The 56953-nt window shown below is 72.4% G+C and carries 53 protein-coding genes (1 of these 53 cut by a window edge); 43 read left to right on the top strand and 10 right to left on the bottom strand.

All coding sequences use genetic code 11. The features are described from left to right. The 18 genes in view from AB0N03_RS26270 to AB0N03_RS26185 are tightly spaced (at most 26 nt apart) and all read left to right on the top strand, a layout consistent with a single transcriptional unit that may run on beyond the window. Positions 1 to 783, top strand: the 3' portion of a protein-coding gene (locus AB0N03_RS26270; RefSeq protein ID WP_364376945.1) for a hypothetical protein. 414 nt of this gene lie to the left of the window's left edge; 783 of the gene's 1197 nt are visible here — the last part of the coding sequence; its start codon lies beyond the left edge, outside the window; it ends in the stop codon at positions 781 to 783. 12 nt (positions 784 to 795) lie between these two features. Next, a complete protein-coding gene (locus AB0N03_RS26265; RefSeq protein ID WP_364376942.1) occupies positions 796 to 1257 on the top strand; it encodes a hypothetical protein in 462 nt (153 codons plus the stop codon). Positions 1258 to 1269: 12 nt separating this feature from the next. Continuing rightward, entirely contained in the window at positions 1270 to 1464 is a 195-nt protein-coding gene (locus tag AB0N03_RS26260; RefSeq protein WP_364376940.1) for a hypothetical protein, read from the top strand. Continuing rightward, positions 1461 to 4139, top strand: a complete 2679-nt coding sequence (locus tag AB0N03_RS26255) for a hypothetical protein (protein WP_364376937.1) — start codon at positions 1461 to 1463, stop codon at positions 4137 to 4139. The genes AB0N03_RS26260 and AB0N03_RS26255 overlap by 4 nt, the downstream gene beginning before the upstream one ends. Continuing rightward, positions 4136 to 6040, top strand: a complete 1905-nt coding sequence (locus AB0N03_RS26250; RefSeq protein ID WP_364376934.1) for a hypothetical protein — start codon at positions 4136 to 4138, stop codon at positions 6038 to 6040. Before AB0N03_RS26255 ends, AB0N03_RS26250 begins: the two co-directional genes overlap by 4 nt. Continuing rightward, a complete protein-coding gene (locus tag AB0N03_RS26245; protein WP_364376931.1) occupies positions 6037 to 6528 on the top strand; it encodes a hypothetical protein in 492 nt (163 codons plus the stop codon). Before AB0N03_RS26250 ends, AB0N03_RS26245 begins: the two co-directional genes overlap by 4 nt. A 10-nt stretch (positions 6529 to 6538) precedes the next feature. Further along, positions 6539 to 7084: a hypothetical protein gene (locus tag AB0N03_RS26240; RefSeq protein ID WP_364376928.1), complete on the top strand. Its 546-nt coding sequence runs from the start codon at positions 6539 to 6541 to the stop codon at positions 7082 to 7084. After that, a complete protein-coding gene (locus AB0N03_RS26235) occupies positions 7084 to 9096 on the top strand; it encodes a hypothetical protein (protein ID WP_364376926.1) in 2013 nt (670 codons plus the stop codon). The genes AB0N03_RS26240 and AB0N03_RS26235 overlap by 1 nt, the downstream gene beginning before the upstream one ends. Further along, positions 9096 to 9431 carry a hypothetical protein gene (locus AB0N03_RS26230; RefSeq protein WP_364376925.1) on the top strand — a complete coding sequence of 112 codons (336 nt, stop codon included), beginning with the start codon at positions 9096 to 9098 and terminating at the stop codon, positions 9429 to 9431. The genes AB0N03_RS26235 and AB0N03_RS26230 overlap by 1 nt, the downstream gene beginning before the upstream one ends. A 10-nt stretch (positions 9432 to 9441) precedes the next feature. Next, positions 9442 to 9963 (top strand): hypothetical protein, encoded by a 522-nt coding sequence (locus AB0N03_RS26225; protein ID WP_364376923.1) that lies wholly within the window; start codon positions 9442 to 9444, stop codon positions 9961 to 9963. Continuing rightward, positions 9960 to 11429 (top strand): hypothetical protein, encoded by a 1470-nt coding sequence (locus AB0N03_RS26220; protein ID WP_364376920.1) that lies wholly within the window; start codon positions 9960 to 9962, stop codon positions 11427 to 11429. The genes AB0N03_RS26225 and AB0N03_RS26220 overlap by 4 nt, the downstream gene beginning before the upstream one ends. 3 nt (positions 11430 to 11432) lie before the next feature. Next, positions 11433 to 13703 carry a hypothetical protein gene (locus AB0N03_RS26215; protein WP_364376917.1) on the top strand — a complete coding sequence of 757 codons (2271 nt, stop codon included), beginning with the start codon at positions 11433 to 11435 and terminating at the stop codon, positions 13701 to 13703. Beyond that, positions 13700 to 14455 carry a hypothetical protein gene (locus tag AB0N03_RS26210; RefSeq protein WP_364376914.1) on the top strand — a complete coding sequence of 252 codons (756 nt, stop codon included), beginning with the start codon at positions 13700 to 13702 and terminating at the stop codon, positions 14453 to 14455. Before AB0N03_RS26215 ends, AB0N03_RS26210 begins: the two co-directional genes overlap by 4 nt. Beyond that, a complete protein-coding gene (locus tag AB0N03_RS26205; protein ID WP_364376911.1) occupies positions 14455 to 15384 on the top strand; it encodes a hypothetical protein in 930 nt (309 codons plus the stop codon). The genes AB0N03_RS26210 and AB0N03_RS26205 overlap by 1 nt, the downstream gene beginning before the upstream one ends. Further along, complete coding sequence (locus AB0N03_RS26200; protein ID WP_364376908.1) at positions 15381 to 16328, top strand: RimK domain-containing protein ATP-grasp; 948 nt, start codon at positions 15381 to 15383, stop codon at positions 16326 to 16328. Before AB0N03_RS26205 ends, AB0N03_RS26200 begins: the two co-directional genes overlap by 4 nt. Then, positions 16325 to 17062, top strand: coding sequence for a hypothetical protein (locus AB0N03_RS26195; RefSeq protein WP_364376905.1), 738 nt, complete (start codon positions 16325 to 16327; stop codon positions 17060 to 17062). The genes AB0N03_RS26200 and AB0N03_RS26195 overlap by 4 nt, the downstream gene beginning before the upstream one ends. Before the next feature lie 26 nt (positions 17063 to 17088). Then, positions 17089 to 18609, top strand: a complete 1521-nt coding sequence (locus AB0N03_RS26190) for a right-handed parallel beta-helix repeat-containing protein (protein ID WP_364376902.1) — start codon at positions 17089 to 17091, stop codon at positions 18607 to 18609. Between the two features lie 13 nt (positions 18610 to 18622). Beyond that, a complete protein-coding gene (locus AB0N03_RS26185) occupies positions 18623 to 19564 on the top strand; it encodes a GH25 family lysozyme (RefSeq protein ID WP_364376899.1) in 942 nt (313 codons plus the stop codon). An 18-nt stretch (positions 19565 to 19582) separates the two neighbouring features. Here AB0N03_RS26185 and AB0N03_RS26180 read toward each other — a convergent pair whose 3' ends face one another. Genes AB0N03_RS26180 through AB0N03_RS26165 form a run of 4 tightly spaced genes read right to left on the bottom strand, consistent with a single transcriptional unit; the run spans position 19583 to position 23948 of the window. Next, positions 19583 to 20242 (bottom strand): RraA family protein, encoded by a 660-nt coding sequence (locus AB0N03_RS26180; RefSeq protein ID WP_364376896.1) that lies wholly within the window; start codon positions 20240 to 20242, stop codon positions 19583 to 19585. Between the two features lie 22 nt (positions 20243 to 20264). Then, positions 20265 to 22613, bottom strand: coding sequence for an aerobic carbon-monoxide dehydrogenase large subunit (locus tag AB0N03_RS26175; protein WP_364376893.1), 2349 nt, complete (start codon positions 22611 to 22613; stop codon positions 20265 to 20267). Next, positions 22610 to 23080: a (2Fe-2S)-binding protein gene (locus AB0N03_RS26170; protein ID WP_364376890.1), complete on the bottom strand. Its 471-nt coding sequence runs from the start codon at positions 23078 to 23080 to the stop codon at positions 22610 to 22612. Before AB0N03_RS26170 ends, AB0N03_RS26175 begins: the two co-directional genes overlap by 4 nt. 1 nt (position 23081) lies before the next feature. Beyond that, the gene (locus tag AB0N03_RS26165; RefSeq protein WP_364376887.1) at positions 23082 to 23948 is read right to left on the bottom strand and encodes a xanthine dehydrogenase family protein subunit M; all 867 of its coding nucleotides are present in this window, start codon (positions 23946 to 23948) and stop codon (positions 23082 to 23084) included. Positions 23949 to 24081: 133 nt separating this feature from the next. Here AB0N03_RS26165 and AB0N03_RS26160 point away from each other — a divergent pair, with 133 nt between their 5' ends. Genes AB0N03_RS26160 through AB0N03_RS26110 form a run of 11 tightly spaced genes read left to right on the top strand, consistent with a single transcriptional unit; the run spans position 24082 to position 30999 of the window. Further along, the gene (locus AB0N03_RS26160) at positions 24082 to 24324 is read left to right on the top strand and encodes a hypothetical protein (RefSeq protein WP_364376884.1); all 243 of its coding nucleotides are present in this window, start codon (positions 24082 to 24084) and stop codon (positions 24322 to 24324) included. Positions 24325 to 24334: 10 nt separating this feature from the next. Beyond that, positions 24335 to 25189, top strand: coding sequence for a xanthine dehydrogenase family protein subunit M (locus tag AB0N03_RS26155; protein ID WP_364376881.1), 855 nt, complete (start codon positions 24335 to 24337; stop codon positions 25187 to 25189). 1 nt (position 25190) lies between these two features. Continuing rightward, positions 25191 to 25721, top strand: a complete 531-nt coding sequence (locus AB0N03_RS26150; protein ID WP_364376878.1) for a (2Fe-2S)-binding protein — start codon at positions 25191 to 25193, stop codon at positions 25719 to 25721. 1 nt (position 25722) lies between these two features. Beyond that, complete coding sequence (locus AB0N03_RS26145; protein WP_364376875.1) at positions 25723 to 28113, top strand: aerobic carbon-monoxide dehydrogenase large subunit; 2391 nt, start codon at positions 25723 to 25725, stop codon at positions 28111 to 28113. Positions 28114 to 28139: 26 nt separating this feature from the next. Next, positions 28140 to 29045 (top strand): XdhC family protein, encoded by a 906-nt coding sequence (locus AB0N03_RS26140; RefSeq protein ID WP_364376872.1) that lies wholly within the window; start codon positions 28140 to 28142, stop codon positions 29043 to 29045. After that, positions 29039 to 29617: an SRPBCC family protein gene (locus tag AB0N03_RS26135; RefSeq protein ID WP_364376869.1), complete on the top strand. Its 579-nt coding sequence runs from the start codon at positions 29039 to 29041 to the stop codon at positions 29615 to 29617. Before AB0N03_RS26140 ends, AB0N03_RS26135 begins: the two co-directional genes overlap by 7 nt. A gap of 10 nt (positions 29618 to 29627) precedes the next feature. Beyond that, positions 29628 to 29882, top strand: coding sequence for a hypothetical protein (locus AB0N03_RS26130; RefSeq protein WP_364376866.1), 255 nt, complete (start codon positions 29628 to 29630; stop codon positions 29880 to 29882). Between the two features lie 15 nt (positions 29883 to 29897). Then, positions 29898 to 30125: a hypothetical protein gene (locus tag AB0N03_RS26125; RefSeq protein ID WP_364376863.1), complete on the top strand. Its 228-nt coding sequence runs from the start codon at positions 29898 to 29900 to the stop codon at positions 30123 to 30125. A 7-nt stretch (positions 30126 to 30132) separates the two neighbouring features. Continuing rightward, a complete protein-coding gene (locus AB0N03_RS26120) occupies positions 30133 to 30375 on the top strand; it encodes a hypothetical protein (protein WP_364376860.1) in 243 nt (80 codons plus the stop codon). Between the two features lies 1 nt (position 30376). After that, complete coding sequence (locus AB0N03_RS26115; RefSeq protein WP_364376857.1) at positions 30377 to 30652, top strand: hypothetical protein; 276 nt, start codon at positions 30377 to 30379, stop codon at positions 30650 to 30652. Next, a complete protein-coding gene (locus tag AB0N03_RS26110; RefSeq protein WP_364376854.1) occupies positions 30649 to 30999 on the top strand; it encodes a hypothetical protein in 351 nt (116 codons plus the stop codon). The genes AB0N03_RS26115 and AB0N03_RS26110 overlap by 4 nt, the downstream gene beginning before the upstream one ends. Here the strand turns inward: AB0N03_RS26110 and AB0N03_RS26105 are convergent. From AB0N03_RS26105 to AB0N03_RS26085, 5 genes are read right to left on the bottom strand one after another with little or no spacing between them, the layout of a single operon-like run. Next, positions 30996 to 31385, bottom strand: coding sequence for a hypothetical protein (locus AB0N03_RS26105; protein ID WP_364376852.1), 390 nt, complete (start codon positions 31383 to 31385; stop codon positions 30996 to 30998). The genes AB0N03_RS26110 and AB0N03_RS26105 overlap by 4 nt on opposite strands. Continuing rightward, positions 31382 to 31648: a hypothetical protein gene (locus tag AB0N03_RS26100; RefSeq protein ID WP_364376850.1), complete on the bottom strand. Its 267-nt coding sequence runs from the start codon at positions 31646 to 31648 to the stop codon at positions 31382 to 31384. Before AB0N03_RS26100 ends, AB0N03_RS26105 begins: the two co-directional genes overlap by 4 nt. A gap of 9 nt (positions 31649 to 31657) precedes the next feature. Further along, positions 31658 to 32746: a VWA domain-containing protein gene (locus tag AB0N03_RS26095; protein WP_364376848.1), complete on the bottom strand. Its 1089-nt coding sequence runs from the start codon at positions 32744 to 32746 to the stop codon at positions 31658 to 31660. Then, positions 32739 to 33605: a MoxR family ATPase gene (locus AB0N03_RS26090; protein ID WP_364376845.1), complete on the bottom strand. Its 867-nt coding sequence runs from the start codon at positions 33603 to 33605 to the stop codon at positions 32739 to 32741. Before AB0N03_RS26090 ends, AB0N03_RS26095 begins: the two co-directional genes overlap by 8 nt. Continuing rightward, positions 33602 to 33838, bottom strand: coding sequence for a hypothetical protein (locus tag AB0N03_RS26085; RefSeq protein WP_364376842.1), 237 nt, complete (start codon positions 33836 to 33838; stop codon positions 33602 to 33604). The genes AB0N03_RS26090 and AB0N03_RS26085 overlap by 4 nt, the downstream gene beginning before the upstream one ends. Before the next feature lie 100 nt (positions 33839 to 33938). Here AB0N03_RS26085 and AB0N03_RS26080 point away from each other — a divergent pair, with 100 nt between their 5' ends. The 3 genes from AB0N03_RS26080 to AB0N03_RS26070 all read left to right on the top strand — a co-directional run bounded on the left by AB0N03_RS26080 (position 33939) and on the right by AB0N03_RS26070 (position 38313). Then, positions 33939 to 34886, top strand: a complete 948-nt coding sequence (locus AB0N03_RS26080) for a LysR family transcriptional regulator (protein WP_364376839.1) — start codon at positions 33939 to 33941, stop codon at positions 34884 to 34886. Between the two features lie 260 nt (positions 34887 to 35146). Next, the gene (locus AB0N03_RS26075; protein WP_364376836.1) at positions 35147 to 37849 is read left to right on the top strand and encodes a BTAD domain-containing putative transcriptional regulator; all 2703 of its coding nucleotides are present in this window, start codon (positions 35147 to 35149) and stop codon (positions 37847 to 37849) included. After that, positions 37846 to 38313: a cupin domain-containing protein gene (locus AB0N03_RS26070; RefSeq protein ID WP_364376833.1), complete on the top strand. Its 468-nt coding sequence runs from the start codon at positions 37846 to 37848 to the stop codon at positions 38311 to 38313. Before AB0N03_RS26075 ends, AB0N03_RS26070 begins: the two co-directional genes overlap by 4 nt. 43 nt (positions 38314 to 38356) lie before the next feature. Here the strand turns inward: AB0N03_RS26070 and AB0N03_RS26065 are convergent, their stop codons facing one another. Continuing rightward, entirely contained in the window at positions 38357 to 40189 is a 1833-nt protein-coding gene (locus AB0N03_RS26065; protein WP_364376830.1) for an arabinofuranosidase catalytic domain-containing protein, read from the bottom strand. Positions 40190 to 40577: 388 nt separating this feature from the next. Here AB0N03_RS26065 and AB0N03_RS26060 point away from each other — a divergent pair, with 388 nt between their 5' ends. The 11 genes from AB0N03_RS26060 to AB0N03_RS26010 all read left to right on the top strand — a co-directional run bounded on the left by AB0N03_RS26060 (position 40578) and on the right by AB0N03_RS26010 (position 56821). Beyond that, entirely contained in the window at positions 40578 to 41780 is a 1203-nt protein-coding gene (locus AB0N03_RS26060) for an ROK family transcriptional regulator (RefSeq protein WP_364376827.1), read from the top strand. A gap of 313 nt (positions 41781 to 42093) precedes the next feature. Continuing rightward, complete coding sequence (locus AB0N03_RS26055) at positions 42094 to 43290, top strand: ROK family transcriptional regulator (RefSeq protein ID WP_364376824.1); 1197 nt, start codon at positions 42094 to 42096, stop codon at positions 43288 to 43290. A gap of 73 nt (positions 43291 to 43363) precedes the next feature. Continuing rightward, positions 43364 to 44866, top strand: a complete 1503-nt coding sequence (locus AB0N03_RS26050) for a sugar ABC transporter ATP-binding protein (protein ID WP_364376822.1) — start codon at positions 43364 to 43366, stop codon at positions 44864 to 44866. Further along, positions 44863 to 45861, top strand: a complete 999-nt coding sequence (locus tag AB0N03_RS26045; RefSeq protein WP_364376820.1) for an ABC transporter permease — start codon at positions 44863 to 44865, stop codon at positions 45859 to 45861. The genes AB0N03_RS26050 and AB0N03_RS26045 overlap by 4 nt, the downstream gene beginning before the upstream one ends. A 24-nt stretch (positions 45862 to 45885) precedes the next feature. Further along, positions 45886 to 46941 carry a substrate-binding domain-containing protein gene (locus AB0N03_RS26040; RefSeq protein ID WP_364376817.1) on the top strand — a complete coding sequence of 352 codons (1056 nt, stop codon included), beginning with the start codon at positions 45886 to 45888 and terminating at the stop codon, positions 46939 to 46941. A gap of 31 nt (positions 46942 to 46972) precedes the next feature. Then, positions 46973 to 48115 (top strand): Gfo/Idh/MocA family oxidoreductase, encoded by a 1143-nt coding sequence (locus AB0N03_RS26035; protein ID WP_364376814.1) that lies wholly within the window; start codon positions 46973 to 46975, stop codon positions 48113 to 48115. Continuing rightward, complete coding sequence (locus AB0N03_RS26030; protein WP_364376811.1) at positions 48112 to 49116, top strand: sugar phosphate isomerase/epimerase family protein; 1005 nt, start codon at positions 48112 to 48114, stop codon at positions 49114 to 49116. Before AB0N03_RS26035 ends, AB0N03_RS26030 begins: the two co-directional genes overlap by 4 nt. Before the next feature lie 57 nt (positions 49117 to 49173). Further along, positions 49174 to 49980, top strand: coding sequence for a sugar phosphate isomerase/epimerase (locus AB0N03_RS26025; RefSeq protein ID WP_364376808.1), 807 nt, complete (start codon positions 49174 to 49176; stop codon positions 49978 to 49980). Between the two features lie 17 nt (positions 49981 to 49997). Beyond that, on the top strand, positions 49998 to 50978 hold the full coding sequence (locus AB0N03_RS26020; RefSeq protein ID WP_364376806.1) for a multicopper oxidase domain-containing protein: 981 nt from the start codon (positions 49998 to 50000) through the stop codon (positions 50976 to 50978). A gap of 9 nt (positions 50979 to 50987) precedes the next feature. Beyond that, positions 50988 to 54935, top strand: coding sequence for a ThuA domain-containing protein (locus AB0N03_RS26015; RefSeq protein WP_364376804.1), 3948 nt, complete (start codon positions 50988 to 50990; stop codon positions 54933 to 54935). A 59-nt stretch (positions 54936 to 54994) separates the two neighbouring features. Further along, a complete protein-coding gene (locus tag AB0N03_RS26010) occupies positions 54995 to 56821 on the top strand; it encodes a copper-binding protein (RefSeq protein WP_364376802.1) in 1827 nt (608 codons plus the stop codon). Positions 56822 to 56953 lie beyond the last annotated feature (132 nt).

The following is a 56953-nucleotide window of genomic DNA, read 5'->3' as shown; positions in this document are numbered from 1 at the left end:
GCGGAGCACGTGGAGACCATGTCGGCGGCGGGCAACCGGCGGATGGCCGTCGCGATGATCGACCCCGCCACGCCGCGGACCGCGACCTATGTGGACACCGTGCTGGCGGCGAACTCCTACGGCGCGCTGAAGAGTGCGACCGGCCGGATGATCCTCGTCGCCGCGCGGGGCGCGACCACCGACGAGACGGCCGACCCGCACCCGGTCGCCGACGCGGCCGCGGCCGTGCTGGGGGCGATCGCCGGCCAGGCCCCGGCCACCAGCGTCGTGCTCAAGCAGGTCCGCGGCTTCACCGTGCCGCTCACCGGGCAGTACGTGCCCTCGGAGGTCACCGGCCTGGCGGGCCAGGGAGTCATCCCGCTGATCGACCCGGCGCTCGTGCCCGGCACCGGGCTCTTCATGGGCGACGGCGGCACGTTCTCGTCCGACCCCGCCCGCAACTACGTCGACATCTGCCGGGTTCTCGACGACATCGAGTTCCGGTTGCGGGCCGGGCTGATCGGCGCGATCGGAGACGCCCGGATCACCAAGGCCGGCCTCACCTCGGTGCGGGTGCGGGTGGAGGGGATCCTCGGCCCGCTGCAGCTCGGCGCGGTGATCGACGACTTCTCGGTCAGCATCCCGCTGCTGGCGATCCTCGCGCTGCCGGAAAGCGCCCGCAGCACCGCCGAGCAGGCCCAGGTGGTCACCGCCCGCCAGACCCGGCAGGTGTCCGTCCTCATCAGCATCACGTACGGGCCCGCGGTGCACCGGCTCAACGTGACCCTCGCCCCCCAGTTCTGACCAGGAGCCACGATGTCGAGTCCCGAAACCAGCTGGAACACCCGCCTCGCCGTGCACTACACCGACGACAAGGGCGTGGACCACGAGATCTCGCCGATCCAGTCGTTCACGCCGACGTTCGCCACCACGGCCGAGCCGCTGCACAGCATCGAGCGCACGCACGTCGGTGTGGTCACGCAGCCCTACTCGCTGACGTTTTCGCTCACGGTCAACGCGATCGGCCCGGCCACCGCGCAGCTGACGGCGCTGGCGCTGAACGCGACCGAATTCAGCATCTCGGTGCAGGAGCGCTCCGGCGGCGACTGGTCGTTCTCCACGATCGTGCTCAGCCGGTGCGTCATCACGAGCGCCTCGCCGACGGCCGCCACGGTGCTGGGCGCGCCCCAGGCGACGTTCTCCGGCTTCTCGATGCACGTGGACGCCACCGATGCCGGCGGCGCCAAGACGTCCGGCCCGCTGCAGTCCGCGCTCTAGAGGAGAAGGCCCGTGCTCGACGATCTGGCGCCCGGCGACGGCAGCGGCGTCATCCTGCCCTCCGAAGGTGACGACTCCGGGCCGGGCGAACTCGTGTTCCAGTTCCCGGTGGAGATCGAGGTGCGCCTGGTCGCGCCGCACGATCCGGACGAGCTGGTGAGCACGGCGCTGGACCGGCTGACCTCTGCGTTGCAGGGGCTCACATGACCACGGTGCGCGTGCCGGTGCGGATCCGGCTGGACCTGACCGGCGACCCGGCGGACACCCACGTGCTCGACGCGGTCCGCCGGGCCGCCGTCGACGCCGCGTCCCGGGTCGCCGGCCGGGCCGGCCGGGCCGGCCGGGCCGACGCGCTCGGGGGCGCGGTCCGGTCCGGCCGGGCGCCGGAGGTGAGCGTGCGGTTCGTCGGTGACGCCGTCCCGGCGTGGGCCGCGGCGCACCTCGAAGCGAGTGCGCAGACCGTGGCGCAGACCGTCACCTCGCAGCTGCTGGCGGCGACCGCGCCGGCTCCGGCGCCGGTCCGCCTGACCAGGCGGCTGCGGCGGTTCGCCGACTTCTCGGACGTCTTCGGCGCGCTCGAGGGCCGGTACGGCGCAGGTGCGCGCCCGCCCCGGGTGCTCGTGGTCGCCGCCGACTCCGGCGGTGCCGCCGTCATGCTGTCCGTCGGCACCGGCCCGGACGGCGGGCCCGGCCTGGAGTGGGGGATCCGGCTGAACCGGTTCGTCCTGCCCGCGGACGGGCGGGACGCGGAGACCGTGCCCGGCTACGCCGTCGGGCAGGCGGACTCGTTCCACCTCGTCGCCGAAACGGCCGACGAGGGTGCGTTCCGGGCGGAGCTGGCCGCGGCCCTGGTGCGGATCTGGCGGGCCGCCGGCTCGGCCGACTCCGACCAGCGGCTCCGCGACCGGGCGAGGGAGCGGGCCAAGCGGTACCGGCTGAAGGGCGCGCTCTACGAGTACCGGTCCGGGGGCACCCCGGTGGCCTGGTTCGCCGCCCAGGCCGGGCTGGCCGACCGGGCCGGGCTGCCGCTGGTCGTGTTCACCGAAGAGGTGCCGGCCGAGACCGGCGGCGCCCGGTACGGCAGCGACTGCCCGCCGTTGCGCTACGACCCCGACGCGGCCGAGAACGCCGACCCGGACCGGCCCTACCTGCACGAGCTGGAGGTGTCCGACTGGGACACCGGCGAGTTCGGTGACGCGATCGACGTGATCACCGCCGAGCTGGACCTGCCGAAGCCGCGCTTCATCGGGTCGTTCCTCTTCGCCGCGCTCGCCGTCATCACCCGGCGCAGCGAAGGCCTGGGCCGCGTGCTGGGCACGGGCGCCCGCCAGGCCGTGCTCGGCCACCTCGTGCAGGCGCTGGAGTCGGTCAACGTCCTGTACTTCGCCTACACCAAGGCGGTCCTCGCCCGCGACAAGGCACACAAGCTGCCCTGCCCGCTGGCCGGGCAGGCCGCGGAGTGGGCGAACTTCCTGCACCGCGACTACTTCCCGGCGCGCCGCAAGGTCGTCGCGTCCCTGTTCATCGCCGCCTGCCAGGACGCCCTGCTGGAAAAGCTGGAGACGAGCGCGGCCGACATCGCACGGCGGCTGGCGACGACCGACTGGCTGCTCGGCGCCCGGGCCGTCCTCACGGTCCTGCTCGCCGACCTGCCCGAGCTGACCGAGCTGCTCGGCAAGCTGCGCGCGGCCAAGGCGCACAACGACGGCACGGCGCGGATCACCCCCGAGCCCGGCCGCAACCACCTCTCGATCGGCGGGGTCGAGGTCGTGCGCACGCCGGTGTTCCCCGGCCGGGACGTGCCGGGACGCGACCCGTTCCACACGGGTTACCGGATCAAGGACGCCCGCGGCGCGTGGCGCACGCTCGAGGAGGTCGAGGCCGCGGTGAAGTCCTTGCGGACCACGGCTCAGCTCACCGATCCGTTCCTGGAGAAGCTCACCGACATCGCCGACGTCGTGCGCCGGCTGCGCACCGCCCAGCACTTGGACCACGTGGGCGGCAAGGGCGCCGGGCGGGTGGTGACCGACGCCGTCGACGCCGAGTTCTTCGCCGTGCTGGAGGAGATCCGGAAGACGAACCAGGACAAGACCGAGGAAGCGCGGACCGACCGGATGGTCGCCTACGGGCTGGCCACCTTCGAGCCGTCCTCGGACACCGACCTCCACGCCAAGCTGACCGGCGTGCACGACCTGGCCGACAAGCGGCTGCGCGCCCTGTTCACCCGCGGCGGGGCCGGCACCTCGATCTTCGGCGACGAGCACCTCTACGTCGAGGGCCTCGCCGCGCTGACCGGGCACGAGATCGCGAAGGCCCGCTTCCGCGAGTTCTTCGAGCTGGCCGGGATCACCCTGCTGGCCGTGTTCTTCCCCGAGGTGGCGTTCGTCATCGGGTTGTTCCAGGCCGCCGAAGGCGTCCACACCGCCCACGAGCACGCCGACCTGCAGCGGTCGCTGTTCGGCGGCGACGACATCCTTTCGCGTGCGCAGGTCGAGGCCGAGCTGGCCGGCGCGTGGCTGCAGGGCTTCCTGGCCATCGCGCCGGAACTGCCCGCCGTGGTGCGTGACGGCATCGCCGGGATCCGGGCGCTGGCCAAGCAGGAGCTGACCGAGGCCACCTCGGCGGCGTTGCGGCGCAAGCTGACCGAGGTGGCGGGCCACCTGGCGGCGATCACCGCGGAGCGCTTCGTCGTGAGCTTCCTCGCGCAGCTCACCGCCGGCTACGTGCTGAACCTCGCACTGTCCGAAGTGGTCGGTGACTTCGCGGCCGCGGTCGCGGCCGACTACCGGACCGACGGCACGGTCCCGGGCGCGGAGATCACCGCGCACGCCGCGCGGACGATGGCCGCCGCGGTGGCCGCGAGCTCGGGGGCCGGATCATGACGCCCCGCGCCCGGGTCGTCATCGATCCCGCGGCCGCGGCGCGGGTGAGCGCGCGGGTGCGCGAGTTCCCGCGGCTGCGCGAGGCGGTCGAGAACATCTCGAAGGCAGCCAGGATCCCCGAAAAGCTCGTCGCCGAGCACCTCGACCGGTCGGTGCTGCGGGCCCTCGAGCGGCTCGGCGACCAGTACGTGAGCGAGATGGGCGCGGCCGTCGAGCAGGTCGGCCGGCTGCGGGAAGTGGTGGACGGCTACTACAAGCGGGCCTTCGGCCGTCAGCTGAAGGCCGAGGAGATGGCGGGCCTGCGCGAGGCGCTCGAGCGGCTGCGCAAGACCAGTCTCGAACTGGTCCCACCGGACGTCTGGGCCCAGCGCCGGCTGGGAAGCCACCCCGAAGGACCCGTGGCCACCCCCGACGCTCCACCGGTGCACGACCCGCTCGCGGGCGCCGACGACTTCGACGTGGACGCCCACCGCCTCGCCGGAGCGCCGCTGCCGCAACCCGCGCCGGCCGCGCCGCGCTGGGCGACGCGCCGCACGGCTCAGCGGATCGACGCGCTCCCCGAGCACCTGCGCGGGGCGGTCCGGCGCGCCCGGTTCCTCCGGGCGTCCACTGTGGACGCCGCGCTGGAGGGCCGGCCGGGAGCGACGATCAGGATGCTGGAGGAGCTGAACGGCGTGCTGCGGCCTCAGGAACTGGCGCAGGTGACCGAGGGGATCGGCATGGTCCGCACGCCCGACGCGCAGTACGCGCTCGGCGGCGGCCTGCGGGGCGCCCGTCCACCGGATCCCCACGCGCAGGCCGCCTACCACGTGCTGCCGGCCGGCGAGCGCGCCGTGCTCGACCGGGTGGCGGCCGCCGACCCCGAGTTCGTGCGGGCCATGGCGCTCGGCGAGGAGCGGCCGGGCGAGGCGCAGGGCACGCGGGTTCCGTGGCGTCCGCCGGAGATGGACCGCTTCGCCGCGGAGCACGGGCTCGGTCCGGCCGAGCGGGCGGACCTCGAACGCGCGCTCATCGCGCTGAACCGGGCGCGTGAAACGGAGCGCCGGGCGGGGGAAGCCGGTGTCGGTGCCTCGCCTGACGCCCGTTCTCGCGCCGTGCAGCTCGACCGGCAGGTGGCGGCGCTCGGCCTGCCCCCGACCGGGAAGATCGCCGAGGCCCTGCGGGGTTCCGCGCTGCTGCGCGACTTCGGCACGCGCAACCCCGGCCACCTGTTCGAACTCGCCGGCGCCTGGCTGGAGAAGGCGGCGAGGGACGAGGGCAAGCCGCTGGTGCCGCTGGAGACCTACGTCCGCGACGTGATCATGAACACCCACGTCCGCGGCATGGCCGGCGAGTTCGGCGCGGTGTTCCAGCTGGGCAAGGACGTCCTGGTGCTCAAGGCGCCGGACATCGGCGTCACGGTCGGCGGCACCGACTTCATCGTGCTGGTCAAGGGCAGCAAGGAGATCTGGCTCTGTGACAACAAGACGCTGTCCCAAGCCGGGCTCGGCGAGGTGAGCAGCCTCGTGGAGAACATCGGCAAGAACCTCGACAAGGACGTCCGGCTGCTGGCCGAGCGCGTGCGGGACCTCCCGAACCCGCTCACCGGCGAAGCGTCCGGGGTCGGGGCGGCGCTGGCCCGCCTCGCCAGGGCGAACGACGAGGTCCGGGCGATCCTGGCGCCGTTGAACGAGAAGCAGATCGCCACCCCCGAGGTCCAGGCCCGGGTGGCCGCGGTCCTCGACCGCCCGGACATCGGCGTCCGCCGGGTGATCACGAACGCCGGAGGCGAGCTGAGCTACCTGCAGCAGCGCCTGCTGGACATGAAGGTCGACTTCGCCGACCTGCGATCGGGTTTCGCCGAGATCCAGGCGGGGCTGCGGAAACCGGGCACCGGTTCCACCGGAGAGGGAACACGATGAGCTTCTTCGAACCGTACCTGCACACCCCGAGTGCCGTGCTGTCCGACGGCATCGTGCCGGTGCCGCTGTGGGCGGTGACCCAGCTGTCGATCGACTCGAGCTACTTCGTGCCGCAGGTCGGCGGGACCCGCCGGCGGGTCGCGGTGGTCAGCCACGACGACTCGCTGTCGCTGAGCGCCGTCCTGGTCGGACCGCTGCGCTTCACGTGGAAGGTCGCCCTGGAGAACCTCGCGGAATCCAGCCGGCAGGGCACCGCGCTCTCCCGGGTCACCGGCGGCTCGCAGGGCGGCCTGGTGCTGATCACCACCGCCACCATCCGGACGGACCTCGCGGTGCAGTCGTTGACGTTCGCGCAGAGCGCGCAGCGGCGCGACACCCTCGACGTGACGATCCGGCTGCTGCACCTGCCGCGCCCGGGCAGCCTCGCGAAGCTGCTCGACGTCTCGTCGATCGGCGTCGGCGCACTGACCGACGCGCTGCCGGTCTGAGGGGAACGACATGCCCAGAACCTTGCCCGCCCTGATCAGCCGCCCGCTGCAGGCCGTCGTGCCGCCGCCGGCGGACCCCCGCACCCAGGTGGTGCGCCAAGAGCTGACCGCCGGGCTGCCGGCCCGGATCGACCTCGACGCCGCCCGCGGCTTCGTGCTGGCGGTGCCGCTGGGGGTGGCGCGCGCGGTGCTCGCCGCCGACCCGTCCGCGGTGGTGTTCAGCACCGCCGAACCCGGTGACAGCACGGTGTTCCGCGACGACGGCGCCGCGTGGCCCCGGCTCACCCTGGTGGTCACCGGCGCGATCGGGACGACGGTGCCGGTGGTGGCCGGCGTGCCGGTCCGCCTGGCCGGCTCGACCGGGCCGGCCGCGGTCGAGGTGACCGTGGAGGAGCTCGTGCTCACCGCCGGCACGCTGCGCAGCCCCGGCCGGTTCGGCAGCCGGCTTTCCCTGCGCTGGCGCGATCTCGCGCTCGGCGCGGACGACGGCCCGCCCCACCCGCTGGGCGACCCCGGTGTCCCGGTGTTGCTGTCGCAGCTGTGGGAGGAGATGTGATGACCACCTTCCCGGGCTTCACGTTCGAGACCGGCAACGCGGTCGTCCCCGGCACCGTGCCCGCGTGGGCGTTGGTGTTCCGCAACGGCGACCGCGACACCGAGCTGTGCACCCTCGGCAGCGACGCCTACAGCGGCTCGGTGTCCGCCTCGCTGCCCGTCGGCCTGACCGGCGGCAGCTACGAGATCGTCGTCGAGGGCATGACGGCGGAGGACTACCGGAAGATCAGCTTGCCGGCCGGGACTCCGCTCGACGCCTCACTGCACCTGTGGTGGAAGGACGCCCCGACCGGCGTGCTCGGCGGGCTCGCGAAGTTCACCGGGCTCGACAATCCGCTGTCGGCGACCACACCGGAGCCGCCGAAGGGCAGCTTGGTCGCCGAAATCCGGATCGACCGGCTGTCGCGGCGGCCCGGCCCGCGGCGGATGGACGTCGCGGTGAAGGGCCGCGAGCGGGTGGTGGCGCGGCTGGCCGAGCACCGGGTGGACGGCCGCTGCTTCAAGGAACGCGCCGACGCGAACGGCCTCCAGGTGGCGGTGGAGAGGGTCGCGGCCGACATCGTGCCCGTGGTCGGCCACGGCCTGGGGGCGGCGCAACCGACACCGGGCGTCCGGAACTACGCCGCCGTGCCGCCGGGGAGCGCGCTGGACGCCCTGCACGAGCTGAGCACGCAGGTGCAGGCGGCGCTCGGGCTCTACGGCCAGGAGATCGCCGTGATCCGCGACGGGACCGTGCACCTGGGCAGGTGGACCGCGAACGGGACCACCCCGCGGCTGGACGCCAAGCGGCCCATGGACGACGAGAGCGGCCTGCTCGCCATCGAACGCGGCGCGGACCTGCCGCGCGACGTGCGGATCCCGCCCGGGTTGTTCGGCCCGAGGCCGCCGCGGCGCACCTTCTCCGTGACCGCGTTGGGCCGCCCGGACCTGAAGCCGGGGGACCAGGTCTCCCCGGTGCTGCCGCCGGAGGACTTCGAAGTCGCCGAGCCGCCGAGCATCGGCGCGACCCTGCTGACCTCGCTGCCGAACCTGCCGGCCGGCGTCGCCAACCCGGACGTCGACGCATCGGTGTGCCGGATCAGCGAGGTGCGCCACGAGATCTCACGGGAGAAGGGCTTCCTCACCACGATCCGCGCGGTCGTACTGGTCGGCGAGGACGACGGCTGGGACGAAGTCGCGCCCGGCACGGCGAAGGAGGCGAAGCAGGCCCGGCAGGCCGGGGTGCCGTTCGCCGACAGCGCGCACGGCGCGGCCAGCACCATCAGCGACGTCATCGGCGACCTGACCGCCCGTACCTTCGGCGTGACGCGGTCGCGGCCCGCGGTCGTCCACGACCACACCGTCTCACCCGACACACCCCGGCACACCAGCGAGGTCTGGCACGCCGACACCGCTCCGGACGGCCTGCCGCAGGCGGCGCAGCGCACTCCGATCACCGCCGACGCGCACGCGGAACTGACCCAGGTGCCGTACGTGACGCCGTTCGCGTGGGGCAGCTACGGCCTGGTGCTGCCGCGCTACCCCGGCACCCGGGTGGTGCTGGCGAACGTCGGCGGCAGCTCCGCCGACTTCGTCGACGTCGGCGCGGTGTGGCCGCCGGACGCGGGCCCGGAGGCCCGGCCCGGGGACTACTGGCTGGCGCTGCCCGTCGCGGTCGAAGAACGAGAGCACCTGGTGGACCCCGACCGGCAGACGCCGGACGACGGTCCCGCGACCCACGACCTCGTCGACGGCGACGGCACCCGCGTCATCGAGACCGCGCGGTTCGTGCTGCGGGTGACCGACACCCTCACCCGCGTCCCCGGCCGGCCGGTGCCCGACGACGAGCTCGGCGACGGCACGGTGCTGATCGAGAGCCGGTCCGGGGACAACGCCGCGCGGATCGTGTTGCATGCCGACGGCAGCGTCTCGATCAGCGCGAAGTCGATCACCTTCGACGCCGAAGAGCAGATCAGCCTCAACGCCAAGGACGTCCGGGTGAAGCTCGACGGCGGCACCATGGACGTGAGCTGATGGCCGCGCCGATCACCGTCAAGGGCTCGTTCACCTGCCGGCACGACGGCACCGCGTCGCCGACGGCCGGTGACCCGCGGCTCACCGTCGGCGGCGACAAGGTGGTGCTCTTCGACGGCGCCACGACCTTCGGGCCCTATGCCCGGTGCGGTGCGCCCACGCCACCCGGTGTCTGCGTGGCCACCACGACGCTCCTGCCGAACCCGGGGCGATCGAGTCTGCTGACGGTGGGGACCAACCCCGTCCTGCTCGACTCCGTCCAAGCCAGTTCCACGCCCGCGGCCGTACCGCTGAAGTCCGTCGCCGCCGGGCAGTCCGTTCTCACCGCCTCGTGAAGGAGCTCCCATGACCTCCCTGCCTCCGCCCCCGACGCCCCCGGGCGCCGTGCCGGGCGACGACTCCGCCGCGCGCCGCCGCGCGCTGCTCGGCGTCGGCGTCCGCGCCGACCTGGTCGACACCGCCGACACGGCACGCGATTTGGTGTTGCGCAGCACCGGAACCGGCGTCGACCTCGATCTCGTGGACGGCGTGGACGCGCTCTGCCAGGACCTCTCGGTCGGGCTGACCACGCTGCGCGGCAGCGACCCGTTCAACCTGCGGTTCGGGTTCCTCGGCCTGACGCCGATGGTGGACCAGACGTCCCCGGTGCTGGCGCGGGAAGGACTGCGCAGCGCGGTGGTGGAGATGGTCGCCGCCGACCCGCGGGTGCGCCGGGTGGTCGACCTGTCCGCGCCGTCGCCCACCGGTGACGTCGCGTCCCGCCGGCTCGACGTCACCGTCTCGTTCGAGGCGGTCAGCGGCGACCCGGCCACCTTGAACACCGGCGGCCTCGCCTCCGGCACGCCGTTCGGGGTGGTGGCGCCGTGAGCGACGAAACCGCCATCGACCTGACCGACGTCCTGGCCATCGACGAGACCGTCACCCGCTCCAGCGGCAGCGCCGGCTTCGGCGTGACCCCGGCGGGGTTCCTGCCCAAGCCGTTCTCGCGCCTGCTGGCCGAGAAGATCGCGCTCGCGCAGCAGCTGATCGACCCGGCCATCGACCTCTCGAGCGGCAGTGTCGTGCGCAAGCTGCTGGAGGTCACCGCCCTCGAGGACGCCCGGACCTGGGCGGCGCTGGCGGCGGAGTACGACGACAGCTTCGTCAGCACGGCACGCGGTCGCGCGCTGTCCGACCTCGGCGAGGAGCTCGGCGTCGCCCGGCCGTTCCTCACCGCGAACGGTGCCGTCACGCTGACGCTGGCGAAGGCGCTGCCGTCGAGCGTCCCGAAGCTGGTGCTGCCGCGGGGTTCGCGGTTGTCCACGCCGGGCGGGCACCGCGTCGCGCTCGCCGCCGCGGTCCAGTTCACCGCCGGGGTGAGCACCGCCGTCGTGCCGGTGACGAGCTTCGACCCGGGCCCGGCCGGCAACCTCGACCCGGCCGTGACGGACGCCGGCGGCGGGCACCCGCAGCGGATCGACCGCTGGGAGATCGCCGACGCGAAACTCGAGGCGATGATCGACGCCGACGTCGCCGCGGGCTTCCTCGCCACGGCGTCGTCGATCGGCCAGGGCCTGGTCCGCGTCCAGCACACGCAGGCGCTGACCGGCGGCAACGCGCAGTTCGACGACGACCGCTACCGGGCGCTGCTGCTTGCCGCGCCGAGGTCGCTGTGGACGGCGGACTCGATCGCGGCCACGGTCGCGCTGGTCCCCGGCGTGCGGCAGGTCGCGGTGCGCGACGGGTGGGGCGGGCTCGACCTCTCGCAGTCGATCTTCGGGCAGTTCGCTTTCCTGGAGCGGCTGTTCGCGGCCGACCGCGACCTGTCGTCGCCGTTCTTCGTCACCGTTCTGGTCGCGCCGACCGAAGCCGCGGTCTGGGACGGCCCGGCCGGGTTGCGCGCGGCCGTGCAACAGGCGATCCGCGACGTCCGCCCGGTCGGGATCTTCCCCGACGTGGCGCGGGCCGAGCAGGTGTTCTTCACGATCCAGGCGGACGTGGTGACCGCGGGCCTGCCGTTGCCGTCCGGGTCCGTCGCCACCCGCAACCTCAGCCCCGGCGCGCTCGCGCTCAAGCAGCGGCTGGCGGCCCGCTTGCGCGGGGTGGTCGACGGGCTCGCCCTCGCGGAGCCGGTGCGGGCCGCCGCGCTGTCCGCGGCCGTGATGGCGGAGCCCGGCGTCGTCGACGTCACCGGGCTCCACCTGATGCGCTTCCCGTTCTCGGTCGACGCCGTGGGGTCCGGCGGGGAGAGCGACACCTCGCCCGACGTGCTCGACCTGGACGAGAACCTCGTCGTGGGCGCCGACCAGATCGCGGTCTTCGTCGAGTCCGCCGGCCGATTGACGGTGCGGTGAGCCATGACGAAACCCGTGACGACCCCTTCGCTGCTCGACCCGGCCCACCTCGGCGCCGGCGTGCTGGCCGCCGCGGCGGCCGAGCTGATCGGGCCGCTGGCCCCGGCGGCCACCCCCCGGCCGCTGACGCTGCGCCCGTCTCCGGGCGGGCCCACCGGACAGACCGAAGCCGTGGTCGACTTCACGACCCGGCAGCCGCTGGTGCTGTGCACCGTACTGTCCGATGTGGACGCTCAGGGGCTGACGATCCTGCCCGCGCCGAAGTCCGGGAAGGAAGCCCCGCAACCGCTTCCGGTGGTGACGTTCGCGCCGCACACCGCGGCGGGCACGGCGCTGGTCGCCTTCGTGCCGCCCGTGGGGAAGGGGGAGCTCGCCGCGCCGTTCACCCTGCTGGCCCGCGGGATCCGCGGCGGCGAGCTCGGCGTCGGGCTCAGCGCGGCGCAGCTGATCGCCGCCGTGCGGTTCGACCTGGTCGACGGGGTGCTCGGGCGGCTGCTCACCGTGCTGCTCGACGAGAAGGGCCGGACCCGGCGCACCGCGCGGCAGATCCGGGCGATGCGAACCCTCGAAGGGGCGAGCGGTGACGCGCTCGACCGCCTCGGCGCCGACCTGTCCTGCGCGCGCTTCTCCGACGAGCTGTTCTGGGACGCGGACGAGCAGACGCCCGCCACCCGCCCGCTCCAGCCACCCGGCACCCGCGAGGACGACGCGTCCTACCGGGCCCGGCTGCGGGTCCTGCGGGGCGTGCGGCTGCCGAGCACGCCGTGGATCGACTCCGCGCTCGACGGCTTCCTCGCCGACGTCGGCGAGACGAGCACTGTAACCGTCGACGAGTCGGTCGACCCGCAGCTGATCGCGCTGCGGCTGGTCGCCCCGGGCGCGCCCGGCGCCATCGGCCGGCTGCTCAACGCGATCCGGCGGGTGCACCTGATCTGGCCCGCCGGCAGCACCGAAGGCGACGACGCGCACGCGCACCGCCTGCTGCCCCCGGACGTGATCGCGCGCGTCGACACCCAGCGTGCGGCGCTCGCCACCTGGCAGGTGCAACCCTTCCAGCCACTGGCGCCCACCGTGGCCGAGGCGTTGACCACGCTCGACGCCCGGTGCGTCCAGCTGGGCGCCCGGCCCTGGCCGCGGGTGCTCCGGGGACAGGACAACGCCGGCGGTTCCCGGTTCGAGCTCGGGTTCGGTGCCCAGCTCGCGGCGCCGGTCGCCGCCGAGCTCGACGCCGCGGTCAGCGCGGCGACCGCGGTGAAGGACCCGAACCTGGTGCCCCGGCCGCGATCGGCGGACCCGGCCGGGGCGTGGCTGCTGCGCGCGTGCGGGCTGCGCACGGTCGAGCGGGACGCCGACGGCACGGTGTTCGTCAGCACCACGCCGATGGGTCCGCTCGTGGTGGACATCGAGCCGGGCGCCGACGGCGACGTCCCGTTGACGTTGACCGCGCGGCTGGTCTCGCCCACCGACCCCGATCACGACGTCCCGGTGGTCGCCGTGATCACCGCGCTCGCGACCGCCCAGCTGACCCCGGTCGCGGACCCCGCCGCGGTGCTGGCGGCCGCGCGGCCGACCGCCACGGTCCCCGGGCTGGACGCCGCGCTGAACAGCCGGAGCGTGCCGAAGGTGACCGACGTCGCCGCGTTCGGCCGGCAGCTCGGCACCGTGCCGCCCCGCGAGTACGCGGTCTTCGACCTCGGCGCCGCGCGGACGGCCGCCGTGATCGCGAACTCCGCCCTGCTGAGCCCGCTGTTCACGACGGCCACCGCCGCCGGCGCGAGCAGCGTCGTCGCCCTGGCGACCGGCGCCGGGACGCTGGCGCTGGTGTTCGGCGTGACGGGACTTCCGCTGGCGGGCGCCAACCTGGCGGGTGAGCACACGCTGATCCACCGCTGGCAGGTGCGCGGGTTCGGGGACCAGCACGCCACCCTCTCGCCGAGACGCGGCGCCGTCGTCACCATCCCGCTCTTCAACAGCGGGATCAGCGTCGTGTCGTGCGTGCTGGGTCAGCACTCGGGCGCGAACGACCCGTACACGTGGCGGCCGGCGCTGCCCGACGACGCGCTGCTGACCCTGCGCCAGTACGAGCACCTGCTCAACATCGTCGAGCTCGTGACCCCCGTCGGGGTGCGGGCCGACACCTTCGCGATCCGGCGGCGGCACGTGGACGTGGACGGCTCCGGCCGGTCCACGGGCCTGAACATCGCCGCCGCCCGGGCCTACCGCCGCTACCGCCTGGCGCCTTCCGCGCGGGCAGGACAAGGAGAGAGCTCATGAGTGACGAAGCCGAGGACCAGCTCGTCTACGGCGTCCCGGCGCGCACGATCGTCGCGGCGCTGCGCGGCGCGGGCGTGCCGGAGGACGACGTCGTCGCGGTGCTGGGCCGCGCCATCGCCCGGACGTCGGCCCCCATCGCGGCGACGGCCACTCCGCCGTTCGTGTTCCAGACCAGCGTCCCCCAGCTGGCGCCCCAGTGCGAGCTGCACTTCGAACCCACGTTCACGCACCCGGACTTCGTCGACGGCGTGACCGTGGTGCAGGCCGGGGAGACCCCCACCGAGATCGGCTTCAACCGGCGGTTCCACGCCATCGAGACCGACCTGGGGGGCGTCGCCGAAGCTCTGCGCACCGTCAGCAACTGCATCAAGGAGCTGCGGCTGGAGCTGTTCGGGGTGGTCCAGGAGCTGCAGGTGAAGATCACCGCGATCGACCACCGGATCGACCCGCTCAAGGACAAGGCGGAAACCAAGGAGACGAAGGAGAAGGAGAAGGACAGCAAGGAGGGCAAGGAAAGCAAGGAGAAGGAAGGCAAGGACAACAAGGAGAGCAAGGAGAAGGACAGCAAAGAGGGCAAGGAGAAGGACCGGGGGAAGGACGGGCAGAAGGAGTTCGTCGACCTCGCCGGCACCTTCCCGCCCGGCGGGCCGGCACCCGGCTCGGCGGAGGTCGAGGGCGACGAGCGCACGTTCATCTCGCTGGCGGACCGCCCCGAGGTCGGCCGCGACGCACTGTCCGAAGAGGACAGCTGATGCTGCTCATCCTCGCCCACTCCCACGATTCGGCCGCCCGGGCCCTGGCCGCCCGGTGGGGCGGTGAAGCGCTGTTGCTCATGGTCGGCGACCTGGCCCGGTGGCGCCTCGACGTCGATCCGGCCGGCGGGGTCCGCGCCGGGCTGGCCACCGCCGAGGGCACGCCGGTCCCGGTGACGGGCGTGGTGAACCGGCTGGGCGTGCTGACCGGCGCGGATCTGCCGAGGGTGCGCCGCGAGGATCGGCCGTACGCGGCGGCCGAGCTGACCGCGTTCCTGCTGGCCTGGCTCGACGCCTGCCCCGCGCCGGTGCTGAACCCGCCCAATCCCCGGTGCCTCAACGGCCCGGCGTGGTACCCCGAGCAGTGGGCCGACGCGGCCGCGTCGGTGGGGCTGCGGGTACCGCCGGTGCACCGCGAGGTCGGGCTCGCGGCCGAGCCGCGGGCGGCCGCCCCGGAGTGGGCCGAAGGCCGCCGGGTGCACGTGGTCGGCGACGTGTGCGTCGGCGACGTGCACCCGTCGGTGGGCCGGCGGCTGGGCGAGCTGGCCCGGTTGACGGAGACACCGTTGATGACGGCGACGGTCTCCGGCCCGGGGCCGCGCGCCGAGGTGCGGGAGCTGTCGGCGTGGCCGGATCTGGCCGAACCGGAGGTGGCCGACGCCGTTTTGGCGGCGCTGGCCGGGGCAGCGGGCGGTGAGGCGGTGGCGGCTGCCGTGCTGGCCGGGGCGGCGGGTGGTGGGGTGCCCGGCCCGGCGCCGGCCGATGCGGTCGGGCTGGGTGAGTCGCTCGGCCGTGAGGTGCCGGCCGATGCGGCCGTGCTGCGCGAGGCCGCGGGCGGCGAAGCGGCCGCCGATGTGGTCGTGCCCGGCCCGGCGCCGGCCGAGCCGGCCACACCCGTCGCGCCCGATCTCGCGGTGGTGGCCCGATGACCATCCTCCTCTGGGGCCTGGTCCGGGACCAGCCGATGGCCGCGGTGCTCGCGCGGCTGCGGCGGCTCGGTGCGCCGGTGCGCTTCCTCGACCAGCGGCACGTGCTCGACACGACCGTGCGGGTCGAGGCCGGCCGGTTCAGTCGCACCTGCGTGACCGTGGCGGGCGAAGAGTTCGACCTCGATCGCGTCCACGCTGCCTACCTGCGCCCGCACGACAGCACCAAGCTGGCCGCCCTGCGCGACCGGGCGCCGTCGTCGGCCGAGTGGCGGCATGCCGCCGAGGTGGACCAGGTGCTGAACGCGTGGTCCGACCGCACCGGCGCCTACGTCCTGAACCGGCCGGAAGCCGCGGCGGGCAACGCGTCCAAGCCGTACCAGCTGCGCGCCGTCGCGGCGGCCGGCTTCCTCGTGCCGGCGACCCTGGTCACGAACGACCCGGACCAGGCCGGGGCGTTCCTCCGCGAGCACGGCGAAGTCATCGTCAAGTCGACCAGCGGGGTCCGCAGCCGCGTGCGCCGCGTCGGGCCCGCCGACGCCGCCCGGCTCGCGGACGTCGCGACCTGCCCGACCCAGTTCCAGCGCCGCGTGCCGGGCACCGACGTGCGCGTGCACGTCGTCGGCGCCGAAGTCTTCGCCGTCGAGGTGGACAGCGACGCCGACGACTACCGCTACGCCCGGGTGCTGGGGCACCGAGAACCGGTCCTGACGGCGATCGACCTGCCCGCGGACGTCTCGGCCCGCTGCCTCGACCTGGCGAAGCGGCTCGGGCTCCCGGTGGCCGGCATCGACCTGCGCCGCACCCCGGACGGCGAGTGGTACTGCTTCGAAGTCAACCCGTCGCCGGGTTTCACCTACTACGAAGCGAAGACCGGCCAGCCGGTCGCGGCGGCCGTCGCCGGGCTGCTCGCCGCGGCGGCGTTGTGCAAGGAGCCTTCCCCATGACCACAGTGGACACCGGCGCCCGGCCGGTCGAGGAGATCAGGTTCGGTGGCGCGCGCGTGTTCACCGCCGAGCTGTTCGGCCCGGCGGAGGTGGCCGAGGTTCGCGCCGCCGTCGACGAAGTGCCCTCGGGGCTGCGGCACGAAGCCGTGCGCACGCCGGGTGTCGGCGGCATGACCACGATCGGTGAGCCGCTCTACCGCAACCGCGAGCGCGTCGGCCACTACACGGCGTGCGCGCGAGCGGAAAGCCGCGCGCTCTACCGGCGCTTCCGCCTCGCCCACGAGCGGGTGGCGGCCTTCTTCGAGCACCGGTACGCGCTCCCGGTCGTGTACGCGGAGGAACTCGCCGTCCCCGGCTTCCACGTGTTCGGCTTCGACGCTCCCGGCGAGTACGCGGGCGGCAGCTGGCACGTCGACGCGCTCGAGACGCAAGCGCCCTGCCTGACGGCGCGGGCGGACGACATCACGGCGGTGGTCAACTTCACCGTGCCGTTCGAGCTCCCGGACGGGGGCAGCGGCCTCGACCTGGAGGCCGACGTCCCGGGTGCCCCGAGTGGCCGCCACGGCGGCGGTCAGCCGATCACGGTGCCCTACCGCACCGGCACGATGCTCTTCACGGAATCCGAGGTGTGGCACCGGATCTCCGGTTCCCGGTGCCTTTCCGCGGGGCAGCGCCGCGTGACCTACCAGGGCCACGGCGTGCGCCTCGACGACCGCTGGATCTTCTTCTGGTGACTCGACTTCGAGAACGGGGTGTACCCATGAAGCGAAACCGACGGCGGGCGCTGCTGGTAGCCGCGGCGATCGCCGGCTTGTCGATCGGGACCGCGGTCGTCGTGCAGGCGGCCGCGGTGCCCCGGGCCGGCTCGGGGACCGGCGGGTGCTTCGACCCCGCGGCCTTCGGCGCCGTGCCGGACGACGGCACGGACGACCGGGTGCCCGTCCAGGCCGCGATCGACGCGGCGAGCACCGCGGGTGGCGGCACGGTGTGCCTGGGCAGCGGGCGATGGCGGGTGTCCCGCGCGCCGGTGGGGTCCTACGACCGCTTCGCCGCGTTGTCGACGCACGGAGCACACGTGGCGATCGACGGCACCGGGCCGGGCACGGTGCTCGAACTGGTGGGGGACCAGCAGGCCGGTGCGGTCGCGGTGCTCTCGCTCGACCCGGGGGCGAGCGACATCACCGTGCAACGGCTCACGATCGACACTTCCGCGGCGACGAACACCGACGAGCAGACCCACGCGATCGCGATCGGCTCCGGCGTGTGCACCACGGCGAACGGGACCTGCTCGATGCCGGTCACCGACGTCACCGTGCGGGACGTCGTCTTCGCCCACGCGGCGACGCCCGGCGCGCGCAAGGGCGACTGCATCCGGCTGCTCGGCAACACCCCGGCCACGGCGGTGGAGCGGGTGACGATCTCCGGCGGGTCGTTCGTCGGCTGCGCGCGCTCCGGGATCGGCGTGCAGCGCAACGTCTTCTCGCTGGCGGTACTGGGAAACCACTTCGGCGGGCAGATCGGCGACACCCCCTTCGACGGGGAGGCCACCGGCGGCGACTGGGACGACGGCCTGCGGCTGGAAGGGAACTCCTTCGCCGGTTCGACGGTGAACTTCAGCGCTTCGCTGACGTCCTACCGGCACGCGACGATCACCGGGAACACGTTCGGCGGCAAGGGACTTTCCCTCGACCGCACCCAGGACGTCGTCGTCGCGGACAACACGTTCGACGTCACGGCGGTGAGCGGCGCCGGGGTCGTCGACTCGCAGAACGTGTCCACCGGCGACAAGATCGCCGGCAACGTCATCCGCCGGCACGGGGTGCCCGGACCCGGGATCCGGATCACGCCGCACAGCGGCGGGTTCCCGGCGCACGTGACGGTCACCGGCAACACGATCGCCGTGGACGGCGACGCGGACGCGATCTACGGCGATTCGGTGCACGAGATCGGCGTCCGCGACAACGACATCACGTTCACCGACGCCGCTCCCGACGGCTCCGGGATCACGTTGCAGGGCATCAGCGGGCCGATCGAAGACGCGACGATCACGGGCAACACGGTGGCCGGCCCGGGCCCCTACTTCGCGGCGGTGCGCCTCGACTCGCGACCCGGGGCGTTCGGCGGCGTCACGGTCGCGCTCAACTCGTCGCGCGGCGCCGCCCGGTCGCTGCAGTGCACCCAACGGGCGCCGGGCGGCTTCCCGCCGTCGATCGTCTCGACCGGCAACCGGTGGAACGTCCCGCCGACCTGCCCGGTCGCGCCGCTCCAGCCCGGTCAGTGAAGGGAGCTCGACGATGGCACGGGGAACCGACCTGCATCCGTTCTACCAGCGCGGCCTGCGCTGGGACCAAGTGCGCGACCTCGCCTTCGCGTGGGTCAAGGTGTCCGACGGCGGCGCGCCCTACACCCGCGCGGAGGGCGGCGTGGTCCACCGGCCGGACACCCACGTGGCCGGCGCGAAATTGCGGGGGATCCCCGTCGGCGGTTACCACTACGCGCAGCTCGGACCCGCTCCGGAGAAGCAGGCCGACGTCCTGCTCGGTGAGGTCCGGCGGCTCGGCGCGACCGGCGTCGTCCCCCTGCTGGACCTCGAGGCGCCGTTCCGGCCGGACCGCGTGGCGGAGACCTTCGCAACCGCCTTCTGCCGCCGGGTGGCGGCGGCGGGCTTCCGCCCGGCCGTGTACCTGAGCGCGTCGTTCGCCGCGGTCCTGCGGCCGGATCGCTGGGACGTGCCGGGGCTGGTGATCGTGATCGCCCGGTTCGGGGCCCGCCCCGAAGCGCCGGGGCCCGGCCGGTACGACGGCCGGTACGACGTGCACCAGTACACCAGCGACGGCACCCTGCCCGGCTCGGCCGGCGCCGTCGACTTCGACGAGTCCTACACCGACGACCACCTCAGCCCGGAGGACGACATGCCATTCAGCAGCGACGACTTCGCCCACCTGATGTGGGGCAACGTCTTCGACAGCACCGGAAACCGGAACTACGCCCAGTTCATCAAGGACCTCGACGCCAAGATCACCGCGCTCGGCTCCTCGCTCGACGCCGTCACGAAGCTCATCACGGACAGCTCGGCGCACCCGGTCGACGCGGACCAGCTCGCCGCCGCGCTGGAGGGCAAGCTGGTCGCCGAGCTCGTGCCGGCCGTGATCGAGGCCGTCACCCGGGCGGCCGGCACCGAAACCGCGGACGAGGTCAGGAAGATGCTGGTCGATCGCCTCGGCACCCCGGCGTGAAGCCGCCCGCGCCCGGCGCTAGCGGGGCCGTAGGGCGGACGGCTCGCCCCGGCCCAGCGCGGCGACGTGCTCGGCGAGGGTGAACGTCTCGCTGAGCGTGGCCCCCGCGTCGAGCCGGTCGATGACCGCGTTTTCGGCCTTCTTGATCGCGAGCGCTCCTTCGAGGAGGTCGCGGATCCGGTCCGGGGCCACCACGATGAGCCCTTCGCCGTCGGCCAGGACCAGGTCGCCGGGGTTCACCGTGACTCCGCCGCAGGTGACCGGCACCTGCAGCTCGCCGAGCTTTGCCGACGTGCCGGACAGCGGGGTGACGAAGCGGCTGTACAAGGGGAGTTCGCAGCTGCCGACGTAGGCCATGTCCCGGTAGCCGGCGTCCACGACGATGCCGCCGAGGGAGCGGGCCAAGGCGCCGCGGGCGAACAGTTCGCCGCCGAGGGCGATCTCGCGCGCGCCACCGTCGACCACGATCACGTCGCCGGGCGCGGCGGATTCGATGGCCCGGAGCACGCCGAGGAAGTCGTCGCGGCACCGGACCGTGAACGCGGGCCCGAAGATCCGCTGCCGCGCGGACCGAGGGCGGATCGCGCCGTGCAGCACCCTGGTCGTCTTGTCGACATCGCAGAGGGCGGTCGTGTCCACCACGAGGAACTGCTGGGCGAGCTCGTCGTTCACCGGCATCGCCCGATGCTACCCACCGCGGCTACACCGCGAGATCGGCACGCAGCGGGTCACCGCGCATCGCGCGCCACACCGCGGCCGGCGTCAAGGGCATGTCCGCGTGGCGGACGCCGAACGGGGCGAGGGCGTCCACCACCGCGTTGACCACCGCCGCCGGTGAGCCGACCGTGGCCGATTCGCCGATGCCCTTGGCGCCGATCGGGTGGTGCGGGGACGGCGTCACCGTCTCGCCCAGCTCCCACGACGGGCACTCGAGCGCCGTCGACAGCAGGTAGTCCATGAACGAGCCGCCCAGGTGGTTGCCGTCCTCGTCGAACGCGACCAGTTCCATCAGCGCCATCCCGATGCCGTCGGCGAGGCCGCGGTGGACCTGGCCCGCCACGATCGCCGGGTTGATCCGGACGCCGCAGTCGTCGACCGCGACGAACCGGCGCACCCGCACCTGGCCCGTGTCCGCGTCGACGTCGACCACGCAAACGTAAGCGCCGAACGGAAAAGTCAGGTTCGGAGGGCTGTACACGGTCGTCGCGTCGAGGTGCCCTTCCACGCCCTCGGGCAGCGCGAGGTTCGAGTGCGCCGCCAGCGCGATCTCCCGGATGGTGTGGCCGCGGTCGGGCACCCCGCGGACGAACCAGCGCCCGCGTTCCCACTCCAGGTCGCCGGGATCGACCTCCAGCATCGCCGACGCCACCTGCCGCGCGCGCTCGCGCACCTTGCGGGCCACCGTCACCGCCGCCGCGCCGGACACCGGGGTCGAGCGGGAGCCGTACGTGCCGAGCCCGAACGGCGTCCGGTCGGTGTCGCCCTGGACGATCTCGACCTCGTCCTCGGGGATCCCCAGCTCGTGGGAAACCAGCTGCGCGAACGTCGTCTCGTGGCCCTGGCCCTGGGACATGCAGGACAGCCGCAGCACGGCCGAACCCGTCGGGTGGACACGCAGCTCGGCGCCGTCGGCCATGCCGAAGCCGAGGATGTCCATGTGCTCGCGCGGGCCCGCGCCGACCGCCTCGGTGAAGAAGCTGATCCCGATGCCCATCAGCTCGCCGCGCGCCCGCCGCTCGGCTTGTTCGCGACGCAGCTCGGCGTACCCGGCCATCTCCAGCGCCAGGGCCAGCGCCCGCGGGTAGTCGCCGGAGTCGTAGCTCCACCCGGTCGCGCACGTGTACGGGAACTGCTCCGGCCGCAACAGGTTCCGCTCCCGCAACGCGGCCGGGTCGACGTCCAGTTCGCGGGCGAGCACGTCCATCATCCGCTCGACGACGTAGACCGCTTCGGTGATCCGGAACGAGCACGCGTACGCGACCCCGCCGGGGGCCTTGTTCGTGTAGACGCCGGTGACCGCGCAGTGCGCCGCCGGCAGGTCGTAGGAGCCGGTGAAGACGTGGAAGAACCCGGCGGGGAACTTCGCCGGCTGGGCGGTGCCGTTGAACGCGCCGTGGTCGGCCAGCACCCGCACCCGCAGGCCGAGCAGCTTGCCGTCGCGGGTGGCGGCGATCTCGCCGTGCATGTGGTAGTCGCGGGCGAACGACGTGCTCATCAGGTTCTCGGACCGGTCCTCGACCCACTTCACCGGTTTCCCGGTGATCATCGCGGCCACCGCCGCGCACAGGTACCCCGGGTACACGACGACCTTGTTGCCGAAGCCGCCGCCGATGTCCGGGGCCACGACCCGGATCCGGTGCTCGGGCAGGCCGGTGACCTTCGCGTACATCAGCCGGTGCGCGTGCGGGGCCTGCGCGGTCGACCACACGGTGAGCTTCCCGCTGATGACGTCGACTTCGGCGACCGCACCGCACGTCTCCAACGGCGCCGGGTGCACCCGCGGGTAAAGCATGTCCTGCTCGACGACGACGTCCGCGCGCGCGAACGCGGCGTCGCACGCCTCGGCGTCGCCGGCGGCCCAGTCGAACACGCGGTTGTCGGTGCGGCCCAGGTCGTCGCGGATGACCGGGGTGTCCGGGGACAGCGCGGTGAGCGCGTCGACGACCGCGGGCAGCGGCTCGTACTCCACTTCGATCAGTTCCAGCGCGTCGCGCGCGGAGTACCGGTCCTCGGCGACGACGAACGCGACCTCCTGGCCCTGGAAGCGCACCTTGTCCGTGGCCAGCACGGCCTGGACGTCGTGGGAGAGCGTCGGCATCCACGCCATCTCGCGCTCGGCGAGCATCGCGCCGGTCAGCACCAGCCGCACCTTCGGGTGCGCCTCGGCCGCGCTGGTGTCGACCGAGACGATCCGCGCGTGCGCGTGCGGGCTGCGCAGGACGGCGGCGTGCAGCAGGCCGGGCCGGACGAGGTCGTCGACGAAGGTGCCGCGACCCCGGACGAACCGGGCGTCCTCCTTGCGCGTCCTCGAGCCGAACCCGCCGGTCATCGCTGCCCCTCCGGGTTTTCGGCCGCCCAGCGGATGGAACGGACGATGTTCTCGTAGCCGGTGCAGCGGCACAACTGCCCCGAAATGGCTTCGCGGATGACGTCTTCGGCGGGGTCCGGGTCGTGGTCGAGCAGCCAGCGCGCGGTCATCAGCATCCCGGGGGTGCAGAAGCCGCACTGGATGCCGTGGCAGGCGACGAAGCCCTGCTGCACCGGGTCGAGCGCGGCGCCGTCGTCGAGGTCTTCGACGGTGCGGACCCGCTTGCCGTCGGCCATCGCGGCCAGCACCGTGCACGACTTGACCGGCACGTCGTCGAGCCACACCACGCAGGCTCCGCAGTTCGAGGTGTCGCAGCCCCAATGCGTGCCGGTGAGGCCCAGGTCGTCGCGCAGGAAGTGGACCAGCAGCAGCCTCGGCTCCACCGGACGGTGGTGCCGCTCGTCGTTGACGGTCACGGTGATGTCCACCTCAGGCCTCCGCGCGGGTCAGGGCGAGCGCGAGCGCGCGCGTGGTGAGGACGGCGACGAGGTGGCGCTTGTAGTCCACCGGGCCGCGCTGGTCGGGGGCGGGCCGGCAGTGCTCGGCGGCGATGGCGCCGGCCTTGGCGAACCGCTCGGCGGTGGCCGCCCCGCCGCGCAGGAAGTCCTCCGCCTCGGCGGCGACGAACCGGGGTGCGCCGACGGCGGTGAGCCCGATCCCGGCGTCGGCGACCGCATCGCCGTCCAGCGTGAGCGCCGCGGCGGCCGCGGCGACCGCCCAGTCGCCCGCCCGCCTGCCCACCTTCGCGTAGGCGCTGCCCATGCCGGGCCGGACCGGCACCCGGATCTCGGTCAGCAGCTCGCCCGGACCGACAGCGGTCTCGTACGGGCCGTGGAAGAACTCCCGCACCGGTACCGCGCGTTCGGTGTCCACGCCGCGGATCACGGCCTCGGCCCGGACGGCGGCGAACGCGGCGGAGAGGTCCTCCGACGGGTCGGCCTGGCACAGCGAGCCGCCGACCGTGCCGCGGTTGCGCACGATCGGGTCCGCGATGACGCGTTCGGCGTCGTGCAGCACCGGGAACAGCGCCCCGGCCTGGACGGAGGCGAGCAGGTCGGCGTGCCGGGCGAGCGCGCCGATCCGCAGCGTCCCGGCCACGACCTCGACCGCGGCCAGCTCGGTCAGCTCGTTGATGTCGACGAGCACCTCCGGCTGCGCCAGCCGCAGCTTCATCATCGGGATCAGGCTGTGCCCGCCGGCGATGACCCGCCCGGCCTGGCCGTACTTCTCCAGCAGCGTCAAGGCGTGGTCGACGCTGGTGGCGCGCTCGTACTCGAACGGGGCGGGCACCTGCATAGCGCCCGATCGTTCTCCGCGCGGACCGGCACCGCAACCGCCTTAAGCAAAGGGTTAATCGCGCGTTGTCGGGCCGCCGATACGGGTGAAAGATCGATTTTCACCTGGACCGACGGTGGAAGCGGGGCGCGAGATGCGGATCGAGTCCGACGGGCACAGCCGGGACAACCCGCGGCTGTACGAGCTCGTCGAGGACGCTCCGACCGGCGGCGGCAGCCCCACGGTTCACGCGTGGCCGGAGCTCGCCGACTTCTTCAAGGTCGCCGCCCGCCCGGTGGCCGGGCCGTGGCCCCCGCACCAGCGGCCCCGGCCCGACCCGACGGACGAGGCGCTGCCCGTGGCCGTGCCCGAACCCGACGACCCCGCGGAAAGCTGAGGGGAACACCGTGTACCCGACCCGGTTCCGCTACGAGGCGCCCCGCTCGCTGGACGAGGCGATCGGCCTCCTGCACGACGGCGGCGAGGATGCGAAAGTGCTGGCCGGCGGGCAGAGCCTGGTGCCGCTGCTGAAACTCCGGTTCGCCTCGCCGACGGTCCTGGTGGACCTCAACACCGTGCCCGGCCTCGACCACCACGACGTCGACGAGAGCGGGAACCTGCACGTCGGCGCGCTGTGCCGGCACGGCGACCTCGAGCGTTCGGCCCTGCTGAAGAGCACCCAGCCGGTGATGGCCGCCGCCGCGCGGCTGGTCGCCGACCCGCTCGTGCGCAGCCGCGGCACGCTCGTCGGCTCACTGTGCCACGCCGACCCGCAGGGCGACTGGGCGTCGGTGGTGCTCGCGCTCGGCGGCTCGGTCGTGGCCGCGGGCCCGGGCGGACTGCGGAGCATCCCGGTGCGGGACTTCGTGCACGGCCCGTTCCAGAACGCCCTGGCGCACGACGAGATCGTGGTCGAGGCGGTGATTCCCGCACCGCGCGGGATCCCGGGCGGCGGCTACCTCAAGCTGGAGCGGCGCGTCGGGGACTTCGCGACCGTCGGCGTCGCTGTCGCGGTCGAACGCGACGGGGACACGGTCACCTGTGCCGGGATCGCGCTGACCGGGGTCGGTGCCGCGACGATCGAGGCCGCCGACGCCGCGCAGGCGCTCGTCGGCGGACCGCTGACCGGCGACGTGATCGAGCACGCGGCCGGCCTGGCCGCGCAGGCCGCGCGGCCCCAGGGCGACCACCGCGGCTCGGCGGACTTCAAACGGCACATGGTGCGCGTCTTCGTGCGGCGCATCCTCGAAAGGGCGGCGTGAGATGACGAGCGTGCGGGTCATCGAGGAAGGTCCGGACCAAGGGGACGTCCCGACGCGACGGATCACCGTCACGGTGAACGGGCACCGCAGCGTCGTCGAGTGCGAGCCCCGGCTGCTGCTCTCGCACCTGCTGCGCCAAGGGCTGCGGCTCACCGGCACCCACCTGGGCTGCGACACCACCAACTGCGGGGCCTGCACGGTGCTCGTCGACGACCGCCCGATCAAGTCGTGCACGATGCTCGCCGTCCAGGCCGACGGGCGCGCGGTGACGACCGTCGAAGGCCTCGCGACGCCGAGCGGGCTGCACCCGCTGCAGGAGGGGTTCAAGGAGGAACACGGGCTGCAGTGCGGGTTCTGCACGTCCGGGATGCTGATGGCCGCGAAGGCGCTGCTCGCGGAGAACCCCGACCCGACCGAGGACGAGGTGCGCTGGGCGCTCTCGGGCAACCTCTGCCGCTGCACCGGCTACCAGAACATCGTCAAGTCGGTGCTGTGGGCGGCGGCCCGGCTGCGCAACGAACCGGAGGCGTGACGTGTCCCAGGCGTTGGACGAGAACAAGATCGGCGGGCTCGGCGCCAGCCGCCGCCGCGTGGAGGACAACCGCTTCCTGCGCGGCAAGGGCAACTACACCGACGACATCGTGCTCCCCGGCATGCTGCACATGGAGATCCTGCGCAGCCCGCTGGCCCACGCGCGGATCAAGTCGATCGACACCAGCCGCGCGTGGGAGATCCCGGGTGTGCGGCTGGTGCTGACCGGCGAGATGGCCGCGACCCGCAACCTCGCCTGGATGCCGACGCTGTCCTACGACACCCAGGCCGTGCTGGCCACGGACAAGGTGCGCTTCCAGGGCCAGGAGGTCGCCTGCGTGGTGGCCGACGACCCGTACATCGCCAAGGACGCGTGCGACGCGATCGACGTCGAGTACGAGCCGCTCCCGCCGGTCGTCAACCCCGAGCAGGCGATGGCCGAAGACGCGCCGATCATCCGCGACGACAAGGCCGGGCAGCGCGACAACGTCATCTACGACTGGGAAGTCGGCGACCGCGAGGGCACGGACCGGGCGTTCGAGCAAGCGGACCGGATCTCGAAGCTGCGCCTGCACTATCCGCGTTCGCACCCGTCGCCGATCGAATGCTGCGGCTCGGTCGCCGACTTCGACCGGGCGACGTCGAAGCTCACCGTCTACCTGACGTCCCAGGCGCCGCACATCGTGCGGGCCGCCGTCGCGATGATCGCCGAGCTGCCCGAGCACCTGATCCGGATCATCTCCCCGGACGTCGGCGGCGGCTTCGGCAACAAGGTGCCCGTGTACCCGGGGTACGTGTGCTCGATCCTCTGCTCGATCCTGCTGGAAAAGCCGGTGAAGTGGATCGAGGACAAGACCGGCAACCTGATCTCGACCGGGTTCGCCCGCGACATGTACCTCGACAGCGAGATGGCGCTGACGAGCGACGGCCGGATCCTCGGCGTGCGGATGAAGGCGGTGGCCGACCACGGCGCGTTCTTCGCCGACGCCCAGCCCAGCAAGTTCAAGATCGGTCTGCTGCACTCGGCGTTCGCCTGCTACAACGTGCCGAACGCCTACCTGGCCGCGCGCGGCACCTACACGAACAAGGCGCCCGGCGGGGTGGCCTACCGGTGCTCGTTCCGGGTCACCGAGGCGATGTTCTTCCAGGAGCGCATGGTCCACCAGGCCGCTCTGGACCTCGGCATCGACCAGGCCGAGTTCCGCCGGCGCAACTTCGTGCGCGACGACCAGTTCCCGCACCGCACGCCGTACGGCTTCCTGGTGGACTCGGGCCAGTACGAGAAGTGCCTAGACGTCGGACTCAAGGCCGTCGGGTACGAGGACTTCCTGCGGCAGAAGGAAGAAGCCCGGGCTCGCGGCCGCCGGCTGGGCATCGGCATCTCGACCATGACCGAACCGCTCGGCGCGGGCAACAGCCGCGAGTACGACATCCTCGGCATCAAGATGTTCGACTCGGCCGAGCTGCGGGTGCACCTCACCGGCAAGGCGCTGCTGCGGATCGGCGCGCAGAGCCAGGGACAAGGCCACGAGACGACGTTCGCCCAGATCGTCTCGCACGAGCTGGGCATCCCGGCCGACGACATCGTGGTGGAGCACGGCGACACCGACACCGCGCCGTTCGGCATGGGCACCTACGCCTCGCGCAGCACGCCCGTCGCCGGCGCGGCGACCGCGATGGTGGCGCGCAAGATCCGGGCCAAGGCACGGAAACTCGCCGCGCACCTGCTCGAAGTGTCCGAAGAGGACGTCGAGTGGGAGCTGGGCCGGTTCTACGTCCGCAGCGCGCCCGACCGCGGCGTGACGATCCAGGAGTGCGCGATGGCCGCGTACGGGAACATGCCCGACGGCATGGAACCCGGCCTGGAGAACGTCGCCTACTACGACCCGCCGAACCTGACCTGGCCGTTCGCGGTCTACATCGTCACCGTCGAGGTGGATCCGCAGACCGGCGTGTGGGACGTGCTCAACCTGGTCGCCGTCGACGACTGCGGCGTGCGGATCAACCCGATGATCGTCGAAGGCCAGATCATGGGCGGGCTCACCGAGGCCTACGCGATGGCCAACATGCAGTTCATCACCTACGACGCCGAGGGCAACTGCATCGGCTCGAACTACCTGGACTACCTGCTGCCGACCGCGTGGGAGACCCCGGGGTTCGAGCTGCACAGCGAAGTCGTCACGCCGTCGCCGCACCACCCGATCGGCGCGAAGGGCGTGGGGGAGTGCGCGGCCGTGGGCGGCCCGGCGGCCTTCGTCAACGCGGTGATGGACGCGCTCGACGACACCGGCGTGCGCAACATCGACATGCCGGTGCTGCCCGACCGCGTCTGGGAAGCGCTGCGGGACCGCCGCGACGTGTCCGGCATGCCGCCGCTCCGTACATCGGACTGAGCGGACGTCGGACTGAAAGGACTTCCATGTACGACTGGACGTTGCTCGATCGGGCCCGGGAACTGTCCGACCGGGGCGAGGCGTTCGCGTGGGCCACGGTGGTCTGGCGCCAGGGGCCGTCGTCGGGCAGAGAGGGCTGCCGGGCGATCGTCACCGCCGACGGCGTCCTCGACGGCTGGATCGGCGGGGCCTGCGCCGAACCGGTCGTGATCCGCGAGGCGCGCCAGGCGATCGCCGACGGACAGCCGCGGCTCCTGCTGCTCGGGACGTCCGGCCAGTTCGGCGGAGCGGTCCCGGACGGGATGACGGTCGTGCCGATCGCCTGCCAGAGCGAAGGGGCGCTGGAGATCTACGTCGAGCCGGTCGAACCGGCGCCGCACCTGCTGGTCGTCGGCCGGTCGCCGATGGCGCGCACGCTCGTCGGCCTCGCCACCGCGCTCGGCTGGTGCGCCGAGCTGATCGGCCGCGCCGAGTTCGACGACGTCGGCCCGGGCAGCATGGTCGTGGTGGCCACGCAAGGACATTTCGACGAAGACGCCGTCGAAGGCGCGTTGCGTGCCGGGCCGGCGTACGTCGGGCTGGTCGGATCACGGCGGCGGGGCGAGGCCGTGCTGGGGTACCTGGCCGACCGCGGGGTGCCGCGGGCCGACCTCGACCGGGTGAGGGTCCCGGCCGGGCTCGACCTCGGGCCGGTGCCGCACCGCGAGATCGCCGTCGCGATCCTGGCCGAGCTGGTCGCCTTCCGCGCGTCCCGGCCTGCTTCACCGCCTCCGGCTTCCGACCTGGTCGATCCGGTGTGCGGCATGACCGTCGAGCCGATCGGTGAGCCGGTCGAGCACGACGGGACCGCTTACTTCTTCTGTTGCGCCGGCTGCCGCGACGCGTTCCGCCGGGACCCCGGGGCCTACGCGAGGAAGGACGTCCGATGCTGATCCGGAACCGGTTCGACGTCGCCCAGCCGGTCGAGAAGGTCTGGCGGTTCTTCGACGACGTCCCGCGCGTCGCCGTCTGCCTGCCCGGCGCGGAGCTGACCGAGGACCTCGGCGAGGAGCGCTACCGCGGCGGGGTCGCCGTCCGCATGGGCCCGGTGTCGCTGCGGTTCAAGGGCACCGCGGAGATCGTCGAACGCGACGACGCGGCCCACCGGATCGTCGTCAACGCCGAAGGGTCCGAGGAGAAGGGGCGTGGGACGGCGGGCATGTCACTCACCGCGACGCTCGTGCGTTCCGGGACGGGCACCCGCGTCGACGTCGACCAGGACCTGCAGATCTCCGGCGCCGCCGCGCAGTACGGCCGCGGGATGATCGCCGACGTCTCGTCGGTGCTGATGCGGGATTTCGCGGTGAACCTGCAGGACGGCATCGACCGCGTCGAACGCGGCGAGGAGCTCGTCGCCGGGGCCGCGCCCGCCCGGGGGTTCCGGATCGGCGTGCAGGCCGCGTTGATGGCCCTGCGGCGGGTGTTCCGCCGGTTCTTCCTGCCCTACCAGAGCAAACCGGCCTGAGGAGGACGTCGTGGTCCTGTGGTGGATCGGCAACGCCGTGCTGCTGTTCGTCGTGCTGCCGGTGGTGATCGCCCTGCTGAACCGGGTCCTCGCCGCCGTGGAGCGCATCCGCGGCGCGGCCGACGACATCCTGGCTGGTGGCGCCCGCCTGGCCGGGCAGCTGGAGCCGGTGCCGGCCGCACTGGCCCGGACGGCGACGACCATCGAAGAAGTGTCCGCGGGCGCCACCCGGTACGCCGGCAGCGTCGCGAAACTGCTCGGCTGAAAGGAGAAACGCCTCATGCCCGCTGCCGCTTGGGTGACCCTGGCCATCGCGGCCCTGATCATCCTGTTCGCCGCCGTCGGTCTCCTGCGCGTCGTCCTGCACCTGGCGCACGTGCGGAAAACGCTCGGTCTCGTGCTGGGCGGTGTCCGGTTGGTGGCCGTGCGCACCGCGCCGGTGCCCGGGGCGCTGGAGAGCGTCAACGCGGACCTGAAACCGGTGCGCGACTTCTGCGAATCCGTGTGAGGTGGTCATGACGACAGGCTGGATCGCCGGGTACGTGATCGGGGCGGTGGTCGTGCTGGCCGTCGTCGCGCTCGTCGTGCCGATCCTGGTGCTGGCGCGGTCGATCGGCCGGGTGGCCCCGCTGATCGACGCCGAACTCGAGGCGGCGGTGCGGTACACGGCGGCGCTGCGCGGCCTGCGCACGACCATCGACCACGCCGAGGTCATCACGGCCGGCCTGCGCCGTGGCCGGGAACGCTTGGGAGGCTGACGTGTCTTCGTCCGACGAGACGCTCTGGTGGATCGCGATCGTGGCCGGGTTCGTGGTGGTGCTCGCGGTGGCCGGGTTGCTGAGCTTGCTGATCAAGTACGTGCGCGTCATCGACGAACGCGTCGCGGGGATCCGCGGAACGCTGCGCGCGGCGGCTTCGAACACGTCCGACACCGCGCTCATCCCGGAGACCGCCGGGCGCGTGGACGGCGTGCTCGCCGAAGGCTTGCGGCACCACCTGTTCCTCGGGCGCGTGCTCGGAAAGGTGAAGTCATGATGGTGGTGCTTACCGTCGTCGACATCGTGCTGCTGACCGCGGTACTCGCGGGGTACCTGTACTGGGTGGGCTCGTTGCTCGCCCGGATCGCGGCGAACCTCGAGGACTGCGCGGAGAAGGTCCGGGAGATCAACGGGCACGCGGAGCTGATCGTGCCGGGCGTCGAGCACATCAACCGCACCGGCGGAGTGGTCGCGGGAGCGTTGCCACTGCTGTACGGGATGGCCGAGGACATCGTCGTCGGCGCGACCTACCAACCCCCGGTGGGGGAGCGTGCGCCCGCGCGGCCGGCGTCGGGTACGCGACGCTCGCGGCTGCACGAAATGGTGGGGTTCGTCCCGCGCTAGCGGCTGTGCCCGATCCAGTGCTCCGGCCAGTCGTGCTCGAACCGCTCCGCGTTGCAGCGCGGGCGGTAGACGGCCAGCAGCTCCCGCACGATCTGCTCCCGGTGCGCCCGTCCCGCACCGGGGGCCTCCAACGTGCCGATGTGCACCTTCCACCGCGACCCGGCCCGCTTGATCCAGCAGGCCGCCCGGGCGTGCTGGAACGGGAACCGCTCGCCCGACAGGTCATCGCTGTGTCCTATGTAGACAACGGCGTACCGCTCCGGACGCTCGTCCGGGTCGGGTTTGTAGAGCACGGCGTACACCGCCGCCGTCGCCGGCGGGGTCCAGCCGCCCAGCAGCCGTGGCCCCTCGAACGGGTAGCCCGCCGCCGAACCGAGCCGGATCATTCGTCCTCGCCCAGCGCTTCCGCGCGCACCACGGGGTACACCGGGAGCCCCGCGGTCGCCACCGCCCGGCCGAAGTCCCGGGTCGCGAGGTCGACGGCGGTGGCCCGGTCGGGCGCCTCCACAAGCAGCCGCGCGCCGTAGCGCGTCGTGCCGATCCCGCTCGCGATGCCGCCGCTCGCCGCGACCGCGTCGGCCAGGTCGACGATCTCCTCCCGCGTCAGCACCCGGTTCCCGGCCGCTTCGATCGCCACGCTCCAGAGCATCGCGCCCTCCTATCCCAGCCGGGGCAGCAGCGCCGCCAGCTCTTCCAGACTGCGCAGGTCGTGACCCGGCACGACGAGGTCGACGTGCGGGGCGGCGACGAGCATCCCCACCGCGCCCGGGTGCCGGTGGGGGTTCGTCCACACCAGCCGGTGGCACAGCCGCGACAGCCGCTCGACGGCGTTCGCCAGCACCTCCGGATCGCCGCGGTCGAGGCCGTCGGAGCAGATCACCACCACCGCGCCGCGGCAGAGCCCGCGCCGGCCCCAGCGGCGGACGAACTCGGCCAGCGCGTCGCCGATCCGCGTGCCGCCTTCCCAGTCGACGACCGTGCGGGCGGCTTTCGCGAGCGCGAAGTCGGCGTCACGCTCGCCCAGCTCGTCGGTGATCCGGGTGAGCCGCGTGCCGAAGCAGAACACCTCGACCCGGGCCGCCGCGCGGCGCGCGGAGTAGGCGAACTGCAGCAGGTGCCGCGAATAGTCCGCCATCGAGCCCGACACGTCCAGCACCAGCACGAGCGGGCGCGGCTTGACGCGGCGACGGCGTCTCCGCAGCTCGTCGATCTCGCCGTAGCGGCGCAGAGTCCCGCGCACGGTACCGCGCAGGTCGGGGATCGGGCCCTTGCGCGCCGGCCTCGTGCGGCGGGTGCGCCGGCGCGGCGGGGTGAGCCGCAGCCGGGCCACGATCCGGCGGATGGCGGCCAGTTCCTCGGGTGTGCACGCGCCGAAAGCCTTGTCCCGGACCGCTTCGACGTCGGACGCGGTGAGCCCGAGCACCGCCTCCGCCTCCCGCTCGGGCCCGTCTCCCTCGGGATCGGGCAGGGCGAGTACGGCGTCGGCGGCGACCTCCGCCAGGAACGCTTCAGGGGGTGCGTCGCCGCCGAGGAAGTAGCGCCGGAAGACCTCGTCGTAGCGGGGGATGTCCTCGCGGCGCCCCAGGAGCGTGACCCGGCCACCCCAGTACACATCGGACAGATCGGCCGGGTCGAGCACGGCCGTCGCCCGGCAGAAGGTCAGCACGTCGCCCGGCCCGGTCGCGATTCCGGCGGAGCGCAGCGCGCGGGCGAAGCCGACGAACAAGGGCACGAACGCTTCAGCCACCGGAGGTGATCTCCGCCAGGTTCGCGCGGACGACGTCGAGGTCGTCGCGGTCCTTGACGACCGCGCCGAGCGTGTCGGCGTCGAGCTCCTCGAGACCGAGGAACCGCAGCATCCGCGCCCAGTCGATCGTCTCCGCGACCCCCGGCGGCTTCGCCAGGTCCAGTTCGCGCAGTCGGTGCACGGCCGCGACCACCTTGCGGGCCAGCAGCTCCGGCAGCTCGGGTTCCCGGGCCAGCACGATCTCGACCTCGCGCTCGGCGGCCGGGTAGTCGATCCAGTGGTAGAGGCAGCGGCGCTTGAGCGCGTCGTGCAGCTCGCGGGTGCGGTTCGAGGTCAGGACGACCAGGGGCGGGCTCGGCGCCCGGATCGTCCCGATCTCGGGCACGGTCACCTGGAAGTCGGCCAGCAGCTCCAGGAGGAACGCTTCGAACTCGTCGTCCGCGCGGTCGATTTCGTCGATGAGCAGCACGGCGTCGGCGCCTCGGCGGATCGCGGTGAGCAGCGGCCGTTCCACCAGGAACTCGGGACCGAACAGGTCGGCCACGGCGTGCTCGCCCGCGGCCGGGGCGGACAGCGACCGGATGTGCAGGAGCTGGCGGGCGTAGTCCCACTCGTAGAGCGCCTGCGCGGTGTCGATGCCCTCGTAGCACTGCAGGCGGACGAGCTGCCGGTCGAACACCGCCGCCACCGTCTTGGCCAGCTCGGTCTTCCCGACGCCGACCTCGCCTTCCAGGAGGATCGGCCGGTGCAGCCGGGTGGCCACGAGCAGGGCGGTGGCCAGGCCGCGATCGGCGAGGTAGCCGGCGCCGCGCAGCCGCTCGGTCAGGCCGGCGACGGTGTCCGGGTACTCCCGCGTCACGGTTGCGGGTCGCGGCCGAGGACGAGGTCGCGGACCGGGCTCGCGCCGGCGTCGAGCTTGCCGTCGGCGGCCAGCTGGTCCCGCCAGCTCGAAGTGAGCCCGTCGAAGCCGACCGCCTGCATGCTCTTGCACGCCTTTTGCGGTCCGCACGCTTCTTCGACGTCTTCACTGTTGCGCCCGCCGGCGTCCCAGATCTCGCGCAGGACCCGGAGGGTTTCGTCGGAATCGGCCATCAGCCGAGGCTAGAACCGGTTCGTGTCCCTGATGGCCCTCGATTAATGCTTCCCTTAAGTTGTAGTGTCCCGTGATCGGCTCGACGGAGAACCTGGGACTATGACACTGGGCCAGCTCAACGCGTTCGTCCTGGTGGCCCGGCTGGGCTCGGTCACGGACGCGGCGAAGGCCCTCGGCGTGAGCGAGCCCGCGGTGTCCCAGGCGCTGGCCGCCCTGCGCCTGCACCACGGGGACAAGCTGCTGACCAAGCGCGCGGGCGGGATGACGCTCACCGCGGGCGGCAGCCGGCTGCTGCCGATCGCCTCGCAGATGGTCGCGCTCGGCGCGGAGGCGGACGCCGCCGTCCGGCAGGCCAACGGCGTCGCCGCGCGGCTGCAGCTGGCGGTCACGAGCGAAATCGCCGAGTTCGTGGCGAACCCGTTGCTGGAGGCGTTCACCCGGCGGCCGGGCACCTCGATCGACGCCTCGGCCGGGCTGGCGCGCACCACGGAGCTGGCGGTCCTGGTCGCCAACCGGCTCGCCGACGTCGCGCTGGGTCCCGAGCTGACCGGCGACGCGGCGAAGGGCCTCGACTGCGTCCCGGTCTTCCGGGGTTCGCTCGTGGTGGTGGGCTCGCCGAACAGCCGCCACCAGGGCAGTCCCGCGCACTGGCGCTGGCTGCTCGACCCGGCCGGCGCCGACGCCGGCAGCGACACGCTCCGGCTGCTGCGCCGGCTGGGCGTCCCGGACGAAGGCATCCAGATCTTCCCCAACCAGACGGCGGCGTGGTCGGCGGCGGCCAGCGGGGCGGGGGTGTCGGTGGCGCTGGAGCACCTGGTGGCGCCCCAGCTGCGCCGCCACGAGCTGGCGGTGGTCCCGACGCGCGCAACGCCGATGTCGCTGTGCTGGCACGTGACGACACTGCCCACCGACCGCCGTTCGGGGGCGGCCAACTCCCTGCGCCACTTCCTCGGCACCCCGGCCGCGATGCAGGTGATGCGCTCGCCGGGCAGCGGGGTGCCGCCGTCGAGGTTCCGGCCGCCGGTCTACGTGACGATCTGGAGCTGACGCCGGGCCGGCCGCCAGGAGGCTTTCAGGGCTCGGGCGGCAGACCCGGATCAGGTTCGTGATCTCCCGTGGATGCCCGGCGGTCCCGGTGGTGGGCGCGACCCCCAACGACGCGCCCGCCACCGGGTCGCCCCGGCATTCCCCCTCTTTCGCCGTGCCCCTAGGGTTGCCGACGCCGTCCTCGTTTCGTCCTCGCGCCGGCATCCGTACCGTCACCTGCGCGTTTCGAAGCCGGTAGCCTTTGAGGACAGGGGGATGCGATGCGGTTCCGGATTCTCGGGACGCTGGAAGTGCGGGCGTACGGGGACCGGATCACCCTCGCGAGCCCGCGCCGGCAGCGCGCGCTCGCCGTCCTGCTGCTCAACCCCAACTCCGTCGTCCCGGTGGAGCGCATGATCGACGCGCTCTGGGAGGACGAGCCGCCGGCGACGGCCGTGAAGCAGGTGCGCAACTGCGTTTCCGCCCTCCGCGGCCGGCTCGGCGAGGCCGGCGGCGCGATCGTCACCGACGGACCCGGGTACCGCCTGCAGACCGACGTCGACGACCTCGACTCACTCCGGTTCCGCCGGCACGTCGCGGCCGCGCGAGGACTCGCCGGCCAGGCGAAGCTCCTCGACGCCGTCGAAGAGATCCGTGCCGCGCTCGCGCTCTGGCGCGGCCCGGCACTCGACGGACTGCGGACGACCACGCTCGCCGGCCGTGCCGCGGTGCTCGACGAACAGCGCGCCGACGCCGTGGAGCTCGGTGCCGAGTGGCGGCTGCGGCTCGGCGAAACGGACGAGGTCGTCCGCGAACTCACCGAGTTCTGCGGCGAACACCCGATGCGCGAGCAATCCCACCTGCTCCTGATGCGCGCCCTCGCGAAGGAAGGCCGCTACGCCGAAGCCTCGACGCTGTTCCACGGACTGCGCCGGCGGCTGGCCGACGAACTCGGCGTCGACCCGAACCCCGACCTGCGGCGGCTGCACGAGCAGATCCTCGCCGAGGCCACCCCGAGTGAGCTCGAGCCGGAAGCCCCGCCGGAGCACCACCACTTCGACCGCGCGGTCACCGAACTGGCCGAAGCCGTCACGTGGCAGTGGCGCGCCGAAGCCGAACTGCGGTCCCTGCACCGGCCGCAGCCGATCGTCCTGCGCTGGTCGGCGCTCGCGCGGCCGGGACGGCCCGCACGCCGGGGCGACCTCGACGACATCGCGGAGACGTTCACCGCGCTGCCCGAGCGGCAGCTGGTCGTGCTCGGCGATCCCGGGTCCGGCAAGTCGGTGCTCGCCTTGATGCTGACGCTGGAGCTGCTGCGCACCCGCGCGCCAGGGGCGCCGGTCCCGGTCCTGCTCTCGCTCGCCTCCTGGGATCCGCGCCGCGAACACCTTGACCGGTGGCTGGCGGGCCGGCTCGCCGACAACCACCCCGCCCTGCTCACCGCCCGGCAGTACGGGCCGGGCGCCCCCACCCGGCTCGTCCTGGGCGGCCACGTCGTCCCGGTCCTCGACGGCCTCGACGAGATGCCGGCCGATCTGCGCGTCGCGGCGCTCGACGCACTGGACCAGACCATGGCGGTGGGCCGCTCGCTGGTGCTGACCTGCCGGTCCGCCGAGTACGAGGAGGTCACGCGCGAATCCGGCCCGGTGCTGGGCGCCGCGACCGTGGTGCGGCTGGAACCCGTGGCCCGGCAGGAGGCGATCACCTACCTCTCCGCGCGGGGGAACGACCGCTGGCTGCCCGTGGCCGAGCGGCTGCGCCGGGACCCGGACGCGGCCCTGGGCCGGGTGCTACGGACGCCGTTGATGGTCGACCTCGCACGGATCGGCTACGGCCGTCCCGGCGCGGATCCCGCGGAACTGCTCGGCGCCGAAGACGCGGCAGCCCTCGAAGGGCAGTTGCTCGATTCGTTCGTCCCCAACGCCTACGCGCAGGTACCGCAGCCGCCGGGGCGCAACCCGAAGACCAGCCCGTCGGGGCGCTACACCGCGGCGCAGGCGACCCGCTGGCTGGGGTTCCTGGCCCGGCACCTCGACCGGGCCCGCAGCCGCGACCTGGCCTGGTGGCAGCTGTACCGGGTGGTGCCCGCCGGGACCCGCTCGGCCCTGATCGGCGCGCTGATCGCGCTGTTCTTCGTCGTCACCGGCTGGGTCGACGACGGACCGGCGCTGGCGGCGATCTACGGCCTCTCGTTCGGCGGCGCCGGCTACCTGACCCACCGCTTCGGGCGCCCGCCGGAGCCGCTGCGCACCGAACTGCGCTTCGCCGGGGCCACCGGGAAGTTCGCCGGCCGCTTCGCGATCGGCGCCGTCGTCGGGGTCCTGCTCGGCCTCGGCTGGTCGCTGGCCGCCGGCCTGGTCGTGTTCCTGGCGCTCGTGTTCGGGTGCGTGTTCGCGGTGCACGTGTGGCTCGCGAAACCGGTCGACGCCAGCCGCGTGTCCAGTCCCAGGACGATCCTGCGCAACGAACGGACCGGCGCGATCGCGCTGGCCGTCTCCTTCCTGGTGTCCCTGGGACTGTTCGACGGGATGGCGTTCGCGTTCACCGCACAGACGCGGTTCCTGCCGGTGCTGGGCGGGCGGTACGACCTCGCGCTGGCCGTCGCCGGCGGGCTCGCCGGCGCGGCGTTCGGGTGGTTCATGGCCCGCGGCGTCGCCGCCGGGTGCTACGGCCTCGCGGGCGTGATCGCCGGTGGCCAGGTGTTCCCGGCGGCGACGAACCCGGTCCTGCCGATCGTGGTCGGCGTCTTCTTCGGCGGCGGCATCGGCCTGGCGGTGCTCGTGACGCGCGCCTGGGGCAACTACTTCGTCCACCACGTCTGGCTTGCCGCCACCGGCCGGCTTCCCTGGCGGCTCATGCACTTCCTCGACGACGCCCACCGCCGCGGGGTGCTCCGGCAGGCGGGCGGCGTCTACCAGTTCCGCCACGCCCGCGTGCAGGAGCGGCTGGCCGCGATCAGTCACGACGAGCAGGAGGTTCGATGACCGGCGAGGAAATCGTGCTGGGTCCGCTGCCGAAGGGGATCACCCCCGCCGGGGAGGGGAAGGTGTGGAACGTGCTCGGCCACACCTACACCCTGAAGGCGGCGAGCGAGTCGAGCTTCGCGTTCGAGACCCTCGACCCGCCCGGCACCGGGGTACCCCCGCACGTGCACCCGACCCAGGACGAGCACATCTACGTCCTGGACGGCGTGTTCACCCTCTACCTCGACGGCGAGTGGACGACCGCCGGGCCGGGCGACACCGTGCGGATGCCGAAGGGCCTCCCGCACGCCTACTACAACCGCAGCGAGGGCAGCACCCGCGCCTTGTTCTGGGTGAGCCCGGCCGGGCGGCTCGCGCGGCTGTTCGACCGGTTGCACGACCTGGCGGACCCGGCCGAGGTGGTCCGGTTGTCGGCGCTGCACGACGTCGACTTCCTGCCACCGGGTTCGGTGGAGGGCGCCTGAACCCCACCCGGTGAGGACCGCGCGGTCCCCACCGGGTGGCGCGTCAGGTCAGCGGGAACCGCTGGGCCGCCGACCCGTTGCAGTCCCAGATCCGCAGCCGGGTCCCGTTGCCCGTCGCGCCGTCGGGCGAGTCGAGGCAGCGGCCGGACTGGGGGTTGCGCAGCGAGCCGTCGGCCTGCTGCGTCCACCCCTGGCCGCCGACGCCGTTGCAGTCCCACAGCTCGACCTGGGCGCCGTTCGCCGTGCCGTTGCCGACGATGTCCAGGCAGCGGCCCAACGTCCGCAGCGCGCCGCCGGACAGGTGGAACCAGTGCTGGTCCACGGCGAACGACTGGCAGTCCCACAGCTGCACGGCGGTCCCGTTCCCGCCGTGGTCGTCGCCGGCCACGTCGACGCACTTGCCGCCGGGGCCGGTGATCGGGCCGCCGCCGGTCACGGAGAACTTCTGCGCCGCGGCGCCGTTGCAGTCCCAGATCTGCAGGCGGGTGCCATTGGCCGTGGCGCCGTTGGGCGAGTCGACGCAGCGGCCGGACTGCGGGTTGCGCAGCGAGCCGTCGGCCTGCTGCACCCACTTCTGGCCGCCGACGCCGTTGCAGTCCCACAGTTCCAGCAGCGCGCCGTTCGCCGTGCCGTTGCCGGTGACGTCGAGACAGCGGCCCAAAGTGGACAGTGAGGAGTCCGCGTTGTGCGCCCAGTGCTGGTCGGAGGCGTTCGCCTGGCAGTCCCACAGCTGCACGGCGGTGCCGTTGCCGCCGGTGTCGTCGCCGGCGACGTCGAGGCACTTACCGCCGGGGCCGGAAACCGTGGCCGCGTAAGGCGGTGTCCCGGTGGAGCCGGCGTAGCCGACGGAGACCACATTGGACTGGACGGCGTCGTCCGCGGCGTCGGTCGGGTAGCCCGCGGTCATCACGCCCTCGAAGAACGAGCCGATGGACGCGTTGCTGTTGTCGCCGCCGGTGCCGAGCACGATCGACCCCTCCTGGTGCATCGGCGTGTACCCGCCCGAGGGCAGCGCGCCGTTGTACCAGGTGGTGAGGCCGCCGCTCTGCGAGTTGCCGCCCTTGAGCGCGAAGGTCGTCTGGCCGTTGTTCTTCAGCAGCGCGGTGACGAACGGCGTGGCGTTGCCGCGGTTGGCGGTGTTGGAGCGGTTCCCTTGGAACAGCCCGTTTTCGAGGTCGCCCGCCACCCACGGGCCGATCCCGGTGCACGGCGGGAAGTAACAGGTGGTGCCGAGGTTGACGGCGTCCATGTGGCCGTTGCCGGTGTCGGCGATCTGCGCTTCGACGTTGCCGTAGTCGAAGCAGCAGCCGCCGTTGACGTGTGTCCCGCTGGCGACCATGTACATGCCTTCGGGCTGGCCGTTGACCGCGACGCCGGCGCCGACGTAGTGCCGGTACCCGGTGCCGGGGGAGACGTAGACGCCGTAGACCTTGTGCCCGCCCGCGGTGACCGGCAGCGCGGACGCGATCGCGGCGACGTCCTGCCCGCCGGCGGTGCCCGGGCCTTCGACGGTGAGGTCGTTGTGGCGCGGGGACTGGTCGTAGATCACCGTGATGGTGCACGTGGTGCCGGCGCAGAACGAGTCCTGCGCGGCGGCGTTGGCGTACCCGCCGGTGGCGAGCAGGCCGATGTTCGTTTCGGCGCGGTCGGAGGCGCGCTGCACGCGGTACAGGTTGCCGGCGTAGGCGGAGTACAGGGCGCGCGTGGTGCTGTGCGCGGCGACGCACTGCGTGCCGGCGGAGCCGTAGATGTCGCACGGCAGGGAACCGGCGGCCTGCGCGGTGGCGCTCAGGCCGAGCATCGTCCCGAGGACGAGCAGTGTCGTGGTGAGGGTGGCGAGGAGTTTTCGACCGCTGGGCACGGGGACGCGGGACACGGGGACCTCACTCTCGAACCGCAGGTCAGCGACCTGCGTGGATTTTTACAACGTTGTATTTCCAGGAGAGAGGGGGAGCGCGAGAGAGTCGATGGGGATGCGGCGAGGGTAGGGCCGCGTTCTCGATCGTGTCAACAGTCCACGAGGTGCCGGTGGTCCAGTCCACTGCCGGGTTCGCGGTGGTGCACCCGGACGGCCTAGTGGGCGGGATCCGTTGCGTGGCGCGGGAAATCCTGATCGGATCGGACTTTCCGGGCAACTCGCCCGCCGGCTGTTCGGTCGTCCTTCGAGGGTGGCGCCGATCGATTTCCCGCGACGCGCGTGGTTCCCCTGGTCACCGGCCCGTCGCGCGGCCGGGCGCCGTCTCCGGGGCAGTAGGCTGAGGCGAATGAGCGCGGCATCCGGCACGGAGCACTCGATGGTCGAAACCCGGCACCAGACCCGGCTGCTCACCCTGCTGCGGGACGAGGGCCCGATGTCGCGGGTCGAGCTGGGCGAACGGCTGGAGCTGCCGCGCGCCCGGGTCGGGGCCGAGGTGACGCGGCTCGGGGAGGTCGGGCTCGTCGAGACCGCGGGGCCCTCGGCCAGCCGGGGCGGGCGGCGCTCGACGCTGGTCCGGCTCGCGGGCGACCTGCGGGTGCTCTCCGTCGACGTCGGCGCGACGTCGGTCGGTGTGGCCGTCACGGATGCTTCGTGCGAGGTGCTCGCGCACGCCGTCGAGGACTGCGACGTCCGGCAGGGGCCGCACCCGGTGCTGCGGCGGGTCGCCGAGCTCGCGGCGAAGGTGCGGGACGAGGCACCCGGCCGGCTGGTCGCGGCCGGCATCGGGCTGCCGGGGCCGGTCAGCTTCGCCGAGGGGATGGCGGTCGCACCGCCGATCATGCCCGGCTGGGACCGGTTCAACGTGCGCGACCACCTCGGCGGCCTCTGGGGCTGCCCGGTCGCGGTGGACAACGACGTCAACGCGATGGCCCTCGGGGAGCGGCACGCCGGGGTCGCGCGGTCGACCGACGACCTGATGTTCGTCAAGATCGGCACCGGGATCGGCTGCGGGATCGTGCTCGGCGGCAAGGTGTACCGCGGGGTCGCGGGCACGGCGGGCGACATCGGGCACATCCGGCTCGACGAGTTCGGCCCGACCTGCGCCTGCGGCGAGGTCGGCTGCCTGGAGGCCTACTTCGGCGGGGCCGCGCTGGCCCGCGACGGGCTGGCCCTGGCCCGCAGCGGCCGGTCGGTCCACCTCGCCGAGGTGGCCGCCGACCGCGGGGTGGTCACCGCCCGCGACGTCGGCCGCGCCGCCGCGGCGGGCGACTTCGGCGCGGTCAACCTGATCCGCGACGGCGGGCGCCGGCTCGGCCAGGTCGTCGCCTCGCTGGTCTCCTTCATCAACCCGGGGATGGTCGTGATCGGCGGCGGGGTGGCGCAGCTCGGGCACCAGCTGCTCGCCGAGGTCCGCAGCGCGGTGTACCGGCGGTCGCTGCCCCTGGCCACCGGCAACCTCCCGATCGTGCTCTCCGAGCTGGGCGAGACGGCCGGCGTGATCGGGGCCGCGTGGTCCGCCACGGACCGCGCGTTCACGCTCAGCAGCTGACCCGGCCCGGACGCTCGGAGCCGTCCGCCGACCCGGGTTCGTGAAGGCCACCTTGAGGAACTCAGAGTTCCTCAAGGTGGCCTTCACGGCTTTCGGTGGCCGGGCGTGCTCTCACGTTCCGTTGCTGAACAACCTCCCGTCGTAACGTCGGAACCGGACACACTTTTGCATCGCCGAAGCGAAAGTCAGTCCGGTTTCGCACGTCTATCCGGGTGAAAACCCGATCAAACGTGCCAACATCACCTTGACGAGTGATGCGCACCACCCTACTTTCGCTGCCTGAGAGACAAAGTTCGTTCGGTCTGCAGCACAAGTGGGGGGCACCGTGGCCGTCACCGGGACGAGGGGCGCCGATTCGGCGAACCCGCGGACGGCGAACCTGGCCGCGATCCTCCGTGCGCTGCGCGCCGGCCCGCTCTCGCGCACCCAGCTCGCGGCGGGCTGCGGGATCGCGAAGTCGGCGGTTCCCGGTCTCCTCACCGAACTCGCGGAGCGCGGCCTGGTCCGGGCCGCCGGCGTCCTCCCGGGCAACGGGCGGCCGAGCCGGCTGGTCGAACTGCACGGCGAAGACGCGTACGCCCTGGCTCTGGGCATCGAGGCCGACCGGCTGTCGGCGCTGGTCACCGACCTCTCCGGCCGGGTGCTCGCCGAGCGGGCGGAGACCGTCGACGTCGCCGCGCTCGGGCTCCAGAGAGGCATGGACGAACTCGCCCACCTCGCCCACCGGGTGCTGCCCGGCCCGCCGGTCGGGGTCGCGATCTCGGTGCCCGGGCTGGTCGACTCGGCCGCGGCCGTGCTGCGGCTGGCTCCGGCGCTGCGCTGGCGGGACGCCGAAATCGCCGGGCTGATGGCGGCCCGGCTGAACCTCCCGGCCGACGCCATCGCCGTGGACAACGACGCCAACCTCGGTGCGCTCGCCGAGTCGGCCGCCGGTGCCGGTGACCTGTTCTACCTCAGCGGCGGCACGACGGTCGGGGGCGGGCTCGTCTCCGGCGGCGCCGTCCTGCGTGGCGCGCGCGGGTTCGCGGGCGAGGTCGGGCACATCGCCGTCGACCCGTCCGGCGAGCGGTGTTCCTGCGGCCGGACCGGCTGCCTCGAAACGAAGGCGAACCTGGCCGCCGTCCTGCGCGCCGCGGCACCCCCCGGCGACCCGCTGCACGATCCCGCCCTCGGCGTCGAAGGCCGGGTCGCCCAGCTGAAGCACCGCGTCCGCCAAGGTGACCAGCGCGCGGCCACGGCGGTGCACGGCCTCGGCGTCGCCCTCGGCGTCGCACTGTCCACCGTGGTCGATGTGCTCGACCCGGACGTCGTCGTCCTCGGCGGGTACTTCGCCGAACTCGGGGACTGGCTGGTCGAACCGATCCGCGTCGAACTCGCCGTCCGGCCGCTCGGCCACGCCAGGGTCGTGCCGTCCCGGCTCGGCCTGAAGGCCCCGCTGCGGGGTGCCGCGCACCTGGCCGCCGAGCGGCTCTTCGCGAACCCGACGCTGGTCGAGGAGGCCTCGGTATGAGCGAGCTTGCGAGCGAATCATTCAACACTGCGCTTCCGGCTCAGGCGGCGCCGAGCGCCAGCGAGGTGTGCGCATGAGCCTGCTTTCCGTTCGCGGGATCGTGAAGACCTTCCCGGGCGTGCGCGCGCTCGACGGCGTCGACCTCGACGTCGAACCGGGGGAGGTGCACTGCCTGCTCGGGCAGAACGGCGCGGGGAAGTCGACGCTGATCAAGGTCCTGTCCGGCGCGCACCGGCCGGACGAGGGCGAGATCAGCTGGCAGGGACAACGCGTCGAGCTCGGCTCGCCGGTCGACGCCCTGCGGCTGGGTATCGCCACCATGTACCAGGAGCTCGACCTGGTGCCCGGGCTTTCGGTGGCGGACAACATCTTCCTCGGCCACGAACGAGCCCGGCTCGGGTTCACGAAGATCTCCCAGGCGCGCGACGAAGCCGCGCGGCTGATGGCCCGGCTGGGGCACCCCGGCATCCGGCCGTGGCACGAGGTGGGCCGGCTGTCCGCCGCCGGCCAGCAGCTGGTGTCGATGGCCCGCGCGCTGGCCCACGACGCCCGGCTGCTCGTCATGGACGAACCCACCGCCGCGCTGGCCGGCGAGGAGGTCGACAACCTCTTCCGCATCGTCGGCGAGCTGACCGCCGACGGCGTCGCGGTCGTCTACATCTCGCACCGGCTCGAGGAGCTGCGCCGGATCGGGCACCGGGTGACCGTGCTCAAGGACGGCCGGACCGTCGGCACCGGGCTCGACGCGCGCACCACGCCGACCGCCGACCTCGTCGCGCTGATGGCCGGGCGCAAGGTCGAGACCGTCTTCGGGCCGCGCCACGACGGCCACGCGGACCGGACCAAGCAGGCCCTCGTGGTCGACGGACTCGCCAGGGACGGCGAGTTCGAGGACGTCGGCTTCACCGTGCACGCCGGGGAGGTCGTCGGGATCGCCGGCCTGGTCGGGTCCGGCCGCAGCGAGCTGCTGGAGACGATCTTCGGCGCGCGCAAGGCCGACCGCGGAACCGTTGCGGTGCAGGGGAAACCGCTGACCCCCGGCAACGTCCGGGCCGCCGTCAAGGCGGGCGTCGGGCTGGCCCCGGAGGAGCGCAAGAGCCAGGGCCTCCTGCTGGACCTGCCGGTGGTCCACAACGTGACGCTGGCGAGCCTCGGCCGGTACTCGAAGCTCGGGTTCACCGAGCGCGGCCGGGAGCTGGACGACGCCGGCGCGAGCCTGCGGCGCCTCGACCTGCGGCCCGCCGACCCGCGGCGGATCGTCCGCACGCTCTCGGGCGGCAACCAGCAGAAGGCGGTCCTCGCCCGGTGGCTGGTCCGCGGCTGCAAGGTGCTGCTGCTCGACGAACCGACCCGCGGCGTCGACGTCGGCGCCCGCGCCGAGCTCTACCGGCTGATCGACGAGCTGGCCGCGTCCGGCGTGGCGATCGTGCTGGTGTCCAGCGAAATCCCCGAGGTCCTCGGGCTGTCCGACCGGGTGCTGGTGCTGCGCGAGGGCCGTGTCCTCGCCGACCGGCCCTCCGCCGGCCTCACCGAGGCCGAAGTGCTCGACGTGATTCTGGAGGGGAGCGCGGCATGACCGACACCCAAGCACCGCCACAGGAAGCGCTTCCCGTCGAACGGAAACGGTTCTCTTTCCGGGCCGACCCGCGGCTGCTCGGCCTGGCCGGGGTGCTCGTCGTGCTGTGCCTGGTCGGCCAGTTCACCCGGCCCGAGCTGTTCTTCACCGAAAGCAACATCTCGACGATCCTGCGGTTGGCCGCGGCGATCGGCGTGGTCAGCGTCGGGATGACGTTCGTGATCATCAGCGGCGGCATCGACCTGTCCGTCGGCTCGATCGTCGCGTTGTCGAGCGTCTGGCTGACGACCCTGGCCACGCAGTCCTACGGCCCGTGGGTGATGGTCCTCTGTGGACTCGCGGTCGGGCTCGGCTGCGGGCTGGTCAACGGCGTGCTCGTCTCCTACGGCAAGGTCGTGCCGTTCATCGCGACGCTCGCGATGTACGTCTCGGCCCGCGGGCTCGCCGAGCGGCTCAGCGGCCGCCGCACCCAGGTCGTCGCCGACCAGGACTTCCTGACCTTCTTCCGCGGCGACCTGCTCGGGATCCCGGTGCTGATCTGGCTGTTCGCGCTGGTGTTCGCGGTCGGCTGGGTGGTGCTCAACCGCACCACCTTCGGCCGCCGGACCTACGCGGTCGGCGGCAACATCGAGGCGTCGCGGCTGGCCGGGATCAACGTCAAGCGGCACCTCGCGCTCGTCTACGGCGTGGCCGGGCTGTGCTGCGGGATCGCCGCGCTGATGGTCGTCGCGCGGACGACGGCGGGCGCGTCGACCAACGGCATGTTCTACGAGCTCGACGCGATCGCGGCCGTGGTCATCGGCGGCACGCTGCTCACCGGCGGCCGCGGTTCGCTGATCGGCACGCTCATCGGCGTGCTGATCTTCACGGTGCTGTCCAACCTCTTCACCCTCAACAACCTGGACACCGACATCCAGAACATCGCCAAAGGCGTGATCATCGTGCTCGCCGTGCTCTTGCAGTTCCGGGCCAGGAAAGCCAGGACCGGGTCGTAGTAGTCACCATCTCTGGAGGTCGTCATGACCGAACACCCCTTCCTCGGCCGCCGGGGATTCCTGCTCGGCGGCGCCGCGGTCGGCGCCGGCGCGCTGCTGGCCGGCTGCACGTCGAACACACCCGCGAACTCGGAGTCCAACGCGCCGGTCGCCAACGCGGGCAACAACGCCCAGCCGGGAAAGCCGGTCACGATCGGCTTCTCCGCGCCGGCCGCCGACCACGGCTGGATTGCGGCGATCACCAAGAACGCCAAGGCCCAGGCGCAGAAGTTCAGCGAGGTGAAGTTCAACGCCACCGAGGGCACCAACGACGTCAACCAGCAGATCTCCCAGGTGGAGACGCTGATCAACGCCAAGGTCGACGTGCTCGTCATCCTGCCCTTCGACGGGAAGGCGCTCACCTCGGTCGGGCAGCAGGCGATGGACGCCGGCATCCCGGTGATCAACCTGGACCGCGTCTTCGACACGCCGCTCGCCTATCGAACGTGGATCGGCGGCGACAACTACCGGATGGGCGTCAACGCCGGCAACTACATCGCGGCGGAGCTCAAGAAGAAGAACGTCGCGAACCCGATCATCGGCGAGGTCGCCGGGATCGACTCGCTGCCGCTGACCCAGGAACGCAGCAAGGGCTTCTCCGACGCGCTCGGACGGGCCGGGTTCAAGGTCGGCCCGCGGGTCTCGGCGCAGTTCACGTCGGAGTCGGGTGAGCAGCAGACGGCGAACCTGCTCCAGGGCGCGCCCAAGCTGGACGCGCTGTGGAACCACGACGACGACCAGGGCATCGGCGTCAACGCGGCGATCGACACCGCGGGCCGCAAGGAGTTCCTGATGGTCGGGGGCGCCGGCTCGAAGAACATGATGAACCTGATCAAGGCCGACGCGTCGCCGATCAAGGCGACCGTGCTCTACAGCCCGTCGATGGCCTCGACGGCGATCGCGCTGGCCCGCCTGCTCGGGCAGAGCAAGGGGATCGGCGACCTGGCCGAGCACGACATCCCGGCCGAGATCACGACGTACTCCGCGGTCGTGACGAAGGAGAACGTCGACCAGTACTTGGACGTCGGCTTCGACTCCTGACCGGACTGTCCACAGAGCACAAAGGAGGGGTATGAGCCCGGCACGGGAAACCATCGGGATCGGGATGGTGGGCCACGCGTTCATGGGTGCGGTGCATTCGCACGCCTGGCGCAGCGTCCACCGGTTCTTCGATCCGCCGCTGGTGCCGAGACTCGCCGTCCTCGCCGGGCGCGACGAGACCCGGGCGAAGGCGGCGGCGGAGCGGTTCGGCTGGGAAGCCGTCGAAACGGACTGGCGGAAGCTGATCGCCCGCGACGACGTCGGCCTGGTCGACGTCTGCACGCCGGGCGACAGCCACGCCGAGATCGCGATCGCCGCGCTGGAGGCCGGGAAGCACGTGCTGTGCGAGAAACCCCTGGCCAACTCGGTCGCGGAGGCCGAAGCGATGGCCGAAGCGGCGCGGAAGGCCCGTGGACGCGGGGTACGGGCCATGGTCGCGTTCAACTACCGCCGGGTGCCCGCGCTCGCGCACGCCAGGAAACTGGTGGCGAGCGGGGCACTCGGGGAGATCCGGCACGTGCGCTCGGTCTACCTGCAGGACTGGCTGTCCGATCCGCAGGCGCCGATGACTTGGCGCCTGCGCAAGGAATCCGCCGGTTCGGGCGCGCTGGGCGACCTCGGCGCGCACATCGTCGACGCCGCCCAGTTCGTCACCGGCGAGGTGATCACCGGCGTTTCAGCGCTGACGAACACCTTCGTGAAGCAGCGGCCGTCCGAAAACGGCGGGACGGACGACGTGACGGTCGACGACACCGCGTTGTTCCTGGCCCGGCTGTCCGGGGGAGCCGTGGCGAGCTTCGAGGCGACCCGGTTCGCGCTGGGCCGCAAGAACGCGATGCGGCTCGAGGTCAACGGCTCGAAGGCGAGCCTGGCGTTCGACTTCGAGTCGATGAACGAACTCCAGTGGTACGAGGGCGGCGGCACCGAGGCCGGGTTCCGGCGCATCCTCGTCACCGAGCCCGAGCACCCGTACGTCGGGGTGTGGTGGCCGCCGGGGCACCTCCTCGGTTACGAGCACACGTTCACCAACGAGGTCGCCGACCTCCTGGCCGCCATCGGAGCGGGCACCGATCCCGAGCCGAGCTTCGAGGACGGCCTGCGGGTCCAGCGCGTGCTGCACGCGGTGGGGGAAAGCGCTTCCGCACAGGCCGCGTGGACCGAGGTGCCCCGATGAGCCGTCCGGTCACGCTGTTCACCGGCCAGTGGGCGGACCTGCCGTTCACCGAGGTCTGCAAGCTCGCCGCGGAGTGGGGCTACGACGGCCTGGAAATCGCCTGCTCCGGCGACCACTTCGAGGTCGATCGCGCACTGTCCGAGGAGGACTACGTGCCCGGCCGCCTGGCGCTGCTCGCCGAGCACGGGCTCAAGGTGTGGGCGATCTCGAACCACCTGGTCGGCCAGGCCGTCTGCGACGACCCGATCGACGCCCGGCACCGCGCGATCCTCCCGTCCCGCATCTGGGGCGACGGCGAACCCGAGGGCGTCCGGCAGCGGGCGGCCGCGGAGATGGCCGACACCGCGCGGGCGGCGGCCAAGCTCGGGGTGGACACGGTCATCGGGTTCACCGGGTCGAAGATCTGGAAGTACGTGGCGATGTTTCCCCCGGTCGCGCGCGATGACATCGATGACGGCTACGCCGACTTCGCCCGCCGGTGGAACCCGATCCTCGACGTCTTCGACGAGGTGGGCGTCCGGTTCGCGCACGAAGTGCACCCGTCGGAGATCGCGTACGACTACTGGACGACCAAACGGACTCTCGAAGCCGTGGACCACCGGCCCGCGTTCGGGCTGAACTGGGACCCGTCGCACTTCGTCTGGCAGGACCTCGACCCGGTCGGGTTCATCCTCGACTTCGCCGACCGGATCTACCACGTCGACTGCAAGGACACGAGAAAGCGCTTCGACGGCCGCAACGGCCGGCTCGGCTCGCACCTGGCCTGGGCCGATCCGCGGCGGGGCTGGGACTTCGTGTCCGTCGGCCACGGCGACGTCCCGTGGGAGGACTGCTTCCGGGCGTTGAACTCGATCGGCTACACCGGCCCGATCTCGGTGGAGTGGGAAGACGCCGGGATGGACCGCCTCCGCGGCGCGGCGGAGGCGGTGAAGTACCTGCGCGAGCACCTGTTCGACCAGCCGTCGGCGGCTTTCGACGCGGCTTTCAGCAACCAGAGATGAGGGAGTTCCATGTGCGGTGACTTGCCAGAACAGCACTCCCGACGGACATTCCTGAACGTGGCCACGGCCGCCCTCACGGTGGGGGCCGCGGCGATGGCGTTGCCCGGTACCGCGAGCGCGTCCCAGGCCCGGCAGCGGGTCCCGCTCGACAAGATCAGCATCCAGCTCTACTCGCTGCGTTCGCTGCTGCAGAACGACCCCGAAGGCACGCTGTCCGCGCTGGCCGACATCGGCTACCGGAAGGTCGAGCTGGCCGGGACGTACGGCCGCAGCGCGACCGAGTTCCGGGCCATCCTCGACAAGAACCACCTGCGCGCGTCCTCGACGCACGTCGGCATCGACGGTGACCTGAACCAGACCATCGCCGACGCCAAGATCCTCGGCAACCGCTACGCCGTCGTGCCGTACGCGCAGTTCGGCACCATCGCCGAGTGGGAGGCTTTCGCGGGCCGCATGAACACCGCCGCGGTGGCCTTCAAGAAGGCCGGGCTGAAGCTCGGTTACCACAACCACGACCACGAGTTCGCCCCGATCGGCGGCGTGGTCCCGTACCACGTGCTCACCGCGAAGACGAACAAGCGTGACGTCCACCTGGAAATCGATCTCTTCTGGGCGGTGAACGGCGGCGCGGACCCGGTCGAGCTGTTCCGGCGCAACTACCCGCGCGTGACGCAGTACCACGTGAAGGACCGGACCGCGGACGGGCAGATGGTCGACCCCGGCGCGGGGGTCATCAACTTCCCGCGCATCTTCGCCGCGTCCTGCCACAACATCAGCGAGTACATCGTCGAGCACGACCAGCCGGCCGACCCGTTGAGCACCGCCAAGGTCGGCTTCGAGTACCTCCGCACCGTTCGGTTCTGACTCCCGGGGGAAAGCACATGCGAGTGTCACGTCGGTCGATGCTGGCCGGAACCGCCGCCGGGGTGCTGGTGCCCGCTATCGGCGTAGGCGCCGATTCGGCGTCGGCGGCGGGTCTGACCCGCAAGATCACGATCTACGCGGAAGCGCTTCCCGGCGGCCTCTACGGCTACGGTCTCGAGCCGGGCAAAGCCACGATCCCGGGGCCGCTGCTGGAGATCTACGAAGCCGACACCCTCGAGATCGAACTGGTCAACCGGACCGACCAGCGGCTGTCGATCCACCCGCACGGCGTCATCTACGACACCGCATCCGACGGCGCTCCGCTGAACGCGTCGTTCAACAACCCGGGCGAGACCCGGACCTACACCTGGAAGACGCGGACCCGCTACGAGGCCAGCGGCGGGTTCTGGATGCCGGGCAGCGCCGGGTACTGGCACTACCACGACCACGCGATGGGCACCGACCACGGCACCGGCGGCCTCGCCCGCGGGCTCTACGGCGGGCTGATCGTGCGCAAGCGCGGGGACCTGTTGCCCAGCAGGCAGTACACGGTCGTGTTCAACGAGATGATGATCAACCACGAGATGGCGCCCGACACGCCGATGTTCGAAGCGCGGCTCGGCGAGCGCGTCGAGTGGGTCTGCGTCGGGTACGGCAGCCTGCCCCACACGTTCCACCTGCACGGGCACCGCTGGGCCGACACCCGCACCGGGATGCTGAGCAGTGCCACGGACAACGCCCAGATCGTGGACAACAAGAACCTCGACCCCGGCAGCTCGTTCGGCTTCCAGGTGATTGCCGGCGAAGGCGTCGGGCCGGGGGTGTGGATGTACCACTGCCACGTCCAGACCCACTCCGACGGCGGGATGGTGGGCCTGTTCCTGGTCCGCAACCCCGACGGCAGCCTGCCCGAGGGCGCACAGGAAGCGATCGACCGGTTCAAGCAGCACGGCCACGCCGGGCACGACATGAACCCCGACGGCCGCACCCACGCTTAGGAGGGAACCATGAAGAGAAAGTGGTTCGGACGGCGGATGGCGGTCGTGCTCGCCATCGGATCGGTCCTCGCGGCCGGCGCGCCGCTGATGGCGATGCCCGTCGCGCAGGCCGCGCCCGCCGCGGTGAACGTGCCGGTCAACGTGCTGCTCTTCCACGGCGCGGCGGCGGAGCAGAAGGACCCGGTGCTGCGCGCGGCGGACGCGATCGCGCGGCTCGGGCAGGACAACGGCATCACGGTGACGGCGTCGTCCGACCCCGCCGTGTTCAGCGCGGCCAACCTCGCCCGGTACCGCGGCGTGGTGTTCCTGTCCGCGCAGGGCGTGACGCTCGCGCGTGAGCAGGAAGCCGCGCTGCAGGCCTACATGAAGGCCGGCGGCGGGTTCCTCGGCATCTCCGACGCCGCCCGCGCGCAGGACTCTTCCCAGTGGTTCACCGGCTTGATCGGCGCGCGCCCGGTCGGCGCCCGCCCGACGCCCGAGGCCGTGGCTTCGGTGACCGCGAGCGCGGAGAACCCGCCGAACGAGACCAAGGAAAAGCTGGCCGACAACAACGAGAACACCAAGTGGCTGACGTTCGCCACGACCGGCTGGGCCGCCTACAAGATGGCCGCCCCGGTCGCGGTCAGCAGCTACTCGCTGGTGTCGGCGAACGACTTCCCCGGCCGGGACCCGAAGAGCTGGACCCTGCAGGGTTCGGCGGACGGGGCCACCTGGACCGACCTGGACACGCGCACGAACGAGGTGTTCCAGGAGCGGTTCCAGACCCGGACGTTCACCTTCGCCAACACCACGGTCTACCCGAACTACCGGCTGAACATCACCGCGAACTCGGGTGAGCCGCTCATCCAGCTGGCGGACCTCAAGCTGTTCAAGGACACCTCGACGACCCCGCCGCCGCCCGAGCCCGCGCCGCAGCAGGCCGTCGTCGACGTCCTGGACGCCCAGCACCCGGCCACCGCCGGGCTGCCGCAGAACTGGACGCGCACGGACCGGTGGCTCAACTGGGAGACCAACCCGGTCGGCACCGTCCACACGGTCGCGCAGGTCGAGGAGAAGGGCTACAACCCGGGCGTCGGTGCCAACGGCGCGTTCCACCCGGTCTCGTGGTGCCGTGACTACGAGGGCGGCCGGTCCTTCTACACCGGCATGGGCCGCACCGAGGCGTCCTACGGCGAAGACCAGTTCCGCAAGCACCTGCTCGGCGCCCTGCGCTGGACGACCGGGATGGTGCGCGGCGACTGCCAGGCCGGCATCGCCGCGAACTACAAGATCGAGCGGCTGACCGGGAAGAACGCGGCCGGGCAGCTCGACCAGATCGGCGAGCCGCACGGGCTCACCATCGCTCCGGACGGCAAGGTGTTCTACATCGGCAAGGCGGCCTGCCCGACCGCGCCGATCGTCAGCTGGGACGACCCGAACGTCGGCCTCGGCTGCGGCACGGTCCACCAGTGGGACCCCGCCACCAAGAAGGTCAAGCTGCTCACGACCTTGCCGGTGATGGGCAACCGCGGCAGCGGTGACGAGCTGGTCAAGAACGAAGAGGGCCTGCTCGGGCTGGCGCTGGACCCGAAGTTCGCCGAGAACGGCTGGATGTACGCCTACTGGATGCCGCACGCGTCGATCGACCGCGACAAGCGGATCGGCAAGCGCACCATCTCGCGGTTCACCTACAACGCCACGGCGCAGACGATCGACCAGGCGACGCGCAAGGACCTGCTGTCCTGGGACGTGCAGATCCACAGCTGCTGCCACGCCGGTGGCGGCATGGCGTTCGACAAGGACGGGAACCTCTACGTCGGGTCCGGGGACAACAACTCCTCGGGCGGCTCGAACGGCTACTCCGGCAACAACTGGACGCTCGACTACAAGGGCATCTCCTTCCAGGACGCGCGCCGCACGGCGGGCAACACGAACGACCTGGACGGCAAGATCCTGCGCATCCACCCGGAGGCGAACGGGACCTACACGATCCCGGCGGGCAACCTCTTCCCGAACGGGCCGGCGGACAAGACGCGCCCGGAGATCTACGTGATGGGCGTCCGCAACATCGCCCGGCTGCAGATCGACCCGGTGCACAACTGGCTGACCGCGGGCTGGGTCGGCCCCGACGCGTCGTCGCCGAGCCCGGAGCTCGGGCCGGCGAAGTACGAGACGGCGACGGTCATCACCGAGGCGGGCAACCACGGCTGGCCGTACTGCATGGGCAACCGGCAGCCCTACCGCGACCGCAGCAGCACGAACGCCGCGGAGCTGACCGGCTGGTACGACTGCGACAACCCGGTGAACACCTCGCCGCGCAACACGGGCCTGGTGAACCTGCCGCCGATCAAGGACAACATGATCTGGTACTCGCCCGACGGCGGCGGCCCGGTCTTCCCGAAGCGGCCGGGCACCTCGATCCCGACGTACAACGCGGCGGACGCCACCTACACCGAGCCGTACCTGCGGGGTGGCGGCCAGGCCGTGATGTCCGGGCCGACGTACCACCGTTCGCTGGTCGACACGAACAGCGGCGTGGCGTGGCCGGCCTACTGGGACAACAAGTGGTTCATCGGCGACGAGTCCAACGCCCAGAACCGCGTCGCGGTGACCGTCGACCCGGCGGGCGTGCCGACGCACCAGCCGCCGGTGTTCGCCGAGACGTTCCGGCAGATCATCCCGGGCGGCTCGGGTGACACCCGGGTGCAGAGCTGGATGGACGCCAAGTTCGGGCCGGACGGCGCGCTGTACGTGCTCGACTACGGCAACGGCTTCTTCTCCTTGGACGCCAACCAGAAGCTGCTCAAGATCAGCTACACCGGCGGCGCCCCGACCCCGGCGCCGGCGGCGTCGTCGACGCTGGTGCAGAACAAGGCGCTGACGGCGGCGTTCACCGGGTCGAAGTCCGGCGGCGTGTCCTACCGCTGGGAGTTCGGCGACGGCTCGGTGTCCACCCAGGCCGACCCGCGCCACACCTACCCGCGCACCGGGATCTTCACCGCCAAGCTGACCGTGACCTACGCGAACGGCGAGGCGGTGACCACGCGGACCGCGGTGAACGTCGGGTGCGTCGTGGCCGATCCGAGTCCGGTGGTGACCCTGGGAGACCAGATCACGAAGGTGCCGAACCGCAACGCGGGCGGTGGCTGTTCGGTGGACGACTTCATCGACGACGAAAGCACGTGGAGCACGCACGCGGCCTTCGTCAACCACGTCGAGCAGGCCACCGAGACGCTCTCCGACCTCGGGGTGCTGAACGACGCCGAGGTGACCGAGCTGAACTCCGCGGCCGAGGCGTCACCGATCGGGAAGCCCGGGACCACCGGGTACGACGCGATCTTCGACGGCACGGCGGAGTCGTTGCGGGGCTGGGAACAGGCGCCATCGGGGCAGTTCACGCTGCAGCCCGACGGGTCGATCCGCTCGGCCGGTGGACTGGGCATGCTCTGGTACGCCCAGCGGCAGTTCACCGACTTCTCGGTGAAGGTGCAGTTCAAGGACATCGCCCCGGACGCGAACCGGGCCAACAGCGGCGTCTTCGTCCGGTTCCCGGATCCGCGGACACCCCTGGAACAGCGGCCGCCGGGCAGCTGCGGCACGGTCGGCTCGGCGCGGACGTCGCAGGCGTGGGTCGCGATCTACTGCGGCCACGAGATCCAGATCTACGACGGCGACACCGGCGAGCCGCAGAAGACCGGCTCGGTCTACAACTTCGACCCGCGCCCGCTCGACCAGGCGGGAGCGCGGCCGAAGGCGACCTGGAACGAGTACGAGATCAAGGTCGTCGGGCAGCACTACACGATGATCCGCAACGGCGTGGTGATCAACGAGTTCGACAACACGCCGGGTCAGCAGTCCTCGCGCGCCGGGGACCCGCCGACCGACCTGCGGCAGTTCGTCAGCGGGTTCATCGGGCTGCAGAACCACAGTGACAACGACCTGATCGAGTTCCGCAACATCCGGGTGCGGCAGCTGTAGCGCGATGGGGGCCGGGCACGCGCCCGGCCCCCATCCCTCACGGGAAGGTTCCTCCGGCGATGTCCCCACGACGACTGATCGCAGTGCTGCTGGCCGCATTCCTGGCCGTGCTCGGACTGGCCACCCCCGCCGTGGGGGCGCCGGTCCAGACCCTGACCTGGACCGCGGGCGACAGCACCACCGAATACGCGTCCGCGCCCACCGGCGCGCTGCCCGGCGAGACCACCATCGTCTTCGAGAACAGCGCGGCCACCGGCAACACGACGGGGATGTCGCACACGTTGACGTTCGACACGTCGACGCCGGGCTACAACCACGACGTCTCCCTGAACATCCTGGCCAACCCCTTCGACCCCCAGGACGGCCGGCACGAAGCGGTCGTGACGCTCACGCCGGGCAAGTACCGGTACTTCTGCACGATCCCCGGGCACACGGCGATGGTGGGGGAGTTCGTCGTCTCCGGCGGCGGCGGCGACACCACGCCCCCGGTCGTCACCGCCGCCGTGGCGGGGGACAAGGACCCGTCCGGCAACTACCTCGACTCGGCCACGGTTTCCCTGACCGCGACGGACGCGGGCTCCGGCGTGGCCGCGGTGGAATACCAGCTCGACGGCGGCACCTGGACGGCTTACACCGCGCCGGTGGTGGTTTCCGTGGTGGGCATGCACATGCTGCACCACCGCGCCCGTGACGTCGCCGGGAACGAGTCCGCCGAGGGAATGGAGCACTTCACGATCGTCGAAGGGCAGGGCGACACGACCCCGCCGACGGTGACCGCGGCGATCACCGGGCAGCAGGACCCCTCGGGCGGCTACGTCGACGTCGCCACGGTCAAGCTGACGGCGACCGACGCCGACTCGACGGTGGCTTCGGTGGAGTACCAGCTGGACGGCGGGGCGTGGACCGCTTACACCGCACCGGTCGCGGTGACCGGGGCCGGTGCGCACATGGTCCACTTCCGGGCGACCGACGCCGCCGGGAACACGTCACCGGAGGGCATGTCCCCCTTCACCGTGGTGAAGAGCGACACGACACCCCCGATCGTCACGGCTTCGCTCGGTGGCACGCAGGATGCCGACGGCAACTACGTCGGCAAGGCGACCGTCACCCTCGTGGCTTCGGACACCGGGTCCGGGGTCGCGGCGGTGGAGTACCGGGTGGACGGCGGCGCGTGGACCGCCTACACCGCACCGGTTCCGGTGACCGCGCCCGGCGCGCACACGGTCGACTACCGGGCTCGGGACGTCGCCGGGAATACGTCTGCTCCGGCGAGCGTGTCCTTCACCGTGGTCGCCGGCGGCGACACGACTGCGCCGGTGTTGACGATGGTGGTGGGTGGCAACCAGAGCGGCGACTGGTCGTACGTCGGCCAGGCGACGGTGTCGCTGGCCGCCACCGACACCGGGTCCGGCGTGGACTCCGTCGAGTACAAAGTGGACAGTGGAGCGTGGACCCGCTACGCCGCCCCGGTGGTGGTCTCCGCGCTCGGCACGCACACCGTGCGGTCGCGGGCCACGGACGTCGCCGGGAACGTCTCGGACGAGGTGTCCGGCACGTTCACCGTGGTCGCGACCCCGCCGCCACCGGACGCCTGCCCGGTCTCGGACACCCGGGAGACCGTGGTGATCGGCGAGGTCGACAGCCAGGTGGAGAACATCGACATCGGCAACGGCTGCACGCTCAACGACGTCATCGACGAGAACGCGGAGTACGCGTCGCACGACCGGTTCGTGAAGCACGTGAAGGCGGTGACCCAGGAACTGGTCGGCAACGGAGTGCTGGCCGGCGGGGACCGCAACCGCATCGTGACGGCGGCGATCGAGTCGGACATCGGCGGCGCTCCCACCGCCGGCGCCCGCGCCGGTGACGTCAGGAAGCTGCTGTAGCCGCTCGCACTTCGCGGAGGGCCGCCCGGGCGGGGGGGGCGCACGCGGGGCCGCCCCCCCGCGGGCGCCCCCGGAGGGTGGGGGGGGGGAATAAGAGGGCCCCCCGCAGGGGGGGGACGGGAGAGAGGCGGG

Origin of the sequence: Amycolatopsis sp. NPDC051061 (genome assembly GCF_040682935.1) — a bacterium.
Taxonomy (GTDB): Bacteria; Actinomycetota; Actinomycetes; order Mycobacteriales; family Pseudonocardiaceae; genus Amycolatopsis.
This window is presented reverse-complemented; position numbering and strand designations above follow the sequence as displayed.

Bases quoted from the DNA above. Each gene is read 5' to 3' on its own strand.
- AB0N03_RS26265 (WP_364376942.1), top strand. From the start codon at position 796: ATGTCGAGTCCCGAAACCAGCTGGAACACCCGCCTCGCCGTGCACTAC.
- AB0N03_RS26255 (WP_364376937.1), top strand. From the start codon at position 1,461: ATGACCACGGTGCGCGTGCCGGTGCGGATCCGGCTGGACCTGACCGGC.
- AB0N03_RS26250 (WP_364376934.1), top strand. From the start codon at position 4,136: ATGACGCCCCGCGCCCGGGTCGTCATCGATCCCGCGGCCGCGGCGCGG.
- AB0N03_RS26245 (WP_364376931.1), top strand. From the start codon at position 6,037: ATGAGCTTCTTCGAACCGTACCTGCACACCCCGAGTGCCGTGCTGTCC.
- AB0N03_RS26240 (WP_364376928.1), top strand. From the start codon at position 6,539: ATGCCCAGAACCTTGCCCGCCCTGATCAGCCGCCCGCTGCAGGCCGTC.
- AB0N03_RS26235 (WP_364376926.1), top strand. From the start codon at position 7,084: ATGACCACCTTCCCGGGCTTCACGTTCGAGACCGGCAACGCGGTCGTC.
- AB0N03_RS26230 (WP_364376925.1), top strand. From the start codon at position 9,096: ATGGCCGCGCCGATCACCGTCAAGGGCTCGTTCACCTGCCGGCACGAC.
- AB0N03_RS26225 (WP_364376923.1), top strand. From the start codon at position 9,442: ATGACCTCCCTGCCTCCGCCCCCGACGCCCCCGGGCGCCGTGCCGGGC.
- AB0N03_RS26215 (WP_364376917.1), top strand. From the start codon at position 11,433: ATGACGAAACCCGTGACGACCCCTTCGCTGCTCGACCCGGCCCACCTC.
- AB0N03_RS26210 (WP_364376914.1), top strand. From the start codon at position 13,700: ATGAGTGACGAAGCCGAGGACCAGCTCGTCTACGGCGTCCCGGCGCGC.
- AB0N03_RS26205 (WP_364376911.1), top strand. From the start codon at position 14,455: ATGCTGCTCATCCTCGCCCACTCCCACGATTCGGCCGCCCGGGCCCTG.
- AB0N03_RS26200 (WP_364376908.1), top strand. From the start codon at position 15,381: ATGACCATCCTCCTCTGGGGCCTGGTCCGGGACCAGCCGATGGCCGCG.
- AB0N03_RS26195 (WP_364376905.1), top strand. From the start codon at position 16,325: ATGACCACAGTGGACACCGGCGCCCGGCCGGTCGAGGAGATCAGGTTC.
- AB0N03_RS26190 (WP_364376902.1), top strand. From the start codon at position 17,089: ATGAAGCGAAACCGACGGCGGGCGCTGCTGGTAGCCGCGGCGATCGCC.
- AB0N03_RS26185 (WP_364376899.1), top strand. From the start codon at position 18,623: ATGGCACGGGGAACCGACCTGCATCCGTTCTACCAGCGCGGCCTGCGC.
- AB0N03_RS26180 (WP_364376896.1), bottom strand. From the start codon at position 20,242: ATGCCGGTGAACGACGAGCTCGCCCAGCAGTTCCTCGTGGTGGACACG.
- AB0N03_RS26175 (WP_364376893.1), bottom strand. From the start codon at position 22,613: ATGACCGGCGGGTTCGGCTCGAGGACGCGCAAGGAGGACGCCCGGTTC.
- AB0N03_RS26165 (WP_364376887.1), bottom strand. From the start codon at position 23,948: ATGCAGGTGCCCGCCCCGTTCGAGTACGAGCGCGCCACCAGCGTCGAC.
- AB0N03_RS26160 (WP_364376884.1), top strand. From the start codon at position 24,082: ATGCGGATCGAGTCCGACGGGCACAGCCGGGACAACCCGCGGCTGTAC.
- AB0N03_RS26150 (WP_364376878.1), top strand. From the start codon at position 25,191: ATGACGAGCGTGCGGGTCATCGAGGAAGGTCCGGACCAAGGGGACGTC.
- AB0N03_RS26140 (WP_364376872.1), top strand. From the start codon at position 28,140: ATGTACGACTGGACGTTGCTCGATCGGGCCCGGGAACTGTCCGACCGG.
- AB0N03_RS26135 (WP_364376869.1), top strand. From the start codon at position 29,039: ATGCTGATCCGGAACCGGTTCGACGTCGCCCAGCCGGTCGAGAAGGTC.
- AB0N03_RS26125 (WP_364376863.1), top strand. From the start codon at position 29,898: ATGCCCGCTGCCGCTTGGGTGACCCTGGCCATCGCGGCCCTGATCATC.
- AB0N03_RS26120 (WP_364376860.1), top strand. From the start codon at position 30,133: ATGACGACAGGCTGGATCGCCGGGTACGTGATCGGGGCGGTGGTCGTG.
- AB0N03_RS26110 (WP_364376854.1), top strand. From the start codon at position 30,649: ATGATGGTGGTGCTTACCGTCGTCGACATCGTGCTGCTGACCGCGGTA.
- AB0N03_RS26105 (WP_364376852.1), bottom strand. From the start codon at position 31,385: ATGATCCGGCTCGGTTCGGCGGCGGGCTACCCGTTCGAGGGGCCACGG.
- AB0N03_RS26100 (WP_364376850.1), bottom strand. From the start codon at position 31,648: ATGCTCTGGAGCGTGGCGATCGAAGCGGCCGGGAACCGGGTGCTGACG.
- AB0N03_RS26085 (WP_364376842.1), bottom strand. From the start codon at position 33,838: ATGGCCGATTCCGACGAAACCCTCCGGGTCCTGCGCGAGATCTGGGAC.
- AB0N03_RS26080 (WP_364376839.1), top strand. From the start codon at position 33,939: ATGACACTGGGCCAGCTCAACGCGTTCGTCCTGGTGGCCCGGCTGGGC.
- AB0N03_RS26075 (WP_364376836.1), top strand. From the start codon at position 35,147: ATGCGGTTCCGGATTCTCGGGACGCTGGAAGTGCGGGCGTACGGGGAC.
- AB0N03_RS26070 (WP_364376833.1), top strand. From the start codon at position 37,846: ATGACCGGCGAGGAAATCGTGCTGGGTCCGCTGCCGAAGGGGATCACC.
- AB0N03_RS26060 (WP_364376827.1), top strand. From the start codon at position 40,578: ATGAGCGCGGCATCCGGCACGGAGCACTCGATGGTCGAAACCCGGCAC.
- AB0N03_RS26050 (WP_364376822.1), top strand. From the start codon at position 43,364: ATGAGCCTGCTTTCCGTTCGCGGGATCGTGAAGACCTTCCCGGGCGTG.
- AB0N03_RS26045 (WP_364376820.1), top strand. From the start codon at position 44,863: ATGACCGACACCCAAGCACCGCCACAGGAAGCGCTTCCCGTCGAACGG.
- AB0N03_RS26040 (WP_364376817.1), top strand. From the start codon at position 45,886: ATGACCGAACACCCCTTCCTCGGCCGCCGGGGATTCCTGCTCGGCGGC.
- AB0N03_RS26035 (WP_364376814.1), top strand. From the start codon at position 46,973: ATGAGCCCGGCACGGGAAACCATCGGGATCGGGATGGTGGGCCACGCG.
- AB0N03_RS26030 (WP_364376811.1), top strand. From the start codon at position 48,112: ATGAGCCGTCCGGTCACGCTGTTCACCGGCCAGTGGGCGGACCTGCCG.
- AB0N03_RS26020 (WP_364376806.1), top strand. From the start codon at position 49,998: ATGCGAGTGTCACGTCGGTCGATGCTGGCCGGAACCGCCGCCGGGGTG.
- AB0N03_RS26015 (WP_364376804.1), top strand. From the start codon at position 50,988: ATGAAGAGAAAGTGGTTCGGACGGCGGATGGCGGTCGTGCTCGCCATC.
- AB0N03_RS26010 (WP_364376802.1), top strand. From the start codon at position 54,995: ATGTCCCCACGACGACTGATCGCAGTGCTGCTGGCCGCATTCCTGGCC.